The 56,165-nt window shown below is 68.0% G+C and carries 56 protein-coding genes (2 of these 56 only partly in view); 16 read left to right on the top strand and 40 right to left on the bottom strand.

The features are described 5' to 3' along the window. From accA to rpsB, 17 genes are all read right to left on the bottom strand, one after another. Positions 1-210: the beginning of an acetyl-CoA carboxylase carboxyl transferase subunit alpha gene (accA, locus tag HOP52_RS11335; RefSeq protein WP_238977495.1), read on the bottom strand. The gene continues 744 nt to the left of window position 1, outside the view; 210 of the gene's 954 nt are visible here — the first part of the coding sequence; the start codon lies at positions 208-210; its stop codon lies off the left edge, out of view. 391 nt (positions 211-601) lie between these two features. Then, entirely contained in the window at positions 602-4,105 is a 3,504-nt protein-coding gene (gene dnaE / locus HOP52_RS11330) for a DNA polymerase III subunit alpha (protein WP_238977494.1), read from the bottom strand. A 23-nt stretch (positions 4,106-4,128) separates the two neighbouring features. Further along, the gene (gene rnhB / locus HOP52_RS11325) at positions 4,129-4,755 is read right to left on the bottom strand and encodes a ribonuclease HII (RefSeq protein WP_238977493.1); all 627 of its coding nucleotides are present in this window, start codon (positions 4,753-4,755) and stop codon (positions 4,129-4,131) included. Further along, on the bottom strand, positions 4,752-5,975 hold the full coding sequence (gene lpxB, locus HOP52_RS11320) for a lipid-A-disaccharide synthase (RefSeq protein WP_238977492.1): 1,224 nt from the start codon (positions 5,973-5,975) through the stop codon (positions 4,752-4,754). Before lpxB ends, rnhB begins: the two co-directional genes overlap by 4 nt. A gap of 3 nt (positions 5,976-5,978) precedes the next feature. Continuing rightward, complete coding sequence (lpxA, locus tag HOP52_RS11315) at positions 5,979-6,746, bottom strand: acyl-ACP--UDP-N-acetylglucosamine O-acyltransferase (protein WP_238977491.1); 768 nt, start codon at positions 6,744-6,746, stop codon at positions 5,979-5,981. Continuing rightward, positions 6,743-7,186 carry a 3-hydroxyacyl-ACP dehydratase FabZ gene (fabZ, locus tag HOP52_RS11310; protein ID WP_238977490.1) on the bottom strand — a complete coding sequence of 148 codons (444 nt, stop codon included), beginning with the start codon at positions 7,184-7,186 and terminating at the stop codon, positions 6,743-6,745. Before fabZ ends, lpxA begins: the two co-directional genes overlap by 4 nt. A gap of 148 nt (positions 7,187-7,334) precedes the next feature. Continuing rightward, the gene (gene lpxD / locus HOP52_RS11305; RefSeq protein ID WP_238977489.1) at positions 7,335-8,375 is read right to left on the bottom strand and encodes a UDP-3-O-(3-hydroxymyristoyl)glucosamine N-acyltransferase; all 1,041 of its coding nucleotides are present in this window, start codon (positions 8,373-8,375) and stop codon (positions 7,335-7,337) included. 47 nt (positions 8,376-8,422) lie between these two features. After that, positions 8,423-8,923, bottom strand: coding sequence for an OmpH/Skp family outer membrane protein (locus HOP52_RS11300; protein ID WP_238977488.1), 501 nt, complete (start codon positions 8,921-8,923; stop codon positions 8,423-8,425). A 26-nt stretch (positions 8,924-8,949) separates the two neighbouring features. Then, the gene (gene bamA, locus HOP52_RS11295) at positions 8,950-11,292 is read right to left on the bottom strand and encodes an outer membrane protein assembly factor BamA (protein ID WP_238977487.1); all 2,343 of its coding nucleotides are present in this window, start codon (positions 11,290-11,292) and stop codon (positions 8,950-8,952) included. A 129-nt stretch (positions 11,293-11,421) separates the two neighbouring features. Continuing rightward, positions 11,422-12,780: an RIP metalloprotease RseP gene (gene rseP / locus HOP52_RS11290; protein ID WP_238977486.1), complete on the bottom strand. Its 1,359-nt coding sequence runs from the start codon at positions 12,778-12,780 to the stop codon at positions 11,422-11,424. A 49-nt stretch (positions 12,781-12,829) separates the two neighbouring features. Continuing rightward, entirely contained in the window at positions 12,830-13,996 is a 1,167-nt protein-coding gene (ispC, locus tag HOP52_RS11285; protein WP_238977485.1) for a 1-deoxy-D-xylulose-5-phosphate reductoisomerase, read from the bottom strand. A gap of 50 nt (positions 13,997-14,046) precedes the next feature. Further along, the gene (locus tag HOP52_RS11280; RefSeq protein ID WP_238977484.1) at positions 14,047-14,847 is read right to left on the bottom strand and encodes a phosphatidate cytidylyltransferase; all 801 of its coding nucleotides are present in this window, start codon (positions 14,845-14,847) and stop codon (positions 14,047-14,049) included. Then, the gene (gene uppS, locus HOP52_RS11275; RefSeq protein WP_238977483.1) at positions 14,840-15,616 is read right to left on the bottom strand and encodes a polyprenyl diphosphate synthase; all 777 of its coding nucleotides are present in this window, start codon (positions 15,614-15,616) and stop codon (positions 14,840-14,842) included. Before uppS ends, HOP52_RS11280 begins: the two co-directional genes overlap by 8 nt. 81 nt (positions 15,617-15,697) lie before the next feature. Beyond that, entirely contained in the window at positions 15,698-16,255 is a 558-nt protein-coding gene (frr, locus tag HOP52_RS11270; RefSeq protein WP_238977482.1) for a ribosome recycling factor, read from the bottom strand. Between the two features lie 4 nt (positions 16,256-16,259). Continuing rightward, positions 16,260-17,060, bottom strand: a complete 801-nt coding sequence (gene pyrH / locus HOP52_RS11265) for a UMP kinase (RefSeq protein ID WP_238977481.1) — start codon at positions 17,058-17,060, stop codon at positions 16,260-16,262. 109 nt (positions 17,061-17,169) lie between these two features. Next, positions 17,170-18,039: a translation elongation factor Ts gene (gene tsf, locus HOP52_RS11260; protein WP_238977480.1), complete on the bottom strand. Its 870-nt coding sequence runs from the start codon at positions 18,037-18,039 to the stop codon at positions 17,170-17,172. Positions 18,040-18,210: 171 nt separating this feature from the next. After that, positions 18,211-18,951, bottom strand: a complete 741-nt coding sequence (gene rpsB / locus HOP52_RS11255) for a 30S ribosomal protein S2 (protein ID WP_238977479.1) — start codon at positions 18,949-18,951, stop codon at positions 18,211-18,213. Positions 18,952-19,261: 310 nt separating this feature from the next. On the opposite strand from rpsB, the gene map reads away from it, so the two are divergent. The 7 genes from map (at position 19,262) to HOP52_RS11220 (ending at position 27,087) form a co-directional block, all read left to right on the top strand. Further along, entirely contained in the window at positions 19,262-20,053 is a 792-nt protein-coding gene (gene map / locus HOP52_RS11250; protein ID WP_238977478.1) for a type I methionyl aminopeptidase, read from the top strand. A 1-nt stretch (position 20,054) separates the two neighbouring features. After that, on the top strand, positions 20,055-22,736 hold the full coding sequence (locus HOP52_RS11245; RefSeq protein WP_238977477.1) for a [protein-PII] uridylyltransferase: 2,682 nt from the start codon (positions 20,055-20,057) through the stop codon (positions 22,734-22,736). Between the two features lie 92 nt (positions 22,737-22,828). Continuing rightward, positions 22,829-24,034 carry a succinyldiaminopimelate transaminase gene (gene dapC / locus HOP52_RS11240; protein WP_238977476.1) on the top strand — a complete coding sequence of 402 codons (1,206 nt, stop codon included), beginning with the start codon at positions 22,829-22,831 and terminating at the stop codon, positions 24,032-24,034. Beyond that, a complete protein-coding gene (locus tag HOP52_RS11235; protein WP_238977475.1) occupies positions 24,028-24,375 on the top strand; it encodes a Spx/MgsR family RNA polymerase-binding regulatory protein in 348 nt (115 codons plus the stop codon). Before dapC ends, HOP52_RS11235 begins: the two co-directional genes overlap by 7 nt. Positions 24,376-24,412: 37 nt before the next feature. Continuing rightward, entirely contained in the window at positions 24,413-25,438 is a 1,026-nt protein-coding gene (gene dapD, locus HOP52_RS11230) for a 2,3,4,5-tetrahydropyridine-2,6-dicarboxylate N-succinyltransferase (RefSeq protein ID WP_238977474.1), read from the top strand. A gap of 61 nt (positions 25,439-25,499) precedes the next feature. Then, positions 25,500-26,669, top strand: a complete 1,170-nt coding sequence (gene dapE, locus HOP52_RS11225) for a succinyl-diaminopimelate desuccinylase (RefSeq protein ID WP_238977473.1) — start codon at positions 25,500-25,502, stop codon at positions 26,667-26,669. Between the two features lie 10 nt (positions 26,670-26,679). Continuing rightward, positions 26,680-27,087: a hypothetical protein gene (locus HOP52_RS11220; protein ID WP_238977472.1), complete on the top strand. Its 408-nt coding sequence runs from the start codon at positions 26,680-26,682 to the stop codon at positions 27,085-27,087. A 105-nt stretch (positions 27,088-27,192) separates the two neighbouring features. Here HOP52_RS11220 and HOP52_RS19620 read toward each other — a convergent pair whose 3' ends face one another. Next, positions 27,193-27,657, bottom strand: coding sequence for a cold-shock protein (locus tag HOP52_RS19620; RefSeq protein ID WP_275298170.1), 465 nt, complete (start codon positions 27,655-27,657; stop codon positions 27,193-27,195). A 130-nt stretch (positions 27,658-27,787) separates the two neighbouring features. On the opposite strand from HOP52_RS19620, the gene HOP52_RS11210 reads away from it, so the two are divergent. Next, positions 27,788-28,033 carry a SlyX family protein gene (locus HOP52_RS11210; protein ID WP_238977471.1) on the top strand — a complete coding sequence of 82 codons (246 nt, stop codon included), beginning with the start codon at positions 27,788-27,790 and terminating at the stop codon, positions 28,031-28,033. Between the two features lie 81 nt (positions 28,034-28,114). Here the strand turns inward: HOP52_RS11210 and trxB are convergent, their stop codons facing one another. Together trxB and HOP52_RS11200 are read right to left on the bottom strand one after the other, a co-directional pair. Next, positions 28,115-29,065, bottom strand: coding sequence for a thioredoxin-disulfide reductase (gene trxB / locus HOP52_RS11205; protein WP_238977470.1), 951 nt, complete (start codon positions 29,063-29,065; stop codon positions 28,115-28,117). A gap of 63 nt (positions 29,066-29,128) precedes the next feature. After that, entirely contained in the window at positions 29,129-29,338 is a 210-nt protein-coding gene (locus HOP52_RS11200) for a zinc ribbon domain-containing protein (protein ID WP_238977469.1), read from the bottom strand. A 169-nt stretch (positions 29,339-29,507) separates the two neighbouring features. Between HOP52_RS11200 and acnA the strand changes: the two genes are divergently transcribed. Next, a complete protein-coding gene (acnA, locus tag HOP52_RS11195) occupies positions 29,508-32,255 on the top strand; it encodes an aconitate hydratase AcnA (RefSeq protein WP_238977468.1) in 2,748 nt (915 codons plus the stop codon). 235 nt (positions 32,256-32,490) lie between these two features. Here the strand turns inward: acnA and HOP52_RS11190 are convergent, their stop codons facing one another. The 11 genes from HOP52_RS11190 to radC all read right to left on the bottom strand — a co-directional run bounded on the left by HOP52_RS11190 (position 32,491) and on the right by radC (position 42,746). Further along, entirely contained in the window at positions 32,491-34,170 is a 1,680-nt protein-coding gene (locus HOP52_RS11190) for an NAD-dependent malic enzyme (protein WP_275298168.1), read from the bottom strand. A gap of 130 nt (positions 34,171-34,300) precedes the next feature. Beyond that, the gene (locus HOP52_RS11185; protein ID WP_238977467.1) at positions 34,301-35,509 is read right to left on the bottom strand and encodes a YeeE/YedE family protein; all 1,209 of its coding nucleotides are present in this window, start codon (positions 35,507-35,509) and stop codon (positions 34,301-34,303) included. Between the two features lie 211 nt (positions 35,510-35,720). Further along, positions 35,721-36,746: a tryptophan--tRNA ligase gene (gene trpS, locus HOP52_RS11180; protein WP_238977466.1), complete on the bottom strand. Its 1,026-nt coding sequence runs from the start codon at positions 36,744-36,746 to the stop codon at positions 35,721-35,723. Between the two features lie 307 nt (positions 36,747-37,053). Beyond that, a complete protein-coding gene (gene ald / locus HOP52_RS11175) occupies positions 37,054-38,169 on the bottom strand; it encodes an alanine dehydrogenase (protein ID WP_238977465.1) in 1,116 nt (371 codons plus the stop codon). A gap of 183 nt (positions 38,170-38,352) precedes the next feature. Further along, positions 38,353-38,787 (bottom strand): acyl-CoA thioesterase, encoded by a 435-nt coding sequence (locus HOP52_RS11170; RefSeq protein WP_238977464.1) that lies wholly within the window; start codon positions 38,785-38,787, stop codon positions 38,353-38,355. Positions 38,788-38,831: 44 nt separating this feature from the next. Next, complete coding sequence (locus tag HOP52_RS11165) at positions 38,832-39,149, bottom strand: putative signal transducing protein (RefSeq protein ID WP_238977463.1); 318 nt, start codon at positions 39,147-39,149, stop codon at positions 38,832-38,834. 5 nt (positions 39,150-39,154) lie between these two features. Beyond that, positions 39,155-40,345 carry a class I SAM-dependent rRNA methyltransferase gene (locus HOP52_RS11160; protein ID WP_238977590.1) on the bottom strand — a complete coding sequence of 397 codons (1,191 nt, stop codon included), beginning with the start codon at positions 40,343-40,345 and terminating at the stop codon, positions 39,155-39,157. 82 nt (positions 40,346-40,427) lie between these two features. Next, the gene (mutM, locus tag HOP52_RS11155; RefSeq protein WP_238977462.1) at positions 40,428-41,258 is read right to left on the bottom strand and encodes a bifunctional DNA-formamidopyrimidine glycosylase/DNA-(apurinic or apyrimidinic site) lyase; all 831 of its coding nucleotides are present in this window, start codon (positions 41,256-41,258) and stop codon (positions 40,428-40,430) included. 109 nt (positions 41,259-41,367) lie between these two features. Then, entirely contained in the window at positions 41,368-41,523 is a 156-nt protein-coding gene (gene rpmG / locus HOP52_RS11150) for a 50S ribosomal protein L33 (protein ID WP_238977461.1), read from the bottom strand. A gap of 27 nt (positions 41,524-41,550) precedes the next feature. Then, a complete protein-coding gene (rpmB, locus tag HOP52_RS11145) occupies positions 41,551-41,787 on the bottom strand; it encodes a 50S ribosomal protein L28 (protein ID WP_238977460.1) in 237 nt (78 codons plus the stop codon). 284 nt (positions 41,788-42,071) lie between these two features. Further along, the gene (radC, locus tag HOP52_RS11140; RefSeq protein WP_238977459.1) at positions 42,072-42,746 is read right to left on the bottom strand and encodes a RadC family protein; all 675 of its coding nucleotides are present in this window, start codon (positions 42,744-42,746) and stop codon (positions 42,072-42,074) included. Positions 42,747-42,917: 171 nt separating this feature from the next. On the opposite strand from radC, the gene coaBC reads away from it, so the two are divergent. The 5 genes from coaBC to slmA all read left to right on the top strand — a co-directional run bounded on the left by coaBC (position 42,918) and on the right by slmA (position 47,820). Continuing rightward, positions 42,918-44,234: a bifunctional phosphopantothenoylcysteine decarboxylase/phosphopantothenate--cysteine ligase CoaBC gene (gene coaBC / locus HOP52_RS11135; RefSeq protein WP_238977458.1), complete on the top strand. Its 1,317-nt coding sequence runs from the start codon at positions 42,918-42,920 to the stop codon at positions 44,232-44,234. A 34-nt stretch (positions 44,235-44,268) separates the two neighbouring features. Further along, entirely contained in the window at positions 44,269-44,766 is a 498-nt protein-coding gene (dut, locus tag HOP52_RS11130) for a dUTP diphosphatase (RefSeq protein WP_238977457.1), read from the top strand. 23 nt (positions 44,767-44,789) lie between these two features. Further along, positions 44,790-46,181, top strand: coding sequence for a phosphomannomutase/phosphoglucomutase (locus tag HOP52_RS11125; protein WP_238977456.1), 1,392 nt, complete (start codon positions 44,790-44,792; stop codon positions 46,179-46,181). A gap of 35 nt (positions 46,182-46,216) precedes the next feature. Beyond that, complete coding sequence (gene argB, locus HOP52_RS11120; RefSeq protein WP_238977455.1) at positions 46,217-47,137, top strand: acetylglutamate kinase; 921 nt, start codon at positions 46,217-46,219, stop codon at positions 47,135-47,137. A gap of 71 nt (positions 47,138-47,208) precedes the next feature. Next, positions 47,209-47,820 carry a nucleoid occlusion factor SlmA gene (gene slmA / locus HOP52_RS11115; RefSeq protein WP_238977454.1) on the top strand — a complete coding sequence of 204 codons (612 nt, stop codon included), beginning with the start codon at positions 47,209-47,211 and terminating at the stop codon, positions 47,818-47,820. Positions 47,821-47,892: 72 nt separating this feature from the next. On the opposite strand, the gene rpoH is transcribed toward slmA, so the two are convergent. From rpoH to ftsY, 4 genes are all read right to left on the bottom strand, one after another. Further along, a complete protein-coding gene (rpoH, locus tag HOP52_RS11110; RefSeq protein WP_238977453.1) occupies positions 47,893-48,759 on the bottom strand; it encodes an RNA polymerase sigma factor RpoH in 867 nt (288 codons plus the stop codon). A 182-nt stretch (positions 48,760-48,941) separates the two neighbouring features. Then, positions 48,942-49,919, bottom strand: coding sequence for a permease-like cell division protein FtsX (gene ftsX, locus HOP52_RS11105; RefSeq protein ID WP_238977452.1), 978 nt, complete (start codon positions 49,917-49,919; stop codon positions 48,942-48,944). Beyond that, positions 49,916-50,584 carry a cell division ATP-binding protein FtsE gene (ftsE, locus tag HOP52_RS11100; RefSeq protein ID WP_238977451.1) on the bottom strand — a complete coding sequence of 223 codons (669 nt, stop codon included), beginning with the start codon at positions 50,582-50,584 and terminating at the stop codon, positions 49,916-49,918. The genes ftsX and ftsE overlap by 4 nt, the downstream gene beginning before the upstream one ends. Then, the gene (ftsY, locus tag HOP52_RS11095; protein WP_238977450.1) at positions 50,581-51,900 is read right to left on the bottom strand and encodes a signal recognition particle-docking protein FtsY; all 1,320 of its coding nucleotides are present in this window, start codon (positions 51,898-51,900) and stop codon (positions 50,581-50,583) included. The genes ftsE and ftsY overlap by 4 nt, the downstream gene beginning before the upstream one ends. 90 nt (positions 51,901-51,990) lie before the next feature. Between ftsY and rsmD the strand changes: the two genes are divergently transcribed. Continuing rightward, positions 51,991-52,623, top strand: coding sequence for a 16S rRNA (guanine(966)-N(2))-methyltransferase RsmD (gene rsmD / locus HOP52_RS11090; RefSeq protein ID WP_238977449.1), 633 nt, complete (start codon positions 51,991-51,993; stop codon positions 52,621-52,623). A 160-nt stretch (positions 52,624-52,783) separates the two neighbouring features. Next, the gene (locus HOP52_RS11085; protein ID WP_238977448.1) at positions 52,784-52,978 is read left to right on the top strand and encodes a cell division protein ZapB; all 195 of its coding nucleotides are present in this window, start codon (positions 52,784-52,786) and stop codon (positions 52,976-52,978) included. A gap of 45 nt (positions 52,979-53,023) precedes the next feature. Here the strand turns inward: HOP52_RS11085 and rimI are convergent, their stop codons facing one another. From rimI to HOP52_RS11060, 5 genes are all read right to left on the bottom strand, one after another. Further along, positions 53,024-53,491 (bottom strand): ribosomal protein S18-alanine N-acetyltransferase, encoded by a 468-nt coding sequence (gene rimI / locus HOP52_RS11080; protein ID WP_238977447.1) that lies wholly within the window; start codon positions 53,489-53,491, stop codon positions 53,024-53,026. Then, a complete protein-coding gene (locus tag HOP52_RS11075; protein ID WP_238977446.1) occupies positions 53,484-54,296 on the bottom strand; it encodes a hypothetical protein in 813 nt (270 codons plus the stop codon). Before HOP52_RS11075 ends, rimI begins: the two co-directional genes overlap by 8 nt. Beyond that, the gene (locus HOP52_RS11070; protein ID WP_238977445.1) at positions 54,293-54,601 is read right to left on the bottom strand and encodes a BolA family protein; all 309 of its coding nucleotides are present in this window, start codon (positions 54,599-54,601) and stop codon (positions 54,293-54,295) included. Before HOP52_RS11070 ends, HOP52_RS11075 begins: the two co-directional genes overlap by 4 nt. Beyond that, the gene (locus HOP52_RS11065) at positions 54,579-56,054 is read right to left on the bottom strand and encodes an MFS transporter (protein ID WP_238977444.1); all 1,476 of its coding nucleotides are present in this window, start codon (positions 56,052-56,054) and stop codon (positions 54,579-54,581) included. The genes HOP52_RS11070 and HOP52_RS11065 overlap by 23 nt, the downstream gene beginning before the upstream one ends. A 93-nt stretch (positions 56,055-56,147) precedes the next feature. Continuing rightward, on the bottom strand, positions 56,148-56,165 hold the 3' end of the coding sequence (locus HOP52_RS11060; protein WP_238977443.1) for a hypothetical protein. 369 nt of this gene lie beyond the right edge of the window; 18 of the gene's 387 nt are visible here — the last part of the coding sequence; its start codon lies off the right edge, out of view; the stop codon is at positions 56,148-56,150.

Raw genomic sequence — 56,165 nt, 5'->3', positions numbered from 1 at the left:
GGGGCGCTGCGGGTGACGCGAGAGCTGCGACACCTGCCAGGCGCTGAGGTCCTTGAAGATCGATTCGGTGAGCTTGCGGCTCTTCTCCTCGAGCCGGCTGATCTCGTCGCTGAGGTTGAGCTGGCTGTCGTTGCCGACCAGGCGCAGCTCCTCAATCTTGGCTTGGAGCTCGGCGATGGGCTGTTCGAAATCGAGATAGTTGGGATTCATTGGCTGGCGGCCTTGTGGTGTTTCACCGCCCGGCCCCTAACGGGCCAGCGGCACGAAGAATGGAAGTGGCAGGCATTATCGCACCCTCAACGTGGCGCGCAAGGCGGCGCACGGCAGGGGATAGGGCTATCGCAGATAGAAATATCGCTCGAGACTGTTCCGGCGACAGGCCTTCGAGGGGGCGCTATGAATACGTCCCTGTACGCTACCTCGGCCCTGCGGCGCTCTCGCGTCCTGCTCCGCTTGCAGGTCCAGTGCTGGCCGTCCATGGCCAGCCCGTTCGGAGGAATCCTCCTCACCCCTGGTCCTCGGACCCCCTCCCGACCTGTCGCCGGCGCCTCTCGCTGGTATGATGTCAGCGTCTCGATCAGCCCCAGCTCCAGCGTCATGCTCAGCGGTATTTCAAACGCACCCCGTCCTGCCCCTGCACCTCGCGCAGGCCGATCAGCAGCTCGTCGCTGGGCGAGACCTTCCACTCGCCGTCCAGCTCCAGCCAGCCGGCGGCCTCGGCGTTGCGGTAGCGCAGCCTCACCGGCAGCCCTTCACCGTTGCGGTGGGGGGCGAGACTCTCGCGCAGGCTCTCCACCAACCGGCCGTTGACCCGGGCGCCGTCGAGCGACAGCTCCACCGCCTCGCCGTAGCGGGTCCGAGCCGCCACCATGGGAGTGACCTCCTTGCCGCGCAGGCGCAGCCCGCCCGAGTAGTCGTCGCTGGAGACCTCACCCTCGACGATCAGCACCTGGTCGGTCTCCAGCTGGGTACGCACGCTATCGAACAGCTCGCCGAACAGCGACGCCTCGATGCGCCCGGTCCGGTCGTCCAGGGTGATGAAGGCCATGGTATCGCCGCGCTTGGACTTCATGGTGCGAAGCCCCACCACCAGACCGGCGATGCGCTGCGGCTCCCGGGATGGCTTGAGGTCGGCGATGCGCGTGGAGACGAAGCGTGAGAGCTCACCCTCGTACTCATCGATGGGGTGGCCGGTGAGATAGAGCCCCAGGGTCTCCTTCTCGCCGGCCAGGCGCTCCTTGTCGCTCCACTCGCGCCCCCCCAGGTACGCCGCGTAGGCGTCGCTCTCGTCCGCCTCGTCGGCGAAGGCCTCGCCGAACATGTCCATCATGCCCAGGTTCTGGTTGGTTTGAGTCTGGGCGGCGGCCTTGAGGGCGTCGTCCAGCGCCGCGGCCAGCACCGACCGGTTGGGGCCGAGGCTGTCCAGGGCCCCGGAGCGGATCAGCGCCTCGAGGGTGCGCTTGTTCATGCGCTTGGGATCGACCCGGCGGCAGAAGTCGAACAGGTCCTTGAACGGCCCCTCGGCCTCGCGCGCCTCAACGATGGCGCCGATGGGGCCCTCGCCCACCCCGCGGATGGCGCCGAGGCCGTAGACCACGCGCCCCTCGATATCCACGGTGAACTTGTAGCCGCCCACGTTGACGTCCGGCGGTGTCACGGTGAGCCCCAGGTTGCGACACTCCTCGATCAGCGGCACTACCTTGTCGAGGTTGTCCATCTCGGTGGAGATCACCGCCGCCATAAAGGGGCCGGGATAGTGCGCCTTGAGCCAGGCGGTCTGGTAGGAGACCAGGGCGTAGGCCGCCGAGTGGGACTTGTTGAAGCCGTAGCCGGCGAATTTCTCCACCAGGTCGAAGATGTTGCCCGCCAGATCCTTGTCGATGCCGTTGGCCGCGCACCCCTCCATGAAGCCGGCGCGCTGCTTGGCCATCTCCTCGGGTTTCTTCTTGCCCATGGCACGGCGCAGCATGTCGGCCTGGCCCAGGCTATAGCCCGCCATCACCTGGGCGATCTGCATCACCTGCTCCTGGTAGAGGATGATGCCGTAGGTGGGCTCGAGCACCGGCTTGAGCAGTTCGTGCTGGTAGTCCGGGTGCGGGTAGGAGATCTCGGCGCGGCCGTGCTTGCGGTTGATGAAGTCGTCCACCATGCCCGACTGCAGCGGCCCGGGGCGGAACAGCGCGACGAGGGCGATCATGTCGTCCAGGGAGTCGGGCAGCAGGCGCTTGATCAGCTCCTTCATGCCGCGGGATTCGAGCTGGAACACCGCGGTGGTCTCGGCACGCTTGAGCATCTCGAAGGTGGGCGCGTCGTCGAGCGGGATGGTGTCGATGTCCAGCGCCCCCTCGCCCGCCGCGGCGCGCACCTTGTCGACCATCTCCAGCGCCCAGTCGATGATGGTCAGGGTACGCAGGCCGAGGAAGTCGAACTTGACCAGGCCGGCCTCCTCGATGTCGTTCTTGTCGAACTGCACCACCAAGCCGTTGCCCTCTTCGTCGCAGAGCAGCGGCGAGAAGTCGGTAAGTTTGGTGGGGGCGATCACCACCCCGCCGGCGTGCTTGCCGGTGCCGCGGGTGATGCCTTCGAGCTTGACCGCCATCTCCCAGATCTCGGCGGCCTCGTCGTCGTTTTCGATGAACTCCTTGAGCGCCGGCTCCTGCTCGATGGCCTTGGCCAGCGTCATGCCCACCTCGAAGGGAATCAGCTTGGAGAGCTTGTCGCCCAGCGAGTAGGGGCGCCCCTGGGCGCGAGCCACGTCGCGCACCACCGCCTTGGCGGCCATGGTGCCGAAGGTAACGATCTGGGAGACGGCGTTGCGGCCATAGCGGTCGGCCACGTACTCGATGACCCGGTCGCGCTTCTCCATGCAGAAGTCGACGTCGAAGTCGGGCATCGAGACCCGCTCGGGATTCAGGAAGCGCTCGAACAGCAGATCGTAGCCGATGGGATCGAGGTCGGTGATCTTCTGGGCGTAGGCCACCAGCGAACCGGCGCCGGAGCCGCGTCCCGGCCCCACCGGGACGTCGTTGTCCTTGGCCCACTGGATGAAGTCCATCACGATCAGGAAGTAGCCGGGGAAGCCCATCTGAATGATGATGTCGAGCTCGAAGTCGAGCCGCTTGCGGTAGCGGGCGTCGATCTCGGCGTACTCACTGCCGTCGCGGGGGTAGCGCTCCGCCGGGAAGAGGAAGTCGAGGCGTTCGGTCAGGCCGTCGTGGGAGACCTTGCGGAAGAACTCGTCCTGGGTCATGCCCTCGGGGATCTCGAACTCCGGCAGGAAGATCTCGCCCAGGCGCACGTCGACGCTGCAGCGCGCGGCGATCATCACACTGTTCTCGAGCGCCTCGGGGATGTCGGCGAACAGCTCGGCCATCTCCTCGGGGCTCTTGAGATACTGCTCTTCGGTGTACTTGCGCTCGCGGCGTGGGTCGTCAAGCGCCTTGCCCTCGCCGATGGAAACCCGGGTCTCGTGGGCCCAGAAGTCGTCGCGCTCGAGAAAGCGCACGTCGTTGGTGGCCACCACCGGGGTCCCGGTCGCCACGGCCAGATCCACCGAGAGGTGCACGCACTCCTCCTCCAGCGGACGGCCGGTACGCGCCAGCTCCAGATAGAAGCGTCCCGGGAAGGCCGCGTTCCACTCCTCGAGCAGGGCGCGCGCCTCGTCGCGGTGGTCGCTGAGCAGGTGGCGGCCGACCTCGCCGTCGCGGCCGCCGGACAGCGCGATCAGCCCTTCGCTCTGGGCCAGCACCCAGGCGCGGTCGAGCACCGCCCGGCCCTGGCGCTGCCCCTCCACCCAGCCCCGCGAGATCAGCTCGGTGAGGTTGCGATAGCCGTCGCCGTTCATGGCCAGCAGGGTCAGCCGGTAGGGGTGCGCTTCGTCGTGGGGATTGGCGAGCCACAGGTCGCTGCCGATGATCGGCTTGAGCCCGGCTCCCTGGGCGGCCTTGTAGAACTTGACCAGGCCGAACAGGTTGGCCTCGTCGGTCACGGCCAGCGCCGGGGCGCCCTGCGCCACCGCCGTCTTGACCAGCGGCTTGAGGCGCACCAGGCCGTCGACCAGGGAGTATTCGGTGTGGACGCGAAGATGAACGAAGGGCGTGGTCATAGAGGGCTCGGGGGTTGGGTGATTCAGAACAGCGCCAGCTGGCGCTTGACCGGGCCGAAGGAGCGGCGATGCTCCGGCAGCGGCCCCAGGCGCTCCAGGGCGGCCAGGTGCTCGCGGGTCGGGTAGCCCTTGTGGCGGGCGAAGCCGTAGTCGGGATGGCGGGCGTCGAGCTCGACCATCTGGGCGTCCCGGGCCACCTTGGCCAGTATCGAGGCGGCGGCGATGGCCGGGTGGCGGGCATCCCCCTTGACCACCGCCTGCCCCGGGAGATGATGCCCGGGCAGGCGATTGCCGTCCACCAGCAAGTACTCGGCGGCGGGCGTCAAAGCGTCGATGGCGCGGCGCATGGCCAGGTGGGTGGCGTGGTAGATATTCAGTTCGTCGACCTCGGCGGCGCTCGCCTCGGCCACGGCGAAGGCCAGTGCCTGCTCGCGGATCGCCGCGTCCAGGCCCTCGCGGCGTTTCGCGGTCAGCGCCTTGGAGTCGCCGAGCCCTTCGATGGGGCGCGTCGGGTCGAGGATCACCGCCGCGGCCAGCACGCTGCCCACCAGCGGGCCGCGACCCACCTCGTCGACGCCGGCCAGTCGCTCGCCCGCGTAGTTCACCACCAGCGGCGGAAGCTCGCTTGCCGCTTTCGCGCCCCCCTTCATGGTGCCATCTCCCCGGCCCGCTCGGGGGCCACGCTGGCCGGCAGCGGCTGCCCCGTCACCAGGGCGTCGATGGCCTCCGCCGCACGGCGGCTGGCGTCGCGCTGTAGCCCCGCATGCATGCTGGCGAAACGGGCCTCCAGGGCGGCGCGCCCTTCGGCGTCGTCGAGCAGCGCACCGAGCCGGTCGGCGATGGCCTCGGGGGTGGCGGCATCCTGCACCAGCTCGGGCACCAGGGTCTCCCGGGCGATCAGGTTGGGCAGTGAGATCCACTCGGTCTTGACCAGCCGCTTGACCAGGGCGTGGCTCAAGGGGGCCATCTTGTACGCCACCAGCATCGGCCGATGGCAGAGCATGGCCTCCAGGGCGGCGGTGCCCGACGCGAGCAGCACGGCGTCGCTTGCCACCATCGCCTCGCGGGACTGTCCCTCGAGCAGGGTCACCCGCTCGGCCAGGGCGGGCCGGCGGGCCAGCAGCGCCTCGAGCTCACGGTGTCGGGCCGGGGTGGCGGCCGGGATGACGACCCGCAGCGCGGGACGCGCCGCGCACAGCCGCTCGGCCGCCGCGAGGAAGGTCTCGCCGAGAAAGCGGATCTCGTTGGCCCGGGAGCCGGGCAGCACGGCCAGCACCGTGGCCGGCCCCGGCAGGCCGAGGGCATCGCGGGCGGCGTTGCGCTCGCTCTGCAGCGGGAATTCGTCGGCGAGCGGGTGGCCGACGAAGGCCACCGGTACCCGATGGCGGGCGTAGAAGGCCGCCTCGAAGGGCAGGAAGGTGAGCATGGCATCCACGGACTTGGCGATGCCCTTGACCCGCCCCTGGCGCCAGGCCCAGACGGTGGGGCTGACGTAGTGGGCGGTGGTGATACCGGCCTGGCGCAGCTGCCGTTCAAGGCCGAGATTGAAGTCCGGGGCATCGATGCCGACCATGATGTGCGGCCGCCAGGCCAGCGCCTCGGCCTTGAGGGTGCGACGCACGCGGATCAGCTCGGGCAGGTGCTTGAGCACCTCCACCAGGCCCATGACCGAGAGGGTCTCCAGGGGAAAGCGGCTGTCGATGCCTTCGGCGATCATCTTGGGACCGCCGATGCCGCGAAAGACGGCGTCCGGGTAGCGCGCCTTGAGCGCGCGCATCAGGCCGGCGCCGAGGGTATCCCCGGACAGCTCGCCCGCGACCAGATAGACCCGCAGGGGCGTGTGGTTGTCGACCTTCTCGACGGCAGACATGGCCTAGCGCGTGATGCCGCGGGAGGAGACTTCGATGGAGGCGGCGAAGGCCTCGGTTTCCGCCAGGTCGAAGCGGGTACGGATCTCGCCCAGCGCCTGCTCCACGGTCAGCCCCTGTCGATAGACCAGCTTGTAGGACTCGCCCAGCGCCTTGATGGCGTCCTTGCTGAAGCCGCGCCGCTTCAGCCCCACCAAGTTGAGGCCGTGGGCACGGGCCGGGTTGCCATTGATCAGCACGTAGGCCGGGGTGTCCTTGGTGATGATGGAGCCGCCGCCGGCCATGGCATGCTCGCCGAAGTGGCAGAACTGATGGATGGCCGACAGCCCGCCGAGGATCACGAAATCGCCCAGCGTCACATGGCCGGCCAGGGTCACCTGGTTGGCCAGGATACAGTCGCTGCCGATGAGGCAATCGTGGCCCACGTGCACATAGGCCATGAAGAGGTTGCGCGAGCCGATGACCGTTTCGCCGCGGTCCTGGGCGGTGCCGCGATGCAGCGTCACCCCTTCGCGGATGACGTTGTCATCGCCCATCACCAGGCGGGTCGGCTCACCGGCATACTTCTTGTCCTGGCAGTCCTCGCCCACCGAGGCGAACTGAAAGATACGCGTGCGCGCCCCCAGTACGGTGGGTCCCTTGATCACTACGTGAGGGCCGATACGGCTACCGGGCCCGATCTCGACGTCGGGCCCGATCACCGTGAAGGGTCCAACCTCGACGTCATCGGCCAGGCGCGCCTTCGGGTCGACGATGGCAGTGGAGTGAATCAAGCGACCTTCCTCTCGGCACAGATGATGTCGGCCTCGCAGGCCAGCTCGCCGTCAACGGTAGCACGACAGGCGAATTTCCAGATGCCCCGCTTCTCACGCTCTACCCGCGCTTCCAGCTCGAGCCGATCGCCGGGCACCACCGGGCGCTTGAAGCGCACGTTATCGCTGCCCACCAGGTAGTAGACATAGCCGTCCGCCGGCAGCTTGTTGACGGTCTTGAAGCCCAGGATGCCGCAGACCTGGGCCAGCGCCTCGAGGACCAGCACGCCCGGCATGATCGGGTGGTGGGGAAAGTGCCCGTTAAAGAAGGGCTCATTGACGCTGACATTCTTGTAGCCAACGATGGCCTTGCCCAGCTCCAGCTCCGTGATCCGGTCCACCAGCAGGAAGGGGTAGCGGTGGGGCAGATAATCACGAATCTCGTTGATGTCCATTACCATCGTAGCGACCTCTGAAATATGGGGGGAACGCCTGCCACGGCGGTCGCACCGCGCGCACGGCTTCCCGAAGCTCCCGCCCGCGGCGGCCTCTGCGGCCGCTGATCAAACGGGAGGCGGGCCGGGGATTATAGCGCCCCCGGCGGGGGCCTCAACCCTGTGGGTCGCGCTTCTCGAGCCGCGCCAGGCGCCGGGCGATCTCGTCGAGCTGCTTGAAGCGCACGGCGTTCTTGCGCCACTGGGCGTTCTGCATGGCGCCGGTACCGGAGGAGTAGACGCCCGGTTCCTCGATCGAGTTGGTCACCAGGCTCATTCCGGTGACCTGCACCCGGTCGCAGATCGTCAGGTGGCCGGCCAGCCCCACACCGCCGCCGAGCATGCAGTAGCGCCCCACCCGGGTCGACCCGGCGATGCCGACGCAGCCGGCCAAGGCGCTGTGGTCGCCGATCTGCACGTTATGAGCGATCTGCACCTGGCTGTCGATCTTCACGTCGTTGCCGATCCGGGTATCCTCGAGGGCGCCGCGATCGATGCTGGAGCAGCTGCCGATCTCGACGTCATCCCCCATCACCACGCGCCCCAGCTGAGCGATCTTGTGCCAGCCGTCGCCATCATGGGCGAAGCCGAAGCCGTCCCCGCCGATCACGCAGCCGCTGTGCAGGATGGCCCGCTCGCCGATCACCACGCCGTGACAGACGGTGACGTTGGGATGCAGGCGCGACCCACGGCCAATGCGTGCGCCAGCCCCGATCACGCAGCCGGGGCCGACCACCACCCCATCGCCCAGCTCGACGCCCGCCTCGACCACCGCCAGCGGCCCCACCTCGACCGCCTCGCCCAGTCGCGCATCGTCGGCCACCACGGCCGAGGGGTGAATACCGCCCGGCGGCCGGCTGAGCAGCGGGTCGAACAGCCGCGACAGCTTGGCGTAGCCCAGGTAGGGGTTGTCGAGCTCAAGGCGGTCCACCGGGCACTGCGCCGCATGCTCGGGATGGAGCAGCACGGCGCCGGCGGCAGTCGCGGCGAGATCCTTGAGGTAGGTGGGATTGGTCAGAAAGGCGAGGCGATCCGGGCCGGCGTCTTTGAGCGTCGCCAGCCCGTTCAGGCGGCGACTCCCATCGCCGACCAGCCGGGCATCGAGGTGCTCGGCGAGCTCGGCGAGGGTGTAGGTCGGAGTGGATGGTTGGGTCATGGAAGCCTGGTCAAAGCGTTGGTGCGACGCCGCAGCGCCGCGCCGGATCAGTTGAGCGTGTTGAGGATCTCGGTCACTTCATCGGTCAGATCGGGGAGGTCGACGCTGGAGTGCAGTACTCCCTGGGGCTCGACCAGGACCTGGATACCGTGACGGGAGATGACCCGCTCCACGGCCTGTTCGAGCTTCGGCTCGGCCTCCTGCAGGAAGCCCTGCTCGGCGCGCATCTGCGCCTCCATGATCTGCTGGCGCAGCTGCTCGAAACGACTGCCCTTCTGCTGGAACTCCTGCATCAGCGCCTGCCGCTCGGCCTCGGGCAGGTCCCCCTGCTGCAGCCGCTGCTGCATCTGCGACAGCTCGCGGCCCAGCGACTCGGCCTCCTGCTGCTGGCCGCTGATCTGACTTTCCAGGCGGCTCATGGAGCGCTGGGCGGCATCCGAGGAGAGCAGCGCCTGGCGCCAGTCGAGTACCGCGACCTCGGCGGCCTGGGCCGTCAGCGTCACGGCCCCCAGTAGGGTGAAACACAATGCGGCGGTCAGCTTACGCATGATGGTGATTCCTCGTGGCGAGCGGGTCAGAAGGTCTGGCCCAGGGAGAACTGGAAGACCTGGGTATCGTCGCCGCTCTTGTCGTTGAGGGGCTCGGCGATGCTGAAGGTCAGCGGCCCCACCGGTGTCAGCCATGAGAGGCCTACCCCCATGCTGTAGCGCAGATTGCCCAGATCGACGCCGGACGAGCAGCGTGAGGGCGCATCCTCGGGCATGACGTCGTAGCAGCTGGTCAGGAAGGTGTTACCGGCATCCACGAAGAAGCCGGTCTGCAGTGAGCGCTGATCCTCGACGAAGGGCAGCGGGAAGAGCAGCTCGGCGCTGCCCTCGACCAGCACGTTGCCACCCAGGGTGCGATCACGACCCGCGCCACGGGGTGTGGTGCGCTGGCCCAGGGTGTTGGCGGTAAAGCCGCGCACCGACCCCAGCCCCCCGGCGAAGTAGTTTTCGTAGAACGGGTAGGGATCGCTGCCGATGCTGTCAGCATAGCCCAGGGTGGTGCCGAACTTCAGCGCCCAGGTCTGCTCCTCGTTGAGCGGGAAGAGCTGCTGGGCCCGCGCGCGCAGCTTGACGTAGTCGACGTCACTGCCTGGGACGGCCGTCTCCAGGGAGAGGCGCTGGTAGTTGCCGGCGGTGGGCATGATGCCGCGATTGAGGTTGTTGCGGGTCCAGCTGGCGGTGAGCTTGAGGCTCTGAGCGTCGCGTCCCTGGTCGTCGACATAGCGCACGATCTCGGAAGCCGTGTCTCGGAAGGTCTTGACCGTCAGGTCCTCGACAGTGGCGCCGAAGTTGAGTCGCGACAGCTCGCTGACCGGGTAGCCGAAGCTGATGCCCGCCCCGAAGGCATCGGTGGAGAAGGTCGAGATGTCGGAATCCTCGAAATCGGTCTCACGGTAGAAGAGGTTGTAGCCCCGCGAGATGCCGTCCAGGGTCCAGTAGGGGTCGGTGAAGCCGAAATTCAGGCTGGTGAAGGTGTCGCTGCGCTGGGCGCCGATATTGACCCGATTGCCGGTGCCCAGGAAGTTGTTCTGGGCCAGCGAGGCGCCGTAGATCACCCCGGCGCTCTGGGAGAAGCCGATGCTCGCCGAGATCGAGCCGGAGGGCTGCTCCTCGACGGTATAGGTGACGTCGAGCTTGTCCGGCTCGCCGGCCACCGGCTGGGTCTCCACGTCGACCTGGCGGAAGAAGCCCAGGCGATCCAGGCGCTGGCGCGACTGGCTGATCGCCTCGGTGGACGCCGGCGCCCCCTCCATCTGGATCATCTCGCGGCGCAGCACCTCGTCCTGAGTGGTGGTGTTGCCGACGAAATTGATGCGTCGTACATAAGCACGCTGCCCCGGATCGACCCGGAAGACCAGATCCACGGTGTCGGCGGAAGCGCCGGGCGACGGCACCCCCTCGACCCTGGCGAAGGCGAAGCCCTCCGCCCCCAACCGCCCACGCAGTGCCTCGGTGGAGGCGGTCACATCGCTACGCGAGAAGATCTGGCCGGACTCTACCTGCAGCAGCTCGCGGGCCTCCCGCGTGCCGATCTGCAGGTCGCCCTCGAAACGCACCTCGCCGAGGCGGAACTGCTCGCCCTCCTCGACGTTGATGGTGACGAAGATCTGCGACTTGTCGGGGCTGATCGAGACCTGGGTGGAGGTGATGGCAAAGTTGATATAGCCACGATCCAGATAGAAGGAGCGCAGCCGCTCGAGATCGCCAGCCAGCGCCTCGCGGGAGTACTCATCGCTGGAGAACCAGCCGAAGAAGCGTCCCGGGCGGTCGTTGAGCTCGAAGACATCGCGCAGCTCGTCGTCATCGAAGTGGCGGTTGCCGACCAGATTGATCTGGCGAATCTTGGCCACCTCCCCTTCGTTGATGTCGATCTCGACCTGCACCCGGCCCTCATCGATCTCGCGCACGCTGGTCTCGATGCGCGCACTGTAGCGCCCCTGAGCCTGGTAGACCCCCTCCAGCTCGCGCTGGATCTCCTCGAGGGTGGAGAGCTGCAGCACCTGGCCCTCGGCCAGGCCGGCCTCGCGCAGGCCCCGCCTGAGGTCGTCATCGGAGAGCTGGCGGTTGCCGCTGATGGTCAGCCGCGAGATGGTGGGGCGCTCGACCACCTGGATGATCAGCACATCGCCGTCACGGGCCAGCTGGATGTCATCGAACAGGCCGGTGGCGAAGAGGCTGCGCGCCGCCTCGGCCAGCTCGCGGTCGTCCACCCGGTCGCGGGTGCTGATTGGGAAGGCATTGAAGACCGAAGCAGGGGAAACCCGCTGCAGCCCCTCCACGCGAATGTCGGAAACTTCAAAGGGGTCGGCCAGCGCCGTCTGGGCACCGGCCAGCAGCAGTGCCGCCAATCCGAGGGTCTTGATATTCATGCAGTCGCTTCGCTCGCGTTGATACGCCCGCCTATCCAGACAGGCACCTTATACATTTGTGCGGGTGACTGACAAGGGCGGAGCCGGGCCCCACCTCCCTGTGTGCCCCCGGCCGGGGGAAGTCGCTCGCTACCAAAGCCGCATCAGATCGAAATACAGCGCCATCACCATCAGGGTGACGATCATCGCCAGGCCAATGCGCAGCCCTATCGCCTGGGTCCGCTCGGAGACCGGGCGGCCGCGGATCGCCTCGGCAAAGTAATAGAGCAGGTGGCCACCGTCGAGCACCGGGATCGGCAGCAGATTGAGCACCGCCAGGCTGATCGACAGGTAGGCCATGAAACTGACGAAGCTCTCCAGGCCGGTGCGCGCAGTATCGCCGGCCACCTGAGCGATGGTGATGGGTCCGGAGAGGTTGGACGGCGAGATAAGGCCGATCAGCATCTTGCGGATCGCGTCCAGCGTCAACACCGTCATCTCACCGGTGCGCGCCAGCGACTGCCCCACCGCGGCGACCGGGCCATAGCGGATCTCACGGCGATACTCTTCCGGCCACTCGACGGGCTCGACGCCCGCCCCCACGTAGCCGATGCTCACCCCCGTTTCCAGCGTCTGCTCGCCGGGCACCAGGGTCAGGTCGAGCCGTTCGTCACCGCGGGCCACCTCGAGGGCGAGGGTCTCGCCCGGACTCGCCCGCACCGCGCTGACGAAGCCCATCCAGTCGTCCACCGGCGAGCCGTTGACCGTCAGGATCTCGTCGCCCGGCTGCAGGCCCGCCCGAGCGGCAGCCTCGCCGTCCAGCACCTGCCCCAGCACGGCAGGGAAGGACGGCTGCCAGGGGGTGATGCCCAGGGTCTGCAGCGGCCGCGGCGGGTCCTGGCGCACCAGGTAGGCCTCCACCGGCAGCCGATATTCACGGGCGTCCGAGACGGCGTCGTCCCGGGCCCGCATGGTGAGTTCGCCGCTGGCGCCGATTGCGGCCACCAACTTGAGGTTGATGTCGTTCCAGGAGCGCACCGCATCGCCCTGAACGGCAACGATCTCCTGGCCGCTGCGCAGCCCGCTCTGCTCGGCCGGCGAACCCGAGGCGATATCGCCCACCACCGGCGCCACCGTGGTGGTGCCGACCACGAACAGCGCCCAGTAGGCGACGATGGCCAGCAGGAAGTTGGCCAGGGGGCCGGCGGCCACGATGGCGATGCGCTGCCAGACGCTCTTGCGATTGAAGGCCTGGTCCCGCAGCTCGGGGGGGACCGGCGCCTCGCGCTCGTCGAGCATCTTGACGTAGCCGCCCAGCGGGATGGCCGCCACGGCGAACTCGGTGCCGTGGCGGTCGACCCGCGACCACAGCGGCTTGCCGAAGCCCACCGAGAAGCGTAGCACCTTGACGCCGCAGCGCCGTGCCACCCAATAGTGGCCGTACTCGTGGAAGGTGATCAGCAGGCCCAGCACCACGATGACGGCCAGAATGTTCTGGATCAGGCCCAAGTCAGTCTCCTTGCAGATTGCGCACCAACGAAAATCGTTCGGCCGCCGTTCACTCTCGGCTCAGCCAGCGCCGGGCATCGCGCCGGGCCCGGACATCGAGCTCGAGTATCGACTCCAGGTCGTCGGCGGGCTCCACCGGCAGGGCCTCGCAGACCCTGGCCACCAGCTCGCCGATGCCGGTGAACCCCAGGCGCCCCTCGAGGAAAGCGTCCACCGCCACCTCGTTGGCCGCGTTGAGTACCGCCGGCGCCGTACCGCCGGCCGCCATGGCCTCGCGGGCCAGGCGCAGACAGGGAAAAGCGGTCTCGTCCGGCGCCTCGAAGTCCAGCCGCGCCACGGCAAACAGGTCGAGCGCCTCGACGCCGGCCTCGATCCGCTCCGGCCAGGCCAGCCCGTAGGCGATGGGGGTGCGCATGTCTGGGTTGCCCAGCTGAGCGATCACCGAGCCGTCGCTGTAGGCCGCCATGGAGTGGATCACGCTCTGCGGATGCACCACTACCTGCACCTGTTCGGGCCGGGCATCGAACAGCCAGCACGCCTCGATCAGCTCCAGTCCCTTGTTCATCAGGGTGGCACTATCCACTGAGATTTTTCGCCCCATGGACCAGTTGGGGTGGGCACAGGCCTGCTCGGGCGTGACCGCGGCCAGGTCGCCCAGCGTCCAGCCGCGAAAGGGGCCGCCGGAGGCAGTCAGCAGCAGTTGGGTGACCCCGTGGCGCGCCAATCCCCCGCGATGCTCGGGTGGTAGACACTGGTAGATGGCATTATGTTCGGAATCGATGGGCAGCAGCGTCGCCCCATGGCGCAGCACGGCGTCCATGAACAGGGCGCCGGACATCACCAGCGCCTCCTTGTTGGCCAGCAGTATCCGCTTGCCGGCGCGCACCGCGGCAAGCGTCGGCAGCAGCCCCGCGGCACCGACGATGGCCGCCATCACCACGTCGACCTCGGCGGCCTCGGCCACTTCGACCAGCGCCTCGCGGCCGGCACGCACTTCGGTGGTCAGGCCCGCCTCGCGAAGCTGGTCGCGCAGCCAGGCGGCATCCGCCTCGGCCGCCAGCACGGCCACCTCGGGACGATGGCGCCGGCACAGCGCCAGCAGCGAATCGCGGGAGCGATGCGCGGTCAGGGCGTGAACACGGTAGCGCTCGGGATGGCGAGCGATGACATCCAGGGTGCTGGTGCCGATGGAACCGGTGGCACCCAGCACGGTCACCGCCTGTCGCCCCCCGCGGCCATCGGCCTTGTCCGCCCTCCCGGTCTCCACTACAGCACCCCGAGGGAGAGCAGGGCAAACAGCGGCACGGCCGCGGTCAGGCTGTCGATGCGATCCAGCACCCCGCCATGCCCGGGCAGCAGGTTGCTGGAATCCTTGATGTCACGATAGCGCTTGAGCATGCTCTCGACCAGGTCACCGAGCACCGACACCAGGGTGACCGCTGCGGTCGCAATCACCAGTGCCAGGCCGCCGCCCAGGCCGAGCCCCTGCCAGGCGGCGAAGATCAGCGCCAGGCAGAAGGTGACCACCAGACCGCCGGCGACGCCCTCCCAGCTCTTGCCGGGACTGACCTTTGGGGCCAGCTTGCGCCTGCCGAAGGCGCGGCCGGCGAAATAGGCACCGATATCGGCCCCCCACACCAGCAGCAGCACGAACAGCAGCCAGACTGCCCCCGAGTCGCGCAGCACGTTGAACCCAACCCAGGCCGGCAGCAACACCCACAGGCCCATGGCCAGGCGACGCGTGGCCGACTGCCACTGCTCGCCCTTGTTCGGGTAGTGCACCACCCAGTAGAGATTGAGCAGCCAGCCCAGCGCACCCAGCCATAGCGGCCAGGCGGCCAGGACGGCGCCGCTCATCCACAGCATCAGCATGGCCATCCCCAGCACGGCCACCAGCATCAGGCGATTGTCGCGCCGGCGAATGCCCGCCAGGTTGGTCCACTCCCAGCCCGCCAGCAGCACGATGGCCGCGGTGAACAGGGCAAATGCGCCGCCGTGCAGGCCAAACAGGCCGGCCAGCATCAGCGGCGCCAGCCACGCCGCGGTGATGATCCGCTGTCTAAGCACCTTGCGCCTCAATCTGTTCGTCGGTCATGCCGAAACGGCGCTGCCGTCGGCGAAAGTCATCGATGGCGGCGTCGAACGCCTCGCCGTCGAAGTCGGGCCACAGCAGCGGCGTGAAGTAGAGCTCAGCATAGGCCATCTGCCACAGCAGGAAGTTGGAGAGTCGCTGCTCGCCGCTGGTGCGGATGCACAGGTCCACCGGCGCGTCTCCGGCCAGGCAGACCTCGCCATCCAGTGCCCGCTCATCGATCTCATCGGTCTCGAGTTCGCCGGCGGCCACCCGCTCGCCCAGTCGGCGCGCCGCCCGGGCGATGTCCCAGCGACCACCGTAGTTGGCGGCGATCACCAGGTGCATGCCGCCGTTATCCACCGTCAGCGCCTCGGCCCGCGCGATATGCTTCTGGATGGCGGAGGAAAAGGCGCGCTGGTCGCCGATGATCGACAGGCGAATATCGTGCTCGTGGAGTTTCTTGACCTCGCGCTTGAGCGCCATCAGGAAGAGCTCCATCAGCGCCCCCACCTCGGCTTCGGGGCGCTTCCAGTTCTCGCTGGAGAAGGCGAACAGGGTGAGGGTCTCGATGCCCCGCTCGGCGGCGCGCCGGATGACCGCGCGCACCGCCTCGACTCCGGCGCGGTGCCCGCGCACGCCAGAGAGCCCGCGTGCGCGGGCCCAGCGGTTGTTGCCATCCATGATAATGGCCACATGGCGTGGCAGGTCATCGCCGACAGTCGCCTGCGAATCCCCAAAGTCTGTAGACTGCGGTGACGTCATGATGTCTCGCGTTGCGATGGACCGGGTCGGGCAGCCGCCCGCCGTGATACCGCGCTTCGGCAGCTGCCGACCGGCGCATCCTCAGACCTGCATCAGGTCGCGCTCCTTGGCCTCGAGCAGCTTGTCGATCTCGCCGATGTACTTGTCGGTGAGCTTCTGGATGGCGTCCTCGGCCTGATGCTGCTCGTCCTCGGAGATCTCTTTCTCCTTGAGCAGCGCCTTGATGTCGCCGTTGGCGTCGCGGCGCACGTTGCGGATCGCCACGCGAGCGTGCTCGGCCTCGCTCCTGGCCTGCTTGATGTAGCCCTTGCGGGTCTCCTCGGTGAGCATCGGCATCGGCACCCGAATATTGGTACCGGCGGTCGAGGGGTTCAGGCCGAGATCCGAGGTCATGATCGCCTTCTCGATCTTGGGCACCATGCTCTGCTCCCAGGGCACCACGGACAGGGTCCGGGCATCCTCGGTGTTGATGTTCGCCACCTGGTTCAGGGGAACCTGGCTGCCATAGTACTCCACGGTCACCGAATCCAGGATGCTGGAGTGGGCGCGCCCGGTGCGGATCTTGTTGAAATTGCCGTGAAGGGCCTCGAGGCTCTTCTTCATGCGGCTTTCAGCATCTTTCTTGATGTCATCGATCACGGTATCAACCTCTGTCTATCAGCGTGCCTTCCTTGCCACCCACCACCAGGTTCAGCAGGGCGCCCGACTTGTTCATATTGAAGACGCGAACCGGCATGTCATGGTCCCGCACCAGGCAGATGGCGGTCAAATCCATGACCCCGAGCTTCTGGTTCAGGGCATCGTCATAGCTCAGCTGCTCGTACTTGACGGCATCGGCGTGCTTCACCGGGTCCTTGTCGTAGACCCCGTCGACCTTGGTGGCCTTGACCACCACGTCGGCGTCGATCTCGATGCCGCGCAGACAGGCCGCCGAATCGGTGGTGAAGAAGGGATTGCCGGTACCCGCGGAAAACAATACCACGTCTCCCGAGGTCAGGTAGCGGATGGCGGTACGTCGATCATAGTGTTCCACCACGCCGCTCATGGGGATGGCCGACATGACCCGCGAGCGGATGTTGGAGCGTTCCAGGGCGTCGCGCATGGCCAGGGCGTTCATCACCGTGGCCAGCATGCCCATATGGTCGCCGGTCACCCGGTCCATGCCGGCTTCGTGCAGCGCCGCGCCGCGGAACAGGTTACCGCCACCGACCACGATCCCCACCTGCACGCCGATCCCCACCAGCTGACCGATCTCCAGCGCCATGCGATCGAGCACCTTGGGGTCGATGCCGAACTCGGCTTCCCCGGTCAGCGCCTCACCGGAGAGCTTGAGCAGGATGCGCTTGTACTTCGATTTCTCGGAACGGGACTTCTCGGACCGGGGCTTCTCCCCGCTCGAGGCATCGGACTCAGTGTAGGCGTCGCGGTGGTCGGCACTGGACATGTCGGATCTCCTGGAGCACCAGCGGGATGGGGGGTAGCGGCCGAGCCGGCCGGATACAAGAAGGCGTGCGCTCGCGCGCACGCCATCCTCGAACATGGAACCTGTGACCTCAGCTACGGCCGGCCTGTTCCATCACTTCCTTGGCGAAGTCGACTTCTTCCTTCTCGATGCCTTCGCCCACCTCGAAGCGGGTGAAGCTCAGCACTTCGCCACCGGCGGCCTTGACGAATTCGGCCACGGTCTGGTTCGGATCCTTGACGAAGGGCTGCTCGGTCAGGCTGTTCTCGGCCAGGTACTTCTTCAGGCGGCCCTCGACCATCTTCTCGGCGATCTGCTCCGGCTTGCCGGCCATGTCGGGCTGGGCGAGGATGATCGCCTTTTCCTGGTCGAGCTGCTCCTGGGGCATGTCCTCGGGACGGGCCACGGCCGGGTTGATGGCGGCCACGTGCATGGCGACATCCTTGGCGACCTCGGCGTTGCCGCCCTGGATCACGGTCAGCACGCCGATGCGGCCGCCGTGGACGTATTCACCCACCAGCGCGCCCTCCGGCGCCTCGACCACGGCGCAGCGGCGCACGCTGATGTTCTCGCCGATCTTCTGCACCAGTTGCTCGCGGACGGTCTCGAGTTCGCCGGCCATCACCGCGGCCACGTCTTCGCTCTTGGCGGCGAAGAAGGCGTCGGCGATCTTGTCGGCGAAGGCCTTGAAGTTGTCGTCACGGGCGACGAAGTCGGTCTCGGAGTTGATCTCCACCACCACGCCGTAGCGGCCGTCTTCGGCCACACGCGTCACCACGGCGCCTTCGGCGGCGGTGCGGCCGGCCTTCTTGGCGGCCTTGAGACCGGAGCTCTTGCGCAGGTTCTCGATGGCGACGTCGATATCACCGCCGGCTTCGGTGAGTGCCTTCTTGCACTCCATCATGCCGAGCCCGGTACGCTCACGCAGTTCCTTGACCTGGGAGGCGCTGATCGCTGCCATGGTATTCACCTCTATGGTAGTTCGACCCGCAAAAGGGGGCGACCTGAAAAAACGGGACGCCAAACCCCTGGTTCGGCGAAATGCTGCCCCGCAACGGGCGGGGGCGTCGGCGGGCCGGCCGCTGGGTGCCGACCCGCCGGGCGCAGGCCATGCCTGCACGGACGCTCGTCGTTACTCGGCGGCGGCGCTGCTGCCTTCGTTCTCGGTGACTTCGACGAACTCGTCCGGACGACCTTCCTTGGCACGACCGCAGGCGTTGGCAATGGCCTGAACGTAGATCTGGATGGCGCGGATGGAGTCATCGTTGCCGGGGATCACGTAGTCGACGCCGTCCGGGTCGGAGTTGGTGTCCACCACGCCGATCACCGGGATGCCCAGCTTGTTGGCCTCGTTGATGGCGATGCGCTCGTGGTCGACGTCGATCACGAACAGCGCATCGGGCAGACCGCCCATCTCCTTGATACCGCCCACGGAGCGCTCGAGCTTCTCCTGCTCGCGGGTCGCCATCAGGACCTCTTTCTTGGTCAGCTTCTCGAAGGTGCCGTCTTCGTGCATGGCTTCGAGTTCGCGCAGACGCTTGATGGAGACGCGAATGGTCTTGTAGTTGGTCAGCATGCCGCCGAGCCAGCGGTGGTTGACGAACGGCTGACCGACGCGGTTGGCCTCTTCCTTGATGATCTTGCTGGCGCTGCGCTTGGTGCCAACGAACAGGATCTTGTTGTTGGCCGCCGCCATCTTCTCGACCACGTCGATCGCCTCGTTGAGGGCCGGCAGGGTGTGCTCGAGGTTGATGATGTGGATCTTGTTGCGGGCGCCGAAGATGAACTTGCTCATCTTCGGGTTCCAGTAACGGGTCTGGTGGCCGAAGTGAGCGCCTGCCTTGAGCAGGTCACGCATATTGACGTGTGCCATGGATGACTCCTGAAATATCGGGTTAGGCCTCCATGCACCCCATGGATCCGACCGCCGGGGAAGACCGCGGCAGCACCCGGGACCATGTGCCGGTGCATGTGTGTTTTCAAGGCTATAGTGTCGAAGCCGCGGTATGCGCTTCGCATGCCGCTCTCGCTGTTGCCGCGACTCGGCCGGGACAAGGGCCCTGACGGGGTCGACGATTGCAGGAAAGCGCGCGGCTTTATACCATAGATCGCCAGCGAGATGAAGTCGAACGCCGCCCGAACCGCCGCGCCCCGGGCGGCAAGCCCCTCTGAACCGAGATTACATGAACATTCCCATCAAGACGCCCGCCGAGATCGAGATGATGCGCGAAGCCGGCCGTCAGGCCGCCAGCGTGCTGGAGATGATTACCCCCCATGTGCAGGCCGGCGTGACCACCGGCGAGCTGGACCGGCTCTGCCACGACTATATCGTCGACGAACTGGGCTCCACTCCCGCGCCGCTCAACTACCACGGTTTCCCCAAATCGATCTGCACCTCGATCAACCACGTGGTCTGCCACGGCATTCCCGATGACGCCAAGAAGCTCAAGAAGGGCGACATCATGAACCTGGACGTCACGGTGAAGACCGCCGACGGCTATCACGGCGACTCCAGCGTGATGTTCATCGTTGGCGAGAGCATCCAGGGCGAGCGGCTCTGCCGCGTCACCCAGGAGTGCCTCTATCACAGCATCGCCCTGGTGCGCCCAGGCGTGCGCCTCTCGACGCTTGCCCGCGCGATCCAGAAGCACGCCGAGGCCAACGGCTACTCGGTGGTACGCGACTTCTGCGGCCACGGCATCGGCGCCAGCTTTCACGAGGACCCCCAGGTGCTGCACTACGACGGCTACGCCCCCGAGGCCGATGCCGTGCTCGAGGCCGGCATGTGCTTCACCATCGAGCCGATGATCAACGTGGGCGGCCACCAGACCAAGGTGCTGCGCGATGGCTGGACCGCGGTGACCCGCGACAAGAGCCTCTCCGCCCAGTGGGAGCACACCCTGCTGGTCACCGAGACAGGCGTCGAGGTGCTCACCGCCCGTGGCGAGGAAGACCTCGCCTTTCTCGACCGCTGACATGCTGCTTCACCACTATCGCTTCGCGCCCGACCCGACGCTGTTCGACGCCGAGACCTTTCGCACCGAACTGGCCGGCAGCCGCTCGCCCATCGCGCCCTTCAAGGCGGCGCTGGCCGAGATCCAGGCGAATCTCGACGAGCGCTTCCGCGCCGGCGCCGATATTCGCGACCTGGTCCACGGCCGCGCCTGGTGCCTCGACCAGCTGCTGGCCATCGCCTGGGCGCGTCACGCCTGGCCCGACGACGGGGTGGCGCTGCTTGCGGTGGGCGGCTACGGGCGCGGCGAGCTGCACCCCCACTCCGACGTCGACCTGCTGCTGCTGCTGGAAGACGATGACGATGCGCCCTACCGCGAACCGCTGACCGAGTTCATCACCTTCCTGTGGGACATCGGCCTGGATATCGGCCACAGCGTGCGCTCGCTGGCCGACTGCACGCGGGAGGCCGAAGCCGATATCACGGTGATCACCAATCTGCAGGAGTCGCGCACCCTGGCCGGCCCCGAGCGGCTGCGCGACGCCATGAAGGCGCGCATCGCCCCCGAGCGGCTGTGGCCCGCCGACCGCTTCTTCGAGGCCAAGTGGCAGGAGCAGATCGCCCGCCACCACCGCTTCAACAACTCCGAGTACCACCTCGAGCCCAACCTCAAGAGTTCGCCGGGCGGGCTGCGCGACATCCAGATGATCGGCTGGGTCGCCAAGCGCCACTTCGGCACCCAGCGCTACGAGGACATCGTCGCGGCCGGTTTCATGAACGACGCCGAGCTGCGCATCCTCAGCCAGGGCCAGGCCTTCCTGTGGCAGGTGCGCTACGCCCTGCACATGCTCACCGGCCGCGCCGAGGATCGCCTGCTGTTCGACCACCAGCGCACCATCGCCGAACTGTTCGGCTTTCACGACACCCCGGAGCGGCTGGCCGTCGAGCAGTTCATGAAGCGCTACTACCGGCATGTCACGGCCCTGGCGGGCCTCAACGACATGCTGCTGCAGCACTTCGACGAGGGCATCCTGCGCGCCGGCGAGGCACTCGAAACGGTGGCGCTGAATGAGCGCTTCGAGATCAAGGGCGGCTATATCCAGGCCCGCGCGCGCTCGGTGTTTCGCGATCACCCCTCGGCGCTGCTCGAGCTCTTCCTGCTGATGGCCGAGCACCCCGAGATCGAGGGGGTGCGCGCCGACACCATTCGCCTGATTCGCGACCATCGCCACCTGATGGATGATCTCTACCGCGACGACGCCCGCCACCAGCACCTGTTCATGGCCCTGCTTCGCTCCGGTGGCAACGTCGCCCGCCAGCTGCGGCGCATGAACCGCTACGGCGTGCTCGGCAAGTACCTGCCTGAGTTCGGCCAGGCAGTGGGCCTGATGCAGCACGACCTCTTCCACATCTACACCGTGGACGCCCATACTCTGCGCCTGCTGAAATTCATCCAGCGCTTCCGCGAACCCGAGGCCCGTGACGAGTTCCCGGTGGCGGCAGCCCTGATCCACCAGCTGCCCAAGCTGGAGCTGCTGTGGATCGCCGGGCTCTACCATGACATCGGCAAGGGCCGCGGCGGCGACCACTCGATCCTCGGCGCCCGGGACGTGGAGCGCTTCGCAGAGCGCCACGGCCTGACGCTACGCGACACCCGCCTGGTCAGCTGGCTGGTCGAGAACCACCTGCTGATGTCGATGGTGGCCCAGAAGCGCGACATCACCGACCCGGACGTGATCCGCGACTTCGCGCGCACCGTGCGTGACGAGACCCGGCTCGACTATCTCTACGTGCTCACGGTGGCCGACATCAACGCCACCAACCCCACCCTGTGGAACGGCTGGCGCGCCTCGCTGCTGCGCCAGCTCCACGCCGAGACCAAGCGCGCCCTGCGCCGCGGCCTGGAGAACCCGCCGGACCGCGACGACTGGGTGCGCGAGACCCGCACCGAGGCGCGCTCGCTGCTGGCCGCGGTGGGCGCCGACCTGACCAGGGTCGACCGCCTGTGGGAGTCCCTCGGCGAAGACTACTTCCTGCAGTACGCCCCCAGCGAGATCGTCTGGCAGACCCTGGGCATCCTCGCCCATGGCGGCTTTGACCTTCCGCTGATCCTGGTCAGCGCCCCCGCCGACGACATGAGCGACGGCGGTACCAAGGTGTTCATCCACACCCGCTCGGTGGACGATCTCTTCGCCGCCACCGCCGCCGCCATGGAACAACTGGGACTGTCGATCCACGACGCGCGCATCGCCACCTCGAGCAACGACTGGACGCTGAACACCTTTATCGTGCTGGACGCCCAGGGACAGTCGATTCGCGACGGCGAGCGCATCGAGGAGATCCGCCGCCACCTGGTGGAGGAGCTCGACGACCCCGACGACTACCCGCAGATCGTCACCCGCCACACACCGCGCCAGCTGCGCCACTTCCAGGTCCCCACCGAGGTGCTGATCGAGCAGGACCCCGCCAACGAGCGAACCGTGCTGGAGCTCACCGCCCCCGACCGCCCCGGCCTGCTGGCCCGGGTGGGCCGCATCTTCATGGAGCAGGACATCGCGCTGTCGGCGGCCAAGATCGCCACCCTGGGCGAGCGGGTCGAAGACGTCTTCTTCATCACCGACAAGGCCGGCGCCCCGCTCACCGACAAGGCGCGCCAACAGCGCCTGCGCGAGCGGCTGATCGAGGTGCTCAGCGTCGCCGGCTAGGTGGGTTTGAGGCCGGCCGGAGGCTTCCCTATAATCACCGGTCTGCCCGCACCCATGACAACGACGCCGCCCCGCGGCGCACCTGGACACCCATGAACCCGGATCTCGATGCCCTCAAGCCCTACCCCTTCGAGAAGCTCGCCGCGCTCAAGGCCGGCGTGACCCCTCCCGAAGGGCTGGCCCACGTGCCGCTGACCATCGGCGAACCGCAGCACGCCCCTTACCCTGCCGCGCTCGACGCCCTGGTCGCTCATCGACAGGCGTTCGCCCGCTACCCGGCCACCGCCGGCACGCCCGAGCTGCGCGAGGCGATCGCCGGCTGGGCCAGGCGCCGCTTCGGGCTCGCCGGCCTCGACCCCGAGCGCCAGGTGCTGCCGGTGAACGGCACCCGGGAGGCGATCTTCGCCTTCGTGCAGGCAGCGCTGGACCGCAGCCGCCCGGCGAAGGTGGCGGTGCCCAACCCCTTCTACCAGATCTACGAGGGGGCCACCCTGCTGGCCGGTGGAACGCCCCACTATCTGGACTGCACCGTCGAGAACGACTTTCGGCCCGATCTGGCCAGCGTGCCGGCAGAGGTCTGGCGCGACGTGCAGATCGTCTTTCTCTGCTCGCCGGGCAACCCCACCGGCGCGGTCACGCCGCTGGCCGAGTTCAGGACGCTGATCGAGCTGGCCGACGAGCACGACTTCCTGATCGCCTCGGACGAGTGCTACTCGGAGCTCTACCTGGACGAGGACGTCCCGCCCCCCGGGCTGCTGGAGGCCTGCGCCACCCTCGGCCGCCACGACTACCGGCGCTGCCTGGTGTTCCACTCGCTCTCCAAACGCTCCAACCTGCCGGGACTGCGCTCGGGGTTCGTCGCCGGCGACGCCGCGCTGATCGCCGCCTTCAAGCGCTATCGCACCTATCACGGCTGCGCCATGGCACTGCCGGTGCAGCACGCCTCGATCGCCGCCTGGAACGACGAAGTCCACGTGCACGCCAACCGCGACGCCTACCGCGAGACGTTCGCCGCCGTGACCGAGATCCTCGCACCGGTCATGGACTTCCCCACCCCCCGGGCAAGCTTCTACCTGTGGCCGGCGGTACCCGGCGGTGACGACGAGGCCTTCACCCGGGCGCTCTACGCCGAGGAGCATGTCAGCGTGCTGCCGGGCAGCTATATGGGTCGCCCAGGAGGCGACGGCCGCAACCCCGGCGCCGGCCGGGTGCGCCTGGCGCTGGTCGCCGACAAGGCGGCCACCGAGGAAGCGGCACGCCGCATTCGCCGTTTCATCGAAAGGAGCGCACCATGCTGACGCTGTACGCGATCAAGAGCTGCGACACCTGCCGCAAGGCGCGCAAGGTCCTGGACCACAAGGGCATCCCCTACAAGGTGCACGACCTTCGCGAGGACGGCCTCTCCGCGGCGCTGCTCGAGCATATCCTGCACCGTGTGCCGCTGATGAAGGTGCTCAACACGCGCAGCACCACCTGGCGCGAACTCCCCGAAGAGGACAAGCAGGATGTCGACGCCAACAAGGCTCGCCGACTGATACTCGCCAATCCGACCCTGCTCAAGCGCCCGCTGCTGGAGACCAACGAGGGCGAGATTCTCGTCGGCTATCGTGACGGCGACTACGACAAACTCCAGGGCTGAGCCGCGGCTCGCCCCCACCCTATCAAGAGGATATCCCATGCTGAGCTTTGCACTCGGAATCGGCACCCAGAACACCCAGGGCGACTGGCTGGAGATCTACTACCCGGCGCCGCTGCTCAATCCCGATGACAGCCTGGTCGAGGCCGCCGCCAAGGTGCTGGATGCCCCGGAGGGCAACGCCGCGGTAAGCTTTCTGCCCGAGCACTGCGCCGAGCTGGCCGCCGCCCTGCGCGAGGCCGGCCATCCCGACCAGGCCGAGCTGGCGGAAGCCTTCGCCGCCAGCCAGCGCCCGCTGGTGGCCATGTTCCTGACAAGCGACCTGCCGCCCCAGACGGCACCGGAGGTCTACCTCAAGCTGCACCTGCTCTCCCACCGCCTGGTCAAGCCCCACGACCTGGACCTGACCGGCATGTTCGGGCTGCTGCGCAATGTGGCCTGGACCAGCGAAGGCCCCATCGACATCGAGGAGCTACCGACCCGGCGCCTCAAGGCGCGCCTGGAGGGCCGCTCGATCTCGGTGGACTGCGTCGACAAGTTCCCCAAGATGACCGACTACGTGGTACCCGGCGGCGTGCGCATCGGCGACACCGCCCGGGTACGCCTGGGCGCCTACCTGGGCGAGGGCACCACGGTGATGCACGAAGGCTTCGTCAACTTCAACGCCGGCACCGAAGGGCCCGGCATGATCGAGGGCCGCATCTCCGCGGGGGTGATGGTGGGCAAGGGCTCCGACCTCGGCGGCGGCTGCTCCACCATGGGCACCCTCTCCGGTGGCGGCAATATCGTCATCAAGGTCGGCGAAGGCTGCTTGATCGGCGCCAACGCCGGCATCGGCATCCCCCTGGGCGACCGCTGCACCGTGGAGTCCGGACTCTATCTCACCGCTGGCGCCAAGGTCGCCCTGCTCGACGACCAGGGCCAGGAGGTCAAGACCGTGGCGGCCCGCGAGCTGGCCGGTCAGCACGACCTGCTGCTGCGCCGCAACTCACTCACCGGCCGCATCGAGTGCCTGACCAACAAGAGCGCCGTGGCGCTCAACGAAGCGCTGCATGCCAACCAGTGACCCTCACCCTCCTGCCCGCGGCGGCGCCCCTGGCGCCGCCCGGCAACTGCCGGAAGCCCGCATGTCCCAAGACGCCACCGACCTCTCTCCCACCCTCGAACTCGCCTGCGAGCTGATTCGCCGGCCCTCGGTGACCCCCGACGACCTCGGCTGTCAGGCGCTGATGATCGAGCGCCTCGAGCGCCTCGGCTTTCATGTCGAGCGCCTGCCGTTCGGCGACGTGGAGAACTTCTGGGCGACCCACGGCCACCACGGCCCGGTGCTGGCCTTCGCCGGCCACACCGACGTGGTGCCCAGCGGCCCCCACGTGCACTGGGACACGCCCCCCTTCGAACCGGTGATCGACGAAGAGGGCATGCTGCGCGGCCGCGGCGCCGCCGATATGAAGGGCAGCCTGGCGGCCATGATCACCGCGGTGGAGCGCTTCGTCACCGCCCATCCGGACCACCACGGCCGGATCGCCTTTCTGATCACCTCCGACGAGGAGGGCCCCGCCGTGGACGGCACCCGCGCCGTGGTCGAGCACCTGCGCGAGGCCCACGAGCGGCTGGATTACTGTGTCGTCGGCGAGCCCTCCTCCACCGAGGTGCTGGGCGACGTGATCAAGAACGGCCGGCGCGGCTCGCTGGGCGGCGTGCTGCACATCAAGGGCAAGCAGGGCCACGTGGCCTACCCGCACCTGGCGCGTAATCCCATTCATCAGGCCATGCCGGCCCTGGATGCGCTGGTGGGTGAGCACTGGGACGCGGGCAACACCTTCTTCCCCGCCACCAGCTTCCAGATCTCCAATATCCGCGCCGGCACCGGGGCCACCAACGTGATCCCCGGCGACGTGGAGGTGGTGTTCAACTTCCGCTTCTCCACCGAGGTGACCCACGAGCAGCTCAGGGCGCGTACCGCGGCGATCCTCGACGCCCACGGCCTCGAGTACCAGCTCGACTGGACGCTCAACGGCGAACCCTTCCTCACCGCCGAGGGCGAGCTGGTCGATGCCGCCCTCCACGGGGTCGAGGCGGTGCTGGGGCGTAAGCCGCAGCTCTCCACCAGCGGCGGCACCTCGGATGGCCGTTTCATCGCCACCCTGGGCAGCCAGGTGGTCGAGCTGGGCCCGCGCAACGCCACCATCCACCAGGTCAACGAGCGGGTGCGCGCCGCCGACCTCGACGATCTGAGCCGGATCTTCGAAGCGATCCTCGCCAAGCTGTTCATCAATGGCACCGCCCAGCCCTGAGAGAGCCACCATGCCAACCCAGCACGACAGCGAGACGCGCTACCCGGATATCGAGATCTACCTGGCCCAGGCCCCGCTGGAGGCCCTGAACGCCTGGCTGGGCGAGACTCTCGACGCTCCTCCGCTGCGCGCCGCCGGCCGCCGGAAATGGCAGACCCGCGGCGTCCACCTGGGCCGGCCCGTCCCGGTCCTGCTGGTGGAGAAGGCCGCCGACGGCTACGCCAGCCTGTGGTTCGACAGCGCCCACACCCCCTGGCCCCGCGATGCCGACTGCGCCCGGGAAGCCGCCGCCCGGCTGGGCTGCGAGGTGCGCTGCTCGCTGGGCGGCTGGCAGCCCGGCGACGACCCTGACCGCTTCTGGCAGGTGCTGCCCGACGGCAGCGAAGGCGCCATCGACTGGCCCGACTCCGGACAGTGACCCAAACGACATCGCCCCGCCTGTTTCCAAAACAGGCGGGGCGATGGTCTAGAAGACAAACCAGCTAGCTTGCTAATGCCGGCAAGCGATGCCTGGCGCTTCGGTTCACGTAATCACGGTGACGTCGTCGGCCTGCAGCCCTCTTTCATTTTCGATCACGTGATAGCGCACCTTCTGACCCTCGGCCAGGGTGCGGTGTCCACGGCCGCGAATGGCGCGAAAGTGCACGAAGACGTCTTCGCCGCTATCGCGCTTGATGAAGCCATAGCCCTTGTTGACGTTGAACCACTTGACCTCGCCGATCTCGCGATCGTCGTTCTCGACCTCCGCCAGGTTGACCAGCTGCGGTGTCAGGGCATTGACGGCCAGCGTAGCCAACATCAGCAGCACGAAGACCGCCGCCGCCGCCGCCACATAGCTCACGGCGACCCCGCCGACGTCGAGGCTGGCGAACAGCTGGCGTGACAGATCACCACCGGCAAGATAAACAAACAGCGCAATCAGCAGCGGAGCCGGCACGGCGAACAGCAGGCTGATCAGGCCGCAGCGAAAAAAGACCTTTTGATTCATGGACTTGAAATACTCTCTTGTAATGACGATAGAAGGTAATGACGCTGGCATGCGGCTGTCCCGAGCGGGCAGCGCACACACCACCGGGTGACGCGATGAACGGCAACACCCTACACGGGGGAATCTTATCATGAGCAATCAACGATCGCCTGACGAACTGGCGAGGCGCCTGGACGCCCTGGAGAGTCGCGTCGCCTACCAGGAGCACTGGCTGGATACGCTGGACGAAGCGGTGGCGACGCAGGAGCGCCGACTCGCCCAGTTGGAGCGGATCAACGAGCTGATGCAGCACAAGCTACGTGAACAGCATCAGGCGCTGCAGGAGGTGGAGGCCACGGCACCCCGCCCCGGGGACGAGGTGCCGCCGCACTATTAGGGGCGAGGGGCGAGGGGCGAGGGGCGAGGAACGAGCGTCAACAGCTTCCTTGTCCCTCGCCCCTCGTACCTTGCCCCTGTTTTACAGCTCATCCAGGTAGCGCTCGGCGTCAAGTGCCGCCATGCAGCCGGTGCCGGCGGAGGTCACCGCCTGGCGGTAGACATGGTCCATGACATCGCCCGCGGCGAAGACGCCGGGCACGCTGGTGGCGGTGGCGTTGCCGTCGAGGCCGGACTTGACCCTGATATAGCCGCCGGCCATGTCCAGCTGGCCCTCGAAGATGCCGGTATTGGGGCTGTGGCCGATGGCGATAAAGAGCCCGGGTGCGGTGATCTCCTTCGTCTCGCCGGTCTCGGTGGACTTGATCCGCACCCCGGTGACGCCGCTGTTGTCGCCCAGCACCTCGTCCAGGGTGTGGTTCCACTCCAGCACCACGTTGCCGTTCGCGGCCTTCTCGAACAGCTTGTCCTGGAGGATCTTCTCGGCGCGCAGGCTGTCGCGGCGATGCACCAGGGTGACCTTGGAGGCGATATTGGAGAGATAGAGCGCCTCCTCCACGGCGGTGTTGCCGCCCCCCACCACCACCACCTCCTGGTTGCGGTAGAAGAAGCCGTCGCAGGTGGCGCAGGCCGAGACCCCCTGGCCCATGAACTTCTGCTCCGACGGAAGGCCCAGATAGCGGGCGCTGGCGCCGGTGGCGATGATCAGCGCATCACAGGTGTAGGTGCCATTGTCGCCCTTGAGGGTAAAGGGCCGGGCACGCAGCTCCACCTCGTGGATATGATCGAACAGCACCTCGGTATCGAAACGCTCGGCATGACGCTTCATGCGCTCCATCAGCTCGGGGCCCTGGACACCGGCGTCATCGCCAGGCCAGTTGTCCACGTCGGTGGTGGTGGTCAGTTGGCCACCCGCCTGGATGCCGGTGATCAGCAGCGGCTTGAGATTGGCGCGGGCCGCATAGACGGCTGCGGTGTAGCCGGCCGGACCGGAACCGAGAATGATCAGGCGCTCGTGACGCGCGTCGCTCATGAAGAAACCTCGTCGCAATGGAGATGAAACACAATCCGGGCATTGTAGCAGCCGTGGCGGGGGCTACAGCACCTCATCGTCACGTCCCAGGGTCACACCCTCCAGTTCACCGTCGACGAGCGAGACCGCGATCCGCAGCTGGATGGGCGCGCAGCAGTGCGGGCAGTCTTCCCAGGTCTCCTGGCTGCCCTGGGAAGTGTCGACCATCAGTTCGAAGGGCGTGTCGCAGTAGGGACAGTGTACCTGGCGGGCATCGAGACGCTCCTCATGCATGGCGGGCTCCGAGTTATCGCCGAGGGATGGAGCATCGGGGCCGCCTTCACGGAGAGACGGCACCGAAACGACGGGCGGCGCTTGAAAGCGGCACCTATCATGACCATGTGATACCTATGGTACCAGGAAGGTTCGTTCACTCCCCCGCGTACGCGAGAAGGAGAACCGCATGAGCAACGCATCCCTATCGGATACCCTGCAGACGCTTCAGGCCGGTGGCGCCACCTATCACTACTATAGTCTGGCTGAGGCCGCGAAGACGCTGGGCGACATCGATCGGCTCCCGATGACGCTGAAGATCCTGCTCGAAAACCAGCTGCGCTTCGCCGAAGAGGAAAACGTCTCCCGCAAGGACATGCAGGCCCTGGTCGACTGGCAGCAGGATGCCCGCTCCGACCGCGAGATCGGCTACCGCCCGGCACGGGTGCTGATGCAGGACTTCACCGGGGTGCCCGGCGTGGTGGACCTGGCCTCCATGCGCGCGGCGGTGGAATCCCTCGGCGAGGATCCCTCACGCATCAACCCGCTCACCCCGGTGGACCTGGTCATCGACCACTCGGTGATGGTCGACAAGTTCGGCAACCCCGCGGCCTTCAAGGACAACGTGGCCATCGAGATGGAGCGCAACCGCGAGCGCTACGAATTCCTGCGCTGGGGCCAGCAGGCCTTCGACAACTTCCGGGTGGTGCCGCCGGGCACCGGCATCTGCCACCAGGTCAACCTGGAGTACCTGGGCCGGACGGTCTGGACCAAGGAGCAGGACGGCCAGACCCTCGCCTATCCCGACACCCTGGTGGGCACCGACTCCCACACCACCATGATCAACGGGCTGGGCGTGCTCGGCTGGGGCGTCGGCGGCATCGAGGCCGAGGCCGCCATGCTCGGCCAGCCGGTCTCGATGCTGATTCCCGAGGTGGTCGGCTTCAAGCTCACCGGAAAGCTGCGCGAGGGCATCACCGCCACCGATCTGGTGCTCACGGTCACCGAGATGTTGCGCAATAAGGGCGTGGTGGGCAAGTTCGTCGAGTTCTACGGCGACGGCCTCCAGGACCTGCCCCTGGCCGACCGCGCCACCATCGCCAATATGGCGCCAGAGTACGGCGCCACCTGCGGCTTCTTCCCGGTGGATGACGAGACTCTCACCTATATGCGTCTCACCGGTCGCGACGAGGATCAGGTGGCGCTGGTGGAAGCCTACTGCAAGGCTCAGGGACTGTGGCGCGAGCCCGGCGCCGAGCCGATCTTCAGCGACACCCTGGCGCTGGACATGAACGAGGTCGAGGCCAGCCTGGCCGGCCCCAAGCGGCCCCAGGACCGGGTCGCCCTCAAGGACATGAAGGCCGCCTTCCAGAAGGTGATGGACGATGACGGCAAGCCGGTCACCTCCTCCGAGGAGAAGGGGCGGCTGTTCTCCGAGGGCGGGCAGACCGCCGTCGGCGTCGAGGAGAGCTACGAGCATCATGACAGCCAGGAAGTGGACCTCGACGGCGAGGCCTTCCGCCTCGACCCCGGCGCGGTGGTGATCGCCGCCATCACCTCCTGCACCAACACCTCCAACCCCAGCGTGATGATGGCCGCCGGCCTGCTGGCCAAAAAGGCCCGCGAGAAGGGGCTGGCCACCAAGCCGTGGGTGAAGACCTCGCTGGCACCCGGCTCCAAGGTGGTGACCGACTACCTGAACGCCAGCGGCGTCCAGGAGGACCTCGACGCCCTGGGCTTCCACCTGGTGGGCTATGGCTGCACCACCTGCATCGGCAACTCCGGCCCCCTGGCCGCGCCCATCGAGCAGGCCATCGAGGATGGTGACCTGGCGGTGGCCTCGGTGCTCTCGGGCAACCGCAACTTCGAGGGCCGCGTACACCCGCTGGTCAAGACCAACTGGCTGGCCTCGCCGCCACTGGTCGTCGCCTATGCCCTGGCCGGCAACGTGCAGCGCGACCTGACCCGGGAGTCGCTAGGCGTGGATCGCCACGGCAAGCCGGTCTATCTGCAGGATATCTGGCCCACCCAGGCGGAGATCGCCGAGGCCGTGGAGACGGTCAAGACCGCGATGTTCCGCAAGCAATACGCCGAGGTATTCGACGGCGACGAGGTCTGGAAGGCCATCGACGTGCCCGACAGCAAGGTCTATCAGTGGTCGGAGGACTCCACCTACATCCAGCATCCGCCCTTCTTCGAGGGCATGGGCCGCGAACCCGACGCCATCACGGACGTCAAAGAGGCCCATATCCTGGCCCTGCTGGGCGACTCGGTGACCACCGACCATATCTCGCCGGCCGGCGCGATCAAGCCCGACAGCCCCGCCGGGCGCTACCTGCAGGAGCGCGGGGTCAAGCCGGTGGACTTCAATTCCTACGGCTCGCGGCGCGGCAACCACGAGATCATGATGCGCGGCACCTTCGCCAACGTGCGCATCAGAAACGAGATGCTCGACGGCGTGGTCGGCGGCGAAACCCGCCACGTGCCCTCCGGCGAACAGATGGCGATCTATGACGCCGCCATGCGCTACCAGCAAGAAGGCACCCCGCTGGTGGTGATCGCCGGCAAGGAGTACGGCACCGGCTCCTCCCGCGACTGGGCCGCCAAGGGCACCCGGCTGCTCGGCGTGCGCGCGGTGCTCGCCGAGTCCTACGAGCGCATCCACCGCTCCAACCTGATCGGCATGGGCGTGGTGCCGCTGCAGTTCCTCGAGGGCGACAGCCGCAAGACCCTGGACCTGACCGGCGACGAGCGGGTCTCCATCGAAGGGCTCGATGCGCTCAGCCCCGGCGGCAAGGTGAAGGTCACCATCAAAAGCGACAAGGGCGAGAAGACATTCGAGGCGCTCTGCCGCATCGATACCGCCAACGAGCTGGCGTATTACCGCCACGGCGGCATCCTCCACTATGTGCTGCGCAATATGATTGGGGCGGCCTAGAGGCCCCACCTGAGAAAGGTATCGGGAAATCAAAGGCCCCGCCGGGACACCGTCGGGGCCTTTGTTTTCAAGTGGGCGTAGTGCTTCTGATTCATGTCACGAGCGAAGATAGGCTGGCCGCCGCCGGAGCAGAGCAACCGGAGTTGACTGGCGGCTCAATGAGGATTGCGACGGTCCGACGCTTCGGCACCGCCGGTGGCCAGAGTATCGAGCGCAGTAATGAATCAGTGCACTATCAGAAAGAGCGGCGGCGATAACGCCTATACTCCGGCGTCCAGCAGTTGCGCTCGATCGACTCACGCAGCTTGATGCCATCGGTCTTCAGCGCCACGCCCTCCTGCTGGGCCTGGGCGGCGACCTCGAAGGCGATCGCCTTGGAGAGCTCACGGATCTTCGCCAGCGGCGGCAGCAGCGCCCCCTTGCCCTCCTTGACCAGCGGGGCCTCCCGGGCCAGCGCTCGGGAGGCGGTCATCAGCATGGCATCGGTGACGCGCTTCGCCCCGCAGGCCACCACCCCCAGGCCGATGCCCGGGAAGATGTAGGCGTTGTTGCACTGGGCGATGGGATAGGTCGTGCCGTCATAGACCACCGGCTGGAAGGGGCTGCCCGTGGCCACCAGCGCTTGGCCATCGGTCCAGTTGAGCACGTCCCAGGGGGTCGCCTCGGCCCGCGAGGTGGGGTTGGACAGCGGCATGATCAGCGGCCGCTCGCAGCCGGCGTGCATGGCCCGCACCACCTCCTCGGTGAAGATCCCCTTCTGCCCGCAGACCCCGATCATCACCGTGGGCTTCACCTGGCGAGCCACCTCCAGCAGCGACTGGCCGTCCCAGCCCTCGGTGAGGGCGGGGTCGTGGGCCAGGCGACGCTGGAAGTCCATCAGCCACGTCTGGTCCGAGGTCACCAGGCCTTCCCGGTCGACCATGAAGATACGACTGCGTGCTTCCTTCTCGGAGAGACCTTCGGCCTGCATGGCCACCACGACCTGTTCGGCAATACCGCAGCCGGCCGAGCCCGCCCCCACGAACACCACCCGCTGCTGGGCGATTCGTTCACTGCGTGCCTGGCAAGCCGCCATCAGGGTGCCCACACAGACCGAGGCAGTGCCCTGGACATCGTCGTTGAAGCAGCACAGCGCGTCGCGGTAGCGCTCCAGCAGCGGCAGGGCGTTGGCCTGGGCGAAGTCTTCGAACTGCAGCAGTACGTTGGGCCAGCGCCGCTTCACCGCGTCGATGAAGGTCTCGATGAAGGCGTCGTATTCGTCCTGGGAGATACGCGGATGGCGCCAGCCCATGTACATGGGATCGTCCAGCAGCGCCTGGTTGTTGGTGCCCACGTCGAGCATGATCGGCAGCGTATAGGCCGGGCTGATGCCACCGCAGGCGGTGTAGAGCGCCAGCTTGCCGATGGGAATGCCCATGCCGCCGATGCCCTGGTCGCCCAGGCCGAGGATACGCTCGCCGTCGGTGACCACGATGACCTTGACCCTGTCCTTGGTGGCGCTGCGCAGGATGTCGTCCATCCGGTCCCGGTCATTGTACGAGATGAACAGCCCGCGATGGTTGCGATAGATATTGGAGAACTCTTCGCAGGCCTTGCCTACCGTCGGGGTATAGATGATCGGCAGCATCTCCTCGAGATGCTCCGAGACCAGCCGGTAATAGAGCGTCTCGTTGTCGTCCTGGATGGCGCGCAGGTGAATGTGCCGATCCAGATCGCTATGACACTGCCGGTACTGGAGGTAGGCTCGCTCGACCTGCTCCTCGATGGTTTCCACGGCCTGGGGCAGTAAACCGATGAGGTTGAACTCGAGCCGCTCTTCCTGGGTGAAGGCGCTGCCCTTGTTGAGCAGCGGCATCTCGAGCAGCGGTGGGCCAGCATAGGGAATGTAGAGTGGGCGTTTGGGTTCGATGGTCATCTCTGATCTCGATGCAGTGACTGGAAACCGGGCCGTAGGCGCTCTAACGGCGCCTTACCGCTCAACTCTATCACGCCCGTAACGACAGCGCCCCGGACGAGCCGGGGCGCGTCGCAGTCAAGTAGGGTCCTCAGCTGCCCTTGGCGACCGGCTGACGACTCACCTCGCCCTCGAAGAACAGCGGCCGCAGTTTCACGCCAACCATATTGCCGGCAAAGCCGGCCACCAGCCACACCCAGCCGTGCAGGCTACCCGAGGCGATGCCGCTGAAGTAGGCGCCGATATTGCAGCCAAAGGCCAGACGCGCCCCATAGCCGAGCATCACCCCCCCGATCACCGCCGCCAGCACCGACTTCGCCGGAATGCGGAAGTTGGGCGCGAAGCGCCCCGCCAGGGAGGCGGCCATCAGCGCTCCCAGCATGATGCCGACGTTCATCACCGTGGTGATATCGCTCCATACGCTGGCCTGCAGCGCCGCGGCGTTGCCGGGCGACTGCCAGTAGCCCCAGGCCGAGACGTCCCCCCCCAAGAACTCGAAGCCCTTGGCGCCCCACAGGGCAAAGGCCGATGTGATGCCCCAGGGCCGACCGGCCAGGGCCAGGGTGACGAAATTGAGCAGCGCCAGCGCCACCGCACCGGCCAACAGCGGCCACGGGCCGGTCAGCCAGCGCCGGTTGCCGACGTCGACCCTCGGCGCCTGCTCCAGCTGGCCATGGCGGCGGCGCTCCATCACCACCGTGAGGGCGGCGATGGCCGCAAACAGCGCCAGGCTCACGGCAATCCCGCCTCCGGCACCGAGTTCGGTGACCAGCGAGGTCGGCCGGAAGGCCGGCAGGCTCTGCCACCAGGCGAAATGGGCGCTGCCGATCAGCGAGCCGACGATGAAGAACAGCAGGGTGATCAGCATGCGGGCATTGCCGCCGCCGGCAGTAAACAGGGTGCCCGAGGCACAGCCACCGCCCAGCTGCATGCCGAGGCCGAATATGAAGGCCCCCACCACCACCGATACGCCGATGGGGGCCACGAAACCGAAGACGCTCAGGCCAAACAGGCTGCCGGCCGAGAGCGCCGGGAAGAACAGCACCACGGCGATGGCCAGCATCACCATCTGGGCACGCAGCCCGCGGCCACGGCGCTCGCTGATAAATACCCGCCAGGCCGCCGTGAAGCCAAAGGCGGCATGATAGAGCACCATGCCCAGCAGCCCCCCGACCACCATCAGCAAGCCGCTACGCAGGCCATAGGCAAGGCCCACCACCAGGGCACCCAGCAGCAACAGGCCGACGGCGATGCTAGACAGGGAGAGCCGGAAACGCGGAGACAGTGCGAGGCCATTCATTAGAGTCTCTCCGGATAGCGCCAGGGAAGGCGGATCGCAATGATACGAAGCATGCTAATTACCTAAACACAGAACGCAAAAGAATTTCGCGAACGGTCATCAGGTCGAAAGAGAATAGATCGATATGCGCTATCACTCGGATAGACAATAGCGAAGACACCAGAGCGGCGAAGGGGCCCTCAGGCCCCTTCTATCAGACAGGAATACCCTGCTAGACGAAGCGCCCCAGCCCCGCGGCCACGCGCAGACGATCCATGAAGGGCGCCGCCTCGGCCCGGGCACGGTCGGCGCCCTTCTGCAGCACCCGCTCGATATGGCCCGGGTCCTCCATCAGCCCCTGATAACGCTCACGCGGCTCGCGCAGGTGCTCGTTAAGGTAGTCGAAGACCCGGTTCTTGGCCTCGCCCCAGCCGATGCCGGCTGCGTATTCACGGCGCAGGTCGGCGGTCTGTTCCGAGGTAGCGAAGGCCGCATAGATCTGGAACAGCGTGCAGGTGTCGGGATCCTTGGGCTCGCCCGGCTCCAGGGAGTTGGTCTTGATCTTGCGCACCAGCTTCTGCAGCTTCTTCTCGGAGACGAACAGCGGAATGGTGTTGTTATAGCTCTTGGACATCTTGCGTCCGTCGAGGCCGTTGAGCGTCGCCACCTTGTCATCGACCACCGCCTCGGGCTGGGTAAAGTACGCCCCCTTGTAGAGGTGATTGAAGCGACCGGCGATATCGCGGGCCATCTCGATATGCTGGATCTGGTCGCGTCCCACGGGCACCTTGTGGGCATTGAACATCAGGATGTCGGCGGCCATCAGCACCGGGTAGCCGAACAGCCCCATGGTGATGCCCTTGTCGGGGTCCTGGTTGCCGGCGGCTTCGTTCTCCGCCACCGCCGCCTTGTAGGCGTGGGCGCGGTTCATCAGCCCCTTGGCACAGACGCAGGAGAGCATCCAGGTAAGCTCGGGGATCTCGGGAATGTCCGACTGGCGATAGAAGATGGCGTTGTCGGTATCCAGCCCCAGGGCCAGCCAGGTGGCGGCGATCTCCAGGCGCGACTCCTGGACGCGCTTGGGGTCCTGGCACTTGATCAGCGCATGCAGGTCGGCGAGGAAGTAGTAGGACTGCACCGTCGGATCCTGGCTGGCGGCGATGGCGGGCTTGATGGCGCCGACATAGTTGCCCAGGTGGGGGGTACCGGTGGTGGTGATGCCGGTGAGAACGCGGGTCTTCTCGGAAGCTGCACTCATGGAAAGCGGACTCTGCTGTCGGAAATGCCCGCTATGGTAACGCGAGGCCCCGATCAAGGCGACCAGGCTCCGGTGACGATTCGTCCGGAGGCGGCGTCAGGAATGGCTTCACAAGCTGCGCTCGCGATCCCGGGAACGAAACCCTGACACCTCATTCGCCGCTTCACGTCGGGGCACAACATAATCCCTCACGGGTGCCCCTCGCCCGACATCCCTGTCGGGCGACGTGCGCGGCTTCATTCGTGTCAGCGTTCCCGGGTATATATCGCTTCACTGCAGCGTGTGAAGCCTCAGCCGTCTTACCTGATTAACCGATCAGCGACGCCGGATCAGCGCATGAGAGATCGAAGGCCTCGGCCACCGCGGCGTAGGCCACCTGGCCGTCGTGGACATTGAGGCCGGCCAGGAAGTGCGGATCCTCGGCCAGCGCCCGCTTCCAGCCCTTGTCGGCCAGGGCGATGACGAAGGGCATGGTGGCGTTGGTCAGCGCCTGGGTGGAGGTACGCGCCACCGCGCCCGGCATGTTGGCTACGCAGTAGTGCACGATGCCGTCGACGATGTAGGTCGGCTCGGCGTGGGTCGTGGGCCTGCTGGTCTCGAAGCAGCCGCCCTGGTCGATGGCCACGTCCACCAGCACGCTGCCGGGCTTCATCTCGGCCAGCATGGCGCGGGTGATCAGCTTGGGCGCGGCGGCCCCGGGAATCAGCACGGCGCCGACGATCAGGTCGCTCTCACGCACCGCCTCGTCGATGGCATCGGCGGTAGAGAAGACGGTCTTCATGCGGCCCTGGTAGCGGTCGTCGAGCACCTCGAGGCGTGGAATCGACTTGTCCAGCACGGTGACCTCGGCGCCCAGGCCCAGCGCCATGCGCGCGGCATTCTCACCCACCACGCCGCCGCCGATCACCGCCACCCTGGCCGGTGCCACACCGGGCACGCCGGGCAGCAGCACGCCGGCGCCGCCCTGGGCCTTCTCCAGGCTGTGGGCACCGGCCTGCACCGCCATGCGGCCGGCCACGGTGCTCATGGGCGCCAGCAGCGGCAACCCGCCCTGGCGGTCGGTGATGGTCTCGTAGGCGATGCAGGTGGCGCCGCTTTGCATCAGACCGCGAGTGAGTGTCTCCTCGGCGGCCAGGTGCAGGTAGGTGAACAGCGTCTGCCCCCTGGTGAGACGCGCCACTTCCTCGGGCTGGGGTTCCTTGACCTTGAGGATCAGCTCGGCATCTCGCCACAGCGCCTCAACGTCGGCATTCAGCGTCGCCCCGGCAGCCTGGTAGTCGCCGTCGGCGAAACCGGCTCCCTCGCCGGCGCCGGCCTGAACGGCCACGGCATGGCCACGGGCGACCAGTTCCCGGGCACCGGTGGGGGTCAGGGCGACGCGATACTCATGGTTCTTGATTTCCTTGGGGACGGCAATCTTCATGGCACCTCCGCTGATGTCAGGGCTGATAACAAGGGGAAAACGCTGTACTGCCCCGTCATTACAGCACAAACAGATCATCCACGAAGGTTACACGGAACAAAACAGTAATAATTTATATAAAGCCGACTAACAGCCGACGATCATTTCAGTGGCCAGGAAGAAAACAACAATATTTTCGATCGACTACTCGGCCACGAGGGCCTCACCGTAGATCGCCAGGTACTCTGCCGGCAGCCGCCGTGGCCGACCGCTGGTGAGCTCGATGCAGGCGAAGCGGGTCCGCGCCCGCAGCAGGGTACTGCCATCGGCGGGACGCACCAGCTGGAAGCGACGGGTGAGGGTGAGGCGGCCGTCGCAGTCGACGATCCAGGTGGCCAGCCGCAGCCGGTCGCCCTCGAAGGCCGGCGCCTGATAGTCCAGTTCATGGCGGTGCACGGCCATGGCCCGGTCGAGCGCTCGATAGCGGGCCAGGTCCAGCCCCAGGGACTCGGAGTGGGCCCAGCTGACCCGCTCGACCCAGCGCAGGTACTCGGCGTTGTTGGCATGGCCGTACTCGTCGATGGCCGAGGCGTCCACGGCGATATCGATCACGAAGGGGTCGGACAGGTCCCAGCTCATCTCAGCGCCCTCTTGCGTCTCACCTCTCGTCTCACCCGTCTGTCTCACCGCCGCTGCGTGCCACAGTTCCAGCAGGCATCGAAGACGCCCTCCAGACGCTCGCCGCAGCCCGGGCAGGTCCACTCGGGGCGCTCGCTGGCCCCTTCCAGGGCATCCTGGATCAGCGCCTCGGCCCGCTCGCGATTGTGGGGGGCCACCCACACCTCGGGCTCGCACTCGCCCAGCGGCAGCTCACCGGCACCGCCACCGAGCGTCATGTTGCGCAGCTCGGCGGGGATACCGGCCGCCGTCAGCACGTTGTGCACATGGCTGACCAGCAGCGCATTGGAGTGGGCGAAGACACGCCGGTACTCGAGAGGCATAGGGGTCAATCCCGGAAGACACGCACGCCCAGCGCCTTCAGGTAGGCGGTCTCGGGGATCGCCGGGTGCACCGGATGATCCGCCGCCTGGTGGCCCTGATAGATCACCTGGCCGTGCCGGTCCTGATGACGCACGGCACCACGCACTACCTCCACCAGCCGCTCCGGCGCCAGGTGCATGGAGCAGGAGGCGGAGAGCAGCAGCCCATCCCGGCCCAGCAGGCGCATCGCCTCGCGGTTGAGCCTGGCATAGGCACGCTCGCCGTTGGGGATGTCCTTGCGTTTGCGGATGAATGCCGGCGGGTCGAGGATCACCACGTCGAACTGCTCGCCGTCCGCCTTGAGGGCCGCCAGGGCCTCGAAGGCATCGCCCTCGCCCACCGCCACCTGCTCGTGCAGGCCGTTGAGGGCGGCGTTCTCGGCCACCCGCTCCAGGGCCTGGGCGCTGGCATCCACGCAGAGTACCTCGCTGGCGCCGTGGGCCGCGGCCTGGACGCCCCAGCCCCCCACGTAGCTGAAGACGTCCAGCACCCGCTTGCCCGCCACCAGGCCGTTGAGCCAGGCGCGATTGGCGCGATGGTCGTAGAACCAGCCGGTCTTCTGGCCATCGAGCACCGGTACCTCGAAACGCACGCCGTTCTCCTCCAGCAACACCGGGCCGGTGAGTTCGCCCTTGACCACCGCCACCTGAGGCTCGAGCTGCTCCTGGCGGCGCCCGGCGGTGTCGTTCTTGAACACGATAACCCGCGGCGAGAGCACCTTGTCCAGGGCGGCGATCACTTCCTCGCCGAGGCGCTCCATGCCCAGGGTGTTGAGCTGAACCACCAGCACGTCGTCGAAGCGGTCGACGACCAAGCCGGGCAGCAGGTCGCCCTCGCCGTGCACCAGCCGGTAGAAGGGCTTGTCGTACAGGCGCTCGCGCAGCGCCAGGGCCTGGTTGAAGCGGTGCACCAGCAGCGAGCGGTCGAGGCGCATCCCGGGGTCGCGGGAGACCACCCGGGCGCAGATCAGCGAGTGCGGGTTGACGTAGGCCACCCCCATGGCCTTGCCGTTGGCGGCCTCCACCACCGCCTGCCCCCCGGCCTCGAAGCCCTGGAGCGGCGTGGCCTGGGTATCGACCTCGTTGGAGTAGAGCCACAGGTGGCCGGCCTTGAGGCGGCGGTCGGCGTTCTTCTTGAGGCGCAGGCGCTGGGTCACGGGCATCGTCGTCATAGGATCGTCTCGGCTAGGGCGGGCGATGCGCGCATCGGCCCGGTAAATCAACGGAAGTGGCGACTCATCAGTGCTGGCAGCTGGCGCAGAAGACGCTGGCCCGCTGCCCCAGGATCACCCGGCGCAGCTCGGCGCCACAGCGGCGGCAGGGCTCCCCGTCGCGGCCGTAGACGTTGAGCCGCTGCTTGAAGTAGCCGGGCTCGCCGGTGCCGCCGACGAAGTCGCGCAGGGTGGTGCCCCCCTGGCGGATGGCGGCGGCCAGCACCTCCTTGGCGGCCGCGGCCAGGCGGTCGTAGCGCGCGCGGCTGATGCGCCCGGCGGCACGGCGCGGGTCGATCCCGGCCAGAAACAGCGCCTCGGCGGCATAGATGTTGCCCACCCCCACCACCACGGCGTTGTCCATCAGGAAGGGTTTCACGCCGAGGCGACGCCCGCGTGACAGCGTATAGAGGCGCTTGCCATCGAAGGCCTCGGAGAGCGGCTCCGGTCCCAACCGCGCCAGGCGCGGGTCCTGCTCCCGGCTCCCCGCCAGCCAGTCGACGAAGCCGAAGCGGCGCGGGTCGTGATAGCGCAGCAGGGCGCCGTCATCGAGCACCAGGTCGAGATGGTCGTGCTTTCTGGGCAGCTCTCCCAGCCGGGCGATGCGCAGGCTACCGGACATGCCCAGATGCCAGATCAGCGCCAGCGAATCGACGCTCCCCTCGGCCACCGGCATCAGCAGGTACTTGGCCCGCCGCTCCAGGCGGCCGATGCGAGCGCCCACCAGCCGATCCACGAGGTTGTCGGGCACCGGCAGGCGCAGCCGCGGCTGGCGCACCACCACCTCGACGATCTCGCGCCCCTCCACGTGGGGGGCGATACCGCGGCGGGTGGTCTCGACTTCGGGCAGTTCGGGCATGGCGGCGCTCAACGGGTGGGCGAGCGGGGCTCAGATACGCCTGAACCCGACCTCGGGGCCGGGTTCAGGTGGACAGGCTGGTACGACCTGCGGTGGAAGCGATCAAGGCTTACTTGATCTTGGCTTCCTTGTACATCACATGCTGGCGGACCACCGGATCGTACTTCTTGAACTCGAGCTTGTCCGGAGTGTTCCGCTTGTTCTTGTCGGTGGTGTAGAAGTGGCCGGTACCGGCGCTGGACACCAACTTGATCTTGTCACGCATGACTGCTGTCTCCCTGGAGTGATTCGCTTAGACGGCTTCGCCGCGCTTACGCAGGTCGCTGAGCACCGCGTCGATGCCCTTCTTGTCGATGATGCGCATGCCCTTGGAGGAGACGCGCAGCTTGACGAAGCGACCCTCTGACTCCACCCAGAAGCGGTGGCTGTGCAGATTCGGCAGGAAACGCCGGCGAGTCTTGCGCTGGGAGTGTGAAACGTTGTTACCAGTCACCGGGCGCTTGCCGGTAACCTGACATACTTTGGACATTGGAGCCTCCAACCGCTTGGCCAGGTGTCAGTACCTGAGTGTTCAAAACCTGTCGGGCAAACCGGGAGATCCCGCGAAAGTTAACCCCAGGGAATTCAAAGGCTGCACTTTATACCAGAGCGCCACGCAACTGGCAACATCAACTACCCAATGCGCGAACCGCGCGAGCGAAGGCCAGACAAGGCGAACCTCGCTGAGCACGCGGAGTTTAGCCCGCAAAATGAGCATTGCGAAGCGAGGTTCAACGCAGTATGGCCGAGCGCAGCCGGTTCCTCATCACCCAATCATAGCCAGCCCCGTTCGGCGAAAGACACCACCTCCCCATCGCCCACCACGAAGTGGTCCAGCACGCGGATCTCGAACAGCCCCAGGGCCTCGCGCAGGCGCTCGGTGATGCGCCGGTCGGCGTCTGAGGGCTCGGCCACGCCGGAGGGGTGGTTATGGGCGAAGATGATCGCCCCGGCCCCGATCTCGAGGGCGCGCTTGGCCACCTCCCGCGGGTAGACCGAGGCGCTGTCCAGGGTGCCGCGGAACAGCGACTCGAAGCGGATCACCCGGTGCTGGCTGTCGAGAAACAGCGCGGCGAACTCTTCGTGCCCAAGATGGCGCAGCTGCGAGGCGAGATAGGCCCGCACCAGCGTCGGCGATGTCAGGGCGTTGCCGCGGGCCAGCTGGCTGGCCAGGTGGCGCCGCGAGAGCTCCAGGGTCGCCTGCAGCTGGACGAACTTGGCCGTGCCCAGGCCGCGCTCGGCACAGAAGCGCTCCCGCTCGGCCTCGAGCAGCGGGCGCAGCCCGCCGAACGCCGTGAGCAGGTCCCGGGCCAGGTCCACCGCCGAGCGCCCCTGGACCCCCACGCGCAGGAAGATCGCCAACAGCTCGGCGTCGGACAGCGCCTCGGCGCCCAGCGCCAGCAGCTTCTCCCGGGGGCGCTCGCCCTCGGGCCAGTCACGAATCGACATCCCTGTCTCCTCCTTGAATTCCTCTCCAATACCCCGCCAGCCGAGGCCCGCCCGACCATGGCGGGGCGGCGCTGGCTACCAGTGTAGCCAACCGGAGGCGGATTGCCGCGGCTGCGCAGCCCCCCCGGCAATGGTAAGGTAGGCGGTCGGATTTCACCGCGGGAATCAGCCATGTCTACGCCGTCGGGTCGCCAGATCGCCGGCCGCCGGATCGCCGGCCGTCACATACTGCTCGGCATCAGTGCCGGCATCGCCGCCTACAAGAGCGCCCAGCTGGCGCGCCTGCTCAAGCAGGCGGGTGGCGAGGTACGGGTGGTCATGACCGAGGGCGCCCAGGCCTTCATTACGCCGCTGACGCTGCAGGCGCTCTCCGGCGAGCCGGTGCGCACCTCGCTGCTCGACCCCGAAGCCGAGGCCGGCATGGGCCATATCGAGCTGGCCCGCTGGGCCGACCTGATCCTGATCGCACCGGGCACCGCCGACCTGATGGCGCGCCTGGCCGCCGGCATGGCGGACGACCTGCTGACCACCCTGTGCCTGGCAAGCGATGCCGAGAAGGTCATGGCCCCGGCCATGAACCAGGCCATGTGGCGCCATGTGGCCACCCAGCGCAATGCTCGCCAGCTGGTCGACGATGGCTGGCGTCTGCTTGGTCCGGACAGCGGCGACCAGGCCTGCGGCGACGTCGGCCCGGGGCGCATGCTCGAGCCCGAGGCGATCCTCGCCGCGCTCCCTGCCTCCCCCGCGCCCACGCCCGCCGTGACGCCCGCCGTGACGCCTGTCGAAGCCGCCGGCGACGCCCCGGCCCGGGGCCTGCATCTGGTGATCACCGCCGGCCCGACCCGCGAGCCGCTGGACCCGGTGCGCTACCTCTCCAACCACAGCTCCGGCAAGATGGGCTACGCCCTGGCCGAGGCCGCCGTCGCCCTGGGGGCCCGGGTCACCCTGATCAGCGGCCCGGTGTCCCTGGCGCCCCCCGCCGGGGTCGAGCGCCTCGAGGTGGAGACCGCCCAGCAGATGCACGAGGCCGCCCAGCGGCTCGTCGAGCAGTGCGACATCTTCATCGGCTGCGCGGCGGTGGCCGACTACCGGGCACAGACCCTGGCCGAGCACAAGATCAAGAAGACCGAGGGCGAGGATGGCCTGACCCTGAAGCTGGTCAAGAATCCCGATATCATTGCCGGCGTCGCCGCCCGCCGCGACGCCGCGACCCGCCGCCCCCTGGTGGTGGGGTTCGCCGCCGAGACCCGCGACCTGGAGCGCTACGCCCGGGACAAGCTGACCCGCAAGGGCCTCGACATGATCGTCGCCAACGACGTCTCCCAGGCGGGGCTCGGCTTCGGCGCCGACGACAACGCCGCCCTGCTGATGTGGCGCGACGGCGAGGGCGAAGGCGGCGAGGCGCTGCCCCCCCAGCCCAAGGCACGGCTGGCCAGGGCCGTCATCGAGCGGGCACTCAGCTGCCTGCCCGAGCGCCCGGCCCACTGATCCCTAGACTGACTTCGACGCTACGGAAGCCCCGATGACCGACACGACTCGCCCCTCTCCCCCCAGCCGGCCGCGGCTCGCCGTCAAGCTGCTCGATGAGCGCCTGCGCGACTACCTGCCCCGCTACGCCACCGACGGCTCCGCCGGCATGGACCTACGCGCCCTGCTCGATGCGCCCCTGACCCTGGCCCCCGGCCAGTGCGAGCTGGTGCGCACCGGGCTTGCCATCCATATCGCCGACCCGGGGCTTGCCGGCATGATCCTGCCCCGCTCGGGGCTCGGCCACAAGCACGGCATCGTGCTCGGCAACCTGGTGGGCCTGATCGACTCCGACTACCAGGGCGAGCTGATGATCTCCACCTGGAACCGCGGCAGCGCCCCCTTCGTACTGGAGCCCTTCGAGCGCCTGGCCCAGTACGTGCTGGTGCCGGTGGTGCAGGCCGAGCTCGAGCTGGTCGACGACTTCGACGCCAGCCTTCGCGGCAGCGGCCAGCGTGGCACCGGCGGCTTCGGCAGTTCCGGCCGCCACTGACGCCTCTCAGGAAAGGACACTCCATGACAGCCGACACCTCCGTTTCCGCCTCGATCTTCCGCGCCTACGATATCCGCGGCATCGTCGACGACACCCTCACCGAGGAAGCCGTCGAGCTGATCGGCCGCGCCATCGGCAGCGAGGCCGCCGCCCGCCAGGAGTCCACCGTGGTCGTCGCCCGCGATGGGCGGCTTTCCGGCCCGCGCCTGAGCGAGGCGCTGATGCGCGGCCTCACCGCCGCCGGCCGCGACGTCATCGATATCGGCATGGTGCCCACCCCGGTGCTCTACTTCGCCACCCATGTCCTGGACGGCACCGCCTCCGGGGTGATGGTCACCGGCAGCCACAACCCGCCGGACTACAACGGCTTCAAGATCGTGCTCGGGGGCGAGACCCTCTCCGGCGCGGCGATCACCGCGCTCTACCGGCGCATCGTCGATGGCGACCTGGCCGAGGGTCGGGGCGGCGTGCGTCAGGCCGACGTTCGCCAGGCCTACCTCGACCGCATCCTCGGCGATGTCCGGCTGGCCCGCCCGCTGAAGGCGGTGGTGGACTGCGGCAACGGCGTGGCCGGTGAGCTCGGCCCGCAGCTCATCGAACGCCTCGGCGCCGAGACGATCCCGCTGTTCGCCGAGATCGACGGCACCTTCCCCAACCATCACCCGGACCCGGGCAAGCCCGAGAACCTCCAGGACCTGATCCGTACCGTGCAGGAGACCGGCGCCGACATCGGCCTGGCCTTCGACGGCGACGGCGACCGCCTGGGGGTGATCACGCCCTCCGGCCAGCTGATCTACCCCGACCACCTGATGATGGCCTTCGCCGAGGACATGCTCTCCCGCAACCCCGGCGCCAAGGTGATCTTCGACGTCAAGTGCACCGGCAACCTGGCCCGGGTGATCGAGGAGGCTGGCGGCGAGCCCGAGATGTGGCGCACCGGCCACTCGCTGATCAAGGCGCGCATGAAGGAGACCGGCGCTCAGCTTGCCGGCGAGATGAGCGGCCATATCTTCTTCAAGGAGCGCTGGTACGGCTTCGACGACAGCCTCTACGGCGCCGCCCGGCTGCTGGAGATCCTCTCCCGGCAGGGCGACGACGCCGACGCCTTCTTCGCCCGCTACCCCCAGGATATCGGCACGCCGGAGATCAACATCACCGTCACCGACGCGACCAAGTTCGAGCTGGTGGCAAAGCTGGCGCGGGAAGGCGACTTCGGCGACGACGGCGTCAAGACGACGCTGGACGGCATCCGCGTCGACTATCCCGACGGCTGGGGCCTGTGCCGCGCCTCCAACACCACCCCGGTGCTGGTGCTGCGCTTCGAGGGCAAGAGCGAGGCCGCGCTCGAACGCATCCGCGCCCGCTTCGCCGATGCCCTGCAGCAGGTCGACCCGACCCTGTCGCTGCCGCACTGAGCGGCCGCGCCACCGCATTCGAAAGGAATCCGCTGATGACCGAACAGACCCGCGATCCCCGCCTGGTAGTCGAGGTACTCTCCGAGGCGCTACCCTACATCCAGCGCTTCTCCGGCAAGACGGTGGTGGTCAAGTACGGCGGCAACGCCATGACCGAGGACACCCTGATCGACTCCTTCGCCCGCAACATGGTGCTGATGAAGGAGGTGGGCATCAATCCGGTGGTGGTCCACGGCGGCGGCCCGCAGATCGGTGACCTGCTGAAAAAGCTCAACATCGAGTCGCGCTTCGTCAACGGCATGCGGGTCACCGACGCCGAGACCATGGACGTGGTGGAGATGGTGCTGGGCGGGCTGGTCAACAAGGGCATCGTCAACCTGATCAACCAGTGCGGCGGCAAAGCCATCGGCCTGACCGGCAAGGATGGCAGCCAGATCCGCGCCCGCCAGCTCAAGGTCGAGCACCAGTCACCGGAGATGACGGTGCCGGAGATCATCGACATCGGCCACGTCGGCGAGGTCGAGCATATCTCCACCGACCTGATCGAGATGCTCGCCGAGCGGGATTTCATTCCGGTGATCGCGCCCATCGGCGTCGACGCCGAGGGCCACAGCTACAACATCAACGCCGACCTGGTGGCCGGCAAGGTGGCCGAGGCGCTGGGCGCCGAGAAGCTGATGCTGCTGACCAACGTAGCCGGCCTGATGAACGCCGAGGGCGAGGTGCTCACCGGGCTCACCACCGCCCAGGTGGACGCCCTGATCGCCGACGGCACCATCCACGGCGGCATGTTGCCCAAGATCCGCTGCGCCCTGGAGGCGGTGAAGGGTGGCGTGGCCAGCGCCCATATCATCGACGGCCGGGTGCCTCACGCGACCCTGCTGGAGATATTCACCAACGCCGGGGTCGGCACCCTGATCACCGATGCCGCGCAGCAGGGCAACGACGCGGACTGACCTCCCTGCGTCGAGTATCGGCGCAGGGAAAGCCACCATCGCCATTCGATAACCAAAAAGAACCGACCAACATGACGCAGGCAACTCCCCCACCCAGCCGGCGCGAGCAGATCCTGCAGGCGCTCGCCCTGATGCTGGAGGAAGACAGTGGAAAACGCATCACCATCGCCGCCCTGGCCCGGCAAGTGGGTGTTTCCGAGGCGGCGCTCTATCGCCACTTCCCCAGCAAGGCGCGGATGTTCGAAGGGCTGATCGGCTTCATCGAGGAGACGCTGTTCGAGCGCATCACCCGGATCCTCGAGGAGGTCCCCGAGGCGCTGCCGCGCTGCGGCCAGATCCTCACCCTGCTGCTTGCCTTCGCCGAGAAGAATCCGGGGCTCTCGCGGCTGCTCGACGGCGGCGTGCTCACCGGCGAGACGGCGCGGCTGCGGCTGCGCATCCACCAGCTGTTCGAGCGCCTGGAGACCCAGCTCAAGCAGGTCCTGCGGGAAGCCGAGCTACGCGAGGGACGCCGCCCCAGCTTACCGGTCTCCGCCGCGGCCAATCTGCTGCTGGCCCACGCCGAGGGGCGCATCAGCCAGTACGTGCGCAGCGACTTCCAGCGCCGCCCCACCGAGCACTGGGAGGACCAGTGGGCGCTGCTCTCCGCCCAGCTGCTGCGCGAGGCGTCGCAGCCGGCCTAGCCGTCCAGCCGCCGAAACGACGAAGCCTCGGCCGTGGCCGAGGCTTCGTCGCTGTGCAGCGGTACCGTTGGCTTATGCCGCCAGGGTATCGCCCAGCTGCTGCTTGATCTTCTTCATGGCGTTCTTCTCGAGCTGGCGGATGCGCTCGGCGGAGACGCCGTAGACGTCGGCCAGCTCATGCAGGGTCGCCTTGTTCTCCCCCAGCCAGCGCTGCTGCAGGATGTCGCGGGAGCGCTCGTCCAGGGCCGCCAGCGCCGTCTGCAGCCGGCGACTGGCGTCATTTTCCCAGTCGCTGTCCTCCAGCTGCGAGGCCGGATCCGCCTCGGCGTCGTCCAGGAAGTGGACCGGCGCCTGGTAGGCCGACTCCTCGTCGTCGCCGGGCGAGGCGTCGAAGCCGGCATCGTGGGCCGACAGCCGCCCCTCCATCTCGCGCACCACTTCCGGCTTGACGTCGAGGTCCTTGGCAATGGCGTCGACCTCGTCGTTGTTGAGCCAGGCCAGGCGCTTCTTGGCGCTGCGCAGGTTGAAGAACAGCTTGCGCTGGGCCTTGGTGGTGGCGATCTTGACGATGCGCCAGTTGCGCAGCACGAACTCGTGGATCTCGGCCTTGATCCAGTGCACGGCGAAGGAGACCAGGCGTACGCCCTGATTCGGGTCGAAGCGCTTGACGGCCTTCATCAGGCCCACGTTGCCTTCCTGGATGAGGTCGGCCTGGGGAAGCCCGTAGCCGGAGTAGCTGCGCGCGATGTGCACGACGAAGCGCAGATGCGACAGCACCAGGCGGCGCGCCGCCTCCAGGTCGCCCTCGTCGTGCAGACGAAAGGCCAGCTCGCGCTCTTCCTCGGCGGTCAACATCGGAATGGTGTTGACCGCCTGGATATACCCGTTCAGGTCATGCCCTGGGGATAGTTGACCCACCGGCAGAAGACTGGTGCTCATGTGCAGGGTGTCTCCCTTTGGACCGTACATGCATGGTATTCGGTGTCGCCGCCTTTGACGGCAACTGACGAAGATTGTTCCGTGTCGACTGACGAGCCTGGCAGACTCGACGGTAACGCGCTATCGCGCCCGAGCCTTGCCTCCCGAATCCAGACCAACCGCTGCGACCGCAGCGTGGCACGCTACCGGGGCCGCACCTGTGAGAGGTGCCGGCTCACGGCGATCCAGGCGCCCAGCCAGCCTAACAGTGTACTGCACAACAGCAGGATTGCCGAGCCCTCGCCGCCCAGCCGGGGCAGCTGGTAGGCGGCACCGTAGCTTGCCCCCAGGGCGCTGACCGGCGCTGCCAGCCACTCGCTGCCCAGGGCGAGCAGCCCCCAGGCGAACAGGCCGCCGCCCAGGCCATACCAGGCGCCGCTGTAGAGGAAGGGGCGCCGCACGAAGGCGTGGGTGGCGCCAATCAGCATCACCACCTCGATCTCCTGGCGGCGGCTCTCCACCGCCAGGCGAATGGTATTGCCCACCACCAGCAGCACCCCCAGGCCGAACAGCACGCCCAGCGCCAGGGCCACGCGATGGCCCAGCTCGGCCAGATGGCGCAGCCGCTCGAGCCAGGCCAGGTCGAGGCGAACCTCCTCGACGCCGGCCAGCCCCTCGAGCTCGCCGGCCAGCTCGCGCACCGCCTCGGGGGCCGGGTCGAGGGGCATCACCACCACGCTGGCCGGCAGCGGGTTGTCATCGAGCCGCCCCAGGGCATCGGCCAGGCCCAGCGCCTGCTGGAACTCGGCCATGCCCTCGGCGGCGGTGATCAGCCGGGTTCGCGCCACCGCCTGCTGGGCGGCGATGGCCTCCTCGATGCGCGTGGCCTGGGCATCGCCGACGTGGGGCTCCAGGTAGGCGGTCAGGGTGGCGCTCTCGCCCAGCTCGGCGTCCAGTAGCCGGGCGCTGTCCAGGGCCAGCCAGAGGGCGGCCGGCAACACCAGGGCGATGGCGATGGCCAGCATGGTCAACAGGCTGCCGACGGGGAAGCGGATCAGCCGGCGGGCGCTGTCGAGGCACATGGCCCGATGGTGGCGTCCCCAGGCGCGCAGGCGGCTGCCGGAGCGCGAACGCTGAGTGTGCGCGCCACGCGGGGCCGGGCGGGTGGCCTCTCGGCTCATGCGGCCTCCTCGTCGGCCACCAGGCGGCCATCGCGCAGCCGCAGGATGCGGTGGCGCAGGCGGGCGATCAGCGCCAGGTCATGGCTGGCGATCATCACCGTGGTGCCGATGCGGTTGAAGTCCTCGAACAGCGCCATGATGTCGGCGGAGAGCTGGGGGTCGAGGTTGCCGGTGGGCTCGTCGGCGAGCAGCAGGGCCGGCTTGTTGACCACCGCCCGGGCGATGCCCACCCGCTGCTGCTCCCCGCCGGAGAGCTCGATGGGCAGCGCACGCTCACGGTGCAGCAGGCCCACCTTGTCCAGGGCCGCTCGCACGCGGCGCGCCGCCTCCCGGGGCTCGACGCCACGAATCTCCAGGGGCAGGGCCACGTTGTGGTAGATCGAGCGGTCGAAGAGCAGCTGGTGGTCCTGGAAGACCACGCCGATCTGGCGCCGGTAGAACGGCACCTGGCTAGGGTGCAGGCGGGCGATATCGTGGCCGGCCACCAGCACCCGGCCGCGGCTGGGCCGCTCCAGGCGCATGACCAGGCGCAGCAGCGAGCTCTTGCCCGCTCCCGAGTGGCCGGTCAGGAACACCATCTCGCCGCGGCGCACGCGAAAATCGAGGTTGGCCAGCGCCTCGAAGCGCCCGCCATAGCGCTTGCCCACGTGCTCGAAGACGATCATGCCGAGTCGGCATCACGCTCGTCGCCCCGGTCGAACAGGGCATCGACGAAGTCGCGGGCCGCAAAGGGCCGCAGGTCATCCAGCGACTCGCCCACGCCGATGAAGCGGATCGGCGTGCCGAGCTGCTTGGCCAGGGCGAAGATGATGCCGCCCTTGGCGGTGCCGTCGAGCTTGGTCAGGGTGATGCCGGTCACGGGCACCGCCTCGTTGAAGGTAGTGGCCTGGGACAGCGCGTTCTGGCCGGTGCCGGCGTCGAGCACCAGCATCACCTCGTGGGGCGCCGCGGCATCCACCTTGGCCATCACCCGATGCACCTTCTTAAGCTCCTCCATGAGGTGCGACTTGTTGTGCAGCCGGCCAGCGGTATCGGCGATCAGCACGTCGATGCCCCGCGCCTTGGCGGCCGACACCGCGTCGAAGATCACCGAGGCGCTGTCGGCACCGGTATGCTGGGCGATCACCGGCACCTCGTTGCGCTCGCCCCACACCTTGAGCTGCTCCACCGCGGCGGCGCGGAAGGTGTCGCCGGCGGCCAGCATCACACTGCGCCCCTCACGCTGGAAGCGCTGGGTCAGCTTGCCGATGGTGGTGGTCTTACCCACGCCGTTGACCCCCACCACCAGGATCACGAAGGGGCCCTCGCCCTTGGGCGGCAGCGCAAGCGGCAGGGCCACCGGGTCGAGCATGGCGCCAAGCTCCTCCTGCAGGGCGTCATAGAGGGCCTGAGGCTCCTTGAGCTCCTTGCGCGACACCCGTTCGGTGAGGCGGTCGATGATCTCGGTGGTGGCCTCGATGCCCACGTCGGCCATCAGCAGCTGGGTCTCGAGGTCCTCGAGCAGCTCATCGTCGATCTGCTTCTTGCCGAGGAAGAGCCCGGCGATGCCGTCGGTCAGGTTGGCGCGGGTCTTGCCGAGCCCGGCGCGAATCCGGGAAAACCAGCCGCGCTTTTCGGTCGTGGGCTTTTCCTGCAACGGGGTACGTACCGGCTCGGGCTCGGGTTCGGGTTCGGGTTCGGGTTCGGGTTCGGGTTCGGGTTCGGATTCGTCCACGAGGCTCGGCTCGCCATCGGCCGGCGCCTCATCCGGCGCGACGGTTACCGCCTTGGCCCGCTGCGCCGCGCTTTCCTCCTCCGGGGTGACCGGCGCAGCGGCGTCGGCCGCCGGGGCGGCACTGCTCTCCTCCGCCGGCGCCTCCGCCGGAGGGCTCTGCTCAACGACCTCTGCTTCCGCTTCCTGCTCCACGGCCTCGTCATGGGCCTGCGGCTCCGAGGACCGCTGCTCCTCTTCCTGTTTCTTGCGCTTGAAAAAACCGAACATGGGGGGATTCAGCCTCGCGGGTGAATGATCGCTACATCCTACCACCGTGCCCCATGACTGTGGACAAGCCGGCGGGTACAATTCGGCCTTATGACACGCCGCCGTACCTCACGCCCCGCATCCCGCCAGCGCCAGACGCCGCCCCGCCGCAGCGGCCGCCTGCGCATCATCGGCGGCGAGTTCCGCCGCCGGCTGCTGCCGGTGCTGGACAGCCCCGGGCTGCGTCCGACTCCCGACCGGGTGCGCGAGACCCTGTTCAACTGGCTGGCCGCGGCCACGCCCGGCGCCCGGGTGCTGGATCTCTTCGCCGGCACCGGCGCGCTGGGCCTGGAGGCACTCTCGCGTGGCGCCCGGGAGGCGCTGTTCGTGGAGCGCGACCCCCGCGTCGCCGCGGCGCTTTCCGACAACCTGGCTACCCTGGGCGTCGCGTCCCGCGCCCGCGTGGCCAGCGCCGACGCCCTGGCCTTCCTCGACCAGCCTCCCACGCCCTTCAGCCTGGTGCTGCTCGACCCGCCCTTCCGCCAGGGCCTCGCCGCGCCCTGCTGCGCGGCCCTAGAGCGGGGCTGGCTCACCGAGGACGCCCTGATCTACCTGGAAGCCGAGGCGGACGAGGCGCCATCGGTGCCGGCCAGCTGGCAGCTGCATCGCGAAGTGCGGGCCGGCGACAGCCACGGGCGACTCTACCGCCGCCACGCCATCCCGACGGCCGCTGACCCAGGCTGATCATTTTGGCTTGCCCCCAGCGTCCCTCGATGGGTCAGTGCGATAGCCCTGGACACCGCCAAGGGATGCTTGCCGAGCCGCAGCCGGCGGCGTTACGCTGCGCCTCGGGATATTCGCGGCGGGCAGGGGCTCGCCCCGCAGGCATTGTCAGGAGAACAGGATGAGCACCGAACTCTTCAACCGGCTCGAACAGAAGGTCACCAGCGCCGTCGAGGCCCTGGAACTGCTGAAGATGGAAGCCGAGGAGCTGCGCGAGGAAAACAGCCGCCTCAAGCAGGAGCGCGAGGAGTGGCATCGCCGCATCGAGGCCCTGCTGGGCAAGTTCGAGGAGGCGGAGGTGGAAACCAGCCGCTGAGGCCTGCGCCGCCGGACCTTCGCGGCCCGCCCCGTCGCGCCCCGCCTAACCCGCCAGCGGGCGCGACATCAGCACGGCGTCCTCCCGGGGCGCGCCCGCCGAGGGCGGCGGGTAATAGCCGCGCCGCCGGCCGTCCTCGATGAATCCCGCCCCGCGATAGAGCGCGATGGCGGCGCGGTTGCCCGCCCTGACCTCCAGCAGCAGCCGTTCGCTACGCCAGTCGCGCGCCTGCTCGATCACCGCCTTCAGCAGCCGCACCGCCACTCCGCGCCTGCGCCAGGCGGGCCGCACCAGGATCGCCTCGAGCTCGGCCTCGAAGGGCAGCCTGGCGATCACCGCATGGCCCACCAGCTCGCCGTCCGCCGCCTCGATGGCGACCACGCAGCGCGTCTCGTCGTGCAGGGCCTCGCCTAGCTGCGCCGACGACCTGGGGCGAGACTGGGCCTCCCGCTCCAGCGCCGTCAGGCGCTGCAGATCGCACGGCTCGAGCCGGCGCAGCAGGGGCTCAGTCATCGCCGTTGCGGCCCAGCCAGGCCTGGCGCCAGCCGGCCAGGACGGGCCACAGGGCACGCTTGGCCTCGGCGCTGCCGGCCAGCTCCTGCAGGTCGGGGCCCTGCCAGCCGGGCAGTGCCAACAGCTCACAGCGGCCGTTCTCGAGACGCAGCAGCCGATCCAGGGTCTCATCCCGGCCGAACACCAGCACCCGCTCCGGCGCCCAGCCGCGACGGCTGGCCCCCTCGATAAAGGCACCGAGCCCCTCGCGGGCCTCCTCCAGCGGCGCCTCCACCGGCAGCCCCTCCACCTGCGGCCAGTGGAACGCCTGAAAGGCGGGTGGCTGCTCGGGCACCACCCCGGCGGCCCGCAGCAGGTTGCCCAGCAGGCGCAGCGCCACGGCATCCGGCGGCTTCGCGCCGGGCCGCAGCAGCAGCCAGCGACCGTCGAGACAGGCCACCTGGAGGTCGAAGCGCAGCGGCTCGAGGGCGGGGCGCGCCGTCTCGGAGGCGCTGTCCGGTTCGGCGGCCTGCGACGGCGCTTGGTCCGCCGCGTCGCCAACCAGCAGCCGGCGAGCACGGCCCGGGGCGGCGGCACGCGGTTCGCGCGGGGGCGACGGAGCGGGCGCCGGCTGGCGGGCGACATCACGTTCGGCTTCGTCGAGCAGCGCATGCAGCCGCTCGCCGGGCGGCGTCGGCTCCGGGCGGGCCGGCGGCTCCCAGCCGCAGGCCTCACTGGGCCGGGCATTGGGCAGCCGATAGCGGGCCACCCAGGCCGTCAGGCCCATGGCCTCCAGGTACTGCAGGCGTTGCGGCTCGGCTGTCACGCGCCGGCGCCGCTGCAGTTGGGCGACTCCGGCCGGTCTTCGCCGCGGGCCGCCCACTCGACCGGCGTGTAGAGGTGCAGCGCCAGGGCGTGCACCGGCCCGGCGAGTTCGTCGGCCAGCTTCGCATAGACCTGCTGATGACGCTTGACCGGCATCAGCCCCTCGAAGCGGGGAGACACCAGGGTGACCTTGAAGTGGGTCTCGGAGTTGGGCGGCACGGCATGCCGGTGGCTCTCGTTCTCCACCACCAGGTGGGTGGGCTCGAGGGCCTGTAGCTTCTGTTCAATCTCGGCCTGAATGCTCATGGGGGCTCCTCGATGATGACTGTGGGGCCATTGTACTCTCTTGCCGGTCGCCCGACGACGCCCGCCACCGCGCACGGGCCTGGGCGGCGCCGGCCAGCGGCACCCGGGCCAGGCTGGCCGCCAGCGCCAGCCCACAGGCCGCGCAGCCCACCCAGAGCGTGGCCTGTACCGGGGCATTCATGGCCAGGAAGGCGCCCACCAGCGCCACGCCCAGGGACTGCCCCACGGTACGCGAGGTGCTCATGATGCCGGAGGCGTTGGCGCTGCGCTCGCGGGGCACGCAGCCCATCAGCTCACGGTTGTTGGGGGGCTGGAAGAGCCCGAAGCCGACCCCGCACAGCCCCATGCGCCACAGCACCTCGGTCACGCCCGCCTCGGCATCGAGCCGCGCCAGCAGCACCAGCCCCACCAGCAGGACCAGCAGCCCGGCGCTGGCGAGCAGGCTGGGGTTCACGCAGTCGGCCAGGCGCCCGGCCCGGGGGCCCACCAGCATGATCGCCAGCGGCCAGGGGGTGAACAGCCAGGCGGTCTGCAGCGGGGTGAAGCCCATGTCGCGCTGGAACAGGAAGGAGAGCGCCACGAAGGCCAGTCCCTGGCCCACGAAGGCGGTGCCCTGGGCGGCCAGCGCCAGGCTGAAGCGCCGCTCGGCGAAGATCGCCAGCGGCATCAGCGGGTAAGCGGCCCGGCGCTGGCGGCGCAGGAAGAGCAGCGCCGCCGCGACGCTCATCCCCAGCCAGGCCGCCAGCTCTCCGGCGGGCATGCCGTGGCCGGCACCGTCCATGGCCAGGAAGAAACCACATAGCATCGCCACCGAGAGCAGCGCCCCGACCAGGTCGAAGCCACCGCGCCGCCCCGGCTCGCGGGGCAGGGCCTTCCAGGCGAGCACCACCGCCGCCGCGCCCAGCGGCAGGTGCAGGGCGAACAGCCAGGGCCAGTCGGCCACCGAGAGCAGCACCCCGCCGATGGCCGGGCCCGCCGCATAGCCGCCGGCCACCACCATGGCCGAGAGCCCCAGGGCGCTGCCCAGCAGCCGCGAGGGAAAGATCGAACGGTAGAGCGACGGCCCGATGGAGAGCGTCGCCGCGGCACCCAGCCCCTGCAGGGCGCGAAAGACCAGCAGCGTCTCCAGGCTGGTGGCGAGCGCGGCCCCCAGCGAGGCCAGGGTGAAGACGCCCACCCCGGCCACGTAGATCCGGCGGCGGCTGACCAGTTCGCTGAGCGCCGCGAACACCAGCAGGAAAGCCGCGCAGCTGATCTGGAAGAGGTTGGTGACCCAGACCGCCCGGGAGGCGGGCACCTCGAGGTCGGCGGCGATGGAAGGCAGGGCGATATTGACCATGGTGGTGTCCACCACCGCCATCAGGGTGCCCAGTATCAGCGCCAGCACGGCCAGGCGCCGCTCGGCGCCCGGCAGCCCATCGTCACCGGGCCGGGTCTCGAAGAGTCGTCTCATCCAGTTTCCATCACGGCGTCCATCACGGCGGGGGCCATAACGAGGAAACCGGCCGAAGCCGGTTTCACCATGCGCTAGTCACAGGGGCAGGGCTCAATCCTGATCGGTTTC

This window comes from Billgrantia campisalis (assembly GCF_022341425.1).
Taxonomy (GTDB): Bacteria; Pseudomonadota; Gammaproteobacteria; order Pseudomonadales; family Halomonadaceae; genus Halomonas; species Halomonas campisalis.
This window is presented reverse-complemented; position numbering and strand designations above follow the sequence as displayed.

Coding starts and splice junctions, on each gene's coding strand:
- dnaE (WP_238977494.1), bottom strand. CDS start 4,105: ATGACCACGCCCTTCGTTCATCTTCGCGTCCACACCGAATACTCCCTG.
- rnhB (WP_238977493.1), bottom strand. CDS start 4,755: ATGAAGGGGGGCGCGAAAGCGGCAAGCGAGCTTCCGCCGCTGGTGGTG.
- lpxB (WP_238977492.1), bottom strand. CDS start 5,975: ATGTCTGCCGTCGAGAAGGTCGACAACCACACGCCCCTGCGGGTCTAT.
- fabZ (WP_238977490.1), bottom strand. CDS start 7,186: ATGGTAATGGACATCAACGAGATTCGTGATTATCTGCCCCACCGCTAC.
- lpxD (WP_238977489.1), bottom strand. CDS start 8,375: ATGACCCAACCATCCACTCCGACCTACACCCTCGCCGAGCTCGCCGAG.
- HOP52_RS11300 (WP_238977488.1), bottom strand. CDS start 8,923: ATGCGTAAGCTGACCGCCGCATTGTGTTTCACCCTACTGGGGGCCGTG.
- bamA (WP_238977487.1), bottom strand. CDS start 11,292: ATGAATATCAAGACCCTCGGATTGGCGGCACTGCTGCTGGCCGGTGCC.
- uppS (WP_238977483.1), bottom strand. CDS start 15,616: ATGACGTCACCGCAGTCTACAGACTTTGGGGATTCGCAGGCGACTGTC.
- pyrH (WP_238977481.1), bottom strand. CDS start 17,060: ATGTCCAGTGCCGACCACCGCGACGCCTACACTGAGTCCGATGCCTCG.
- tsf (WP_238977480.1), bottom strand. CDS start 18,039: ATGGCAGCGATCAGCGCCTCCCAGGTCAAGGAACTGCGTGAGCGTACC.
- rpsB (WP_238977479.1), bottom strand. CDS start 18,951: ATGGCACACGTCAATATGCGTGACCTGCTCAAGGCAGGCGCTCACTTC.
- map (WP_238977478.1), top strand. CDS start 19,262: ATGAACATTCCCATCAAGACGCCCGCCGAGATCGAGATGATGCGCGAA.
- HOP52_RS11245 (WP_238977477.1), top strand. CDS start 20,055: ATGCTGCTTCACCACTATCGCTTCGCGCCCGACCCGACGCTGTTCGAC.
- dapC (WP_238977476.1), top strand. CDS start 22,829: ATGAACCCGGATCTCGATGCCCTCAAGCCCTACCCCTTCGAGAAGCTC.
- HOP52_RS11235 (WP_238977475.1), top strand. CDS start 24,028: ATGCTGACGCTGTACGCGATCAAGAGCTGCGACACCTGCCGCAAGGCG.
- dapD (WP_238977474.1), top strand. CDS start 24,413: ATGCTGAGCTTTGCACTCGGAATCGGCACCCAGAACACCCAGGGCGAC.
- dapE (WP_238977473.1), top strand. CDS start 25,500: ATGTCCCAAGACGCCACCGACCTCTCTCCCACCCTCGAACTCGCCTGC.
- HOP52_RS11220 (WP_238977472.1), top strand. CDS start 26,680: ATGCCAACCCAGCACGACAGCGAGACGCGCTACCCGGATATCGAGATC.
- HOP52_RS19620 (WP_275298170.1), bottom strand. CDS start 27,657: ATGAATCAAAAGGTCTTTTTTCGCTGCGGCCTGATCAGCCTGCTGTTC.
- HOP52_RS11210 (WP_238977471.1), top strand. CDS start 27,788: ATGAGCAATCAACGATCGCCTGACGAACTGGCGAGGCGCCTGGACGCC.
- trxB (WP_238977470.1), bottom strand. CDS start 29,065: ATGAGCGACGCGCGTCACGAGCGCCTGATCATTCTCGGTTCCGGTCCG.
- HOP52_RS11200 (WP_238977469.1), bottom strand. CDS start 29,338: ATGCATGAGGAGCGTCTCGATGCCCGCCAGGTACACTGTCCCTACTGC.
- acnA (WP_238977468.1), top strand. CDS start 29,508: ATGAGCAACGCATCCCTATCGGATACCCTGCAGACGCTTCAGGCCGGT.
- HOP52_RS11190 (WP_275298168.1), bottom strand. CDS start 34,170: ATGACCATCGAACCCAAACGCCCACTCTACATTCCCTATGCTGGCCCA.
- HOP52_RS11185 (WP_238977467.1), bottom strand. CDS start 35,509: ATGAATGGCCTCGCACTGTCTCCGCGTTTCCGGCTCTCCCTGTCTAGC.
- trpS (WP_238977466.1), bottom strand. CDS start 36,746: ATGAGTGCAGCTTCCGAGAAGACCCGCGTTCTCACCGGCATCACCACC.
- ald (WP_238977465.1), bottom strand. CDS start 38,169: ATGAAGATTGCCGTCCCCAAGGAAATCAAGAACCATGAGTATCGCGTC.
- HOP52_RS11170 (WP_238977464.1), bottom strand. CDS start 38,787: ATGAGCTGGGACCTGTCCGACCCCTTCGTGATCGATATCGCCGTGGAC.
- HOP52_RS11165 (WP_238977463.1), bottom strand. CDS start 39,149: ATGCCTCTCGAGTACCGGCGTGTCTTCGCCCACTCCAATGCGCTGCTG.
- mutM (WP_238977462.1), bottom strand. CDS start 41,258: ATGCCCGAACTGCCCGAAGTCGAGACCACCCGCCGCGGTATCGCCCCC.
- rpmG (WP_238977461.1), bottom strand. CDS start 41,523: ATGCGTGACAAGATCAAGTTGGTGTCCAGCGCCGGTACCGGCCACTTC.
- rpmB (WP_238977460.1), bottom strand. CDS start 41,787: ATGTCCAAAGTATGTCAGGTTACCGGCAAGCGCCCGGTGACTGGTAAC.
- radC (WP_238977459.1), bottom strand. CDS start 42,746: ATGTCGATTCGTGACTGGCCCGAGGGCGAGCGCCCCCGGGAGAAGCTG.
- coaBC (WP_238977458.1), top strand. CDS start 42,918: ATGTCTACGCCGTCGGGTCGCCAGATCGCCGGCCGCCGGATCGCCGGC.
- dut (WP_238977457.1), top strand. CDS start 44,269: ATGACCGACACGACTCGCCCCTCTCCCCCCAGCCGGCCGCGGCTCGCC.
- HOP52_RS11125 (WP_238977456.1), top strand. CDS start 44,790: ATGACAGCCGACACCTCCGTTTCCGCCTCGATCTTCCGCGCCTACGAT.
- argB (WP_238977455.1), top strand. CDS start 46,217: ATGACCGAACAGACCCGCGATCCCCGCCTGGTAGTCGAGGTACTCTCC.
- slmA (WP_238977454.1), top strand. CDS start 47,209: ATGACGCAGGCAACTCCCCCACCCAGCCGGCGCGAGCAGATCCTGCAG.
- rpoH (WP_238977453.1), bottom strand. CDS start 48,759: ATGAGCACCAGTCTTCTGCCGGTGGGTCAACTATCCCCAGGGCATGAC.
- ftsX (WP_238977452.1), bottom strand. CDS start 49,919: ATGAGCCGAGAGGCCACCCGCCCGGCCCCGCGTGGCGCGCACACTCAG.
- ftsE (WP_238977451.1), bottom strand. CDS start 50,584: ATGATCGTCTTCGAGCACGTGGGCAAGCGCTATGGCGGGCGCTTCGAG.
- ftsY (WP_238977450.1), bottom strand. CDS start 51,900: ATGTTCGGTTTTTTCAAGCGCAAGAAACAGGAAGAGGAGCAGCGGTCC.
- rsmD (WP_238977449.1), top strand. CDS start 51,991: ATGACACGCCGCCGTACCTCACGCCCCGCATCCCGCCAGCGCCAGACG.
- HOP52_RS11085 (WP_238977448.1), top strand. CDS start 52,784: ATGAGCACCGAACTCTTCAACCGGCTCGAACAGAAGGTCACCAGCGCC.
- rimI (WP_238977447.1), bottom strand. CDS start 53,491: ATGACTGAGCCCCTGCTGCGCCGGCTCGAGCCGTGCGATCTGCAGCGC.
- HOP52_RS11070 (WP_238977445.1), bottom strand. CDS start 54,601: ATGAGCATTCAGGCCGAGATTGAACAGAAGCTACAGGCCCTCGAGCCC.
- HOP52_RS11065 (WP_238977444.1), bottom strand. CDS start 56,054: ATGAGACGACTCTTCGAGACCCGGCCCGGTGACGATGGGCTGCCGGGC.